Source organism: Variovorax paradoxus, assembly GCF_024734665.1.
GTDB lineage: Bacteria > Pseudomonadota > Gammaproteobacteria > Burkholderiales > Burkholderiaceae_C > Variovorax.
Map to the genome: position 1 here is coordinate 930,081 of NZ_CP102931.1, position 55,113 is coordinate 985,193.

Genomic DNA, 55,113 nt, shown 5'->3' on the forward strand with positions numbered 1-55,113 from the left:
GCGACGCCTCAAATATTTCGTGAAGATCGTGGACATCGGCAGCCTGACGCAGGCGGCCGAGGTCCTTTTCATCGCCCAGCCTGCGTTGAGCCAGCAACTGGCCACGCTCGAGGGCGAAGTGCGCCAGCAGCTGCTGGTGCGCACCAAGCGCGGCGTGACGCCCACCGAAGCCGGCAAGGTGCTGTACCGCCATGCGCAGATCATCCTGCGCCAGTGCGAGCAGGCCCGCGTCGACATGGAGGCTGCCGGCGAAGGGCTCTCGGGCCAGGTGTCGGTGGGGCTGGCACCCGGCACGGCCGCGTCGGCGCTGTCGCTGCCGCTGCTGCGCACCGTGCGCGCGCGCCACCCGGGCATCCTGCTCTACCTGAACGAGAACTACGGCACCACGCTGAGCGAGCTCATCATGAACGGCCGCATGGACCTGGCCGTGCTCTACGGCGACAAGGCCATCCATGGGCTCACCTTCCTGCCGCTGCTCAAGGAGCCGCTGTTCCTGGTCGGCCCCGCATCGATGCCGGCGCCCTCGCAGCCGGTGAAGCTGGCCGACCTGCGCGACATCGAACTCTTCCTGCCGCGCCCGTACAACGTGGTGCGCAAGCTGGTGGATGCGGCTTTCGTGCGCGCGGGCATGGTGCCGCGCGTGGTGGCGGAGATCGAATCGGCCTTTACCCTCACTGCGGCCATTGCCGACGGGCTGGGCGCCACCATCCTGCCGGCGTCGATGGCGCGCGAGGTGGTCGCGAGCTGCGGGGCCTGGCAATTCCCCATCGTCGACCCGGTCATCGAGGCGCCGCTGGCGCTGTGCCAGTCCGACCACCTGCCGCTGTCCGAACCCGCACAGGCGGTGAAAGACATCCTGCTCGAACTCGTGGTCGACCTGGCCCGCACCGTCGCATCGACGCCTGAACCCGAGCTCGCCGCCTTGTCTTGAGCTGATGGGCTGCCCGTCATAAGGCGCCCTTATCCCGGCACAGCCAATCCGTCTTTGGCTTCGGGCCCGCGGCCCGTTACCTTTCATGCATGCCGTCACGCGTTCGCGGAATGCGTCGGCCATCACAGCCATCGGCATGAAGCAGGAACAGATCAAGACGCTCATCGACGCTTTGGCCGCATCGGACCTGGCGGAACTGGAGTACAGCGAGAACGGCAGCACGCTGCGGCTGGTGAAGCTGTCGGCGCTGGGCGTCGCAACTGCCGTGCGAAGCCCGTCCGCTGCACGGAAGGCTCCGCGACAGGCTTTGGAAGAAACAACCGCGGTGGCCAACGCCGAATGCCTTGCACCGCTGTTCGGCGTGGTGCACCTGCAGCCCGCGCCCGGCGAGCCGCCCTTTGTGCAACCGGGGCAGGCTGTGGAAGCCGGCCAGCTGCTTTGCGTGATCGAGGCGATGAAGATGTTCAACGAAGTCCGCTCCGATCGTGCAGGCACCGTGCAGCAGGTGCTCGTGCATTCGGGCCAGGAAGTGGAAGCAGGGCAGCCCCTGTTCCGCTTCGGATGAGGAGGCACGCGCGATGTTCGACACCGTGCTCATTGCCAACCGGGGTGAAATCGCCTTGCGCATCCAGCGCGCCTGCCGGGGCCTTGGCCTGCGAACGGTAGCCGTGTATTCGGAGGCCGACCGCGACGCGATGTATGTCGCGCAGGCTGACCAGGCGCTGTGCATCGGGCCGGCCGCACCGCGCCTGAGCTACCTCAACCAGTCCGCCATCCTGTTTGCCGCCGAGGTGAGCGGCGCGCAGGCAATCCATCCCGGCTACGGCTTTCTCTCGGAGAACGCAGGCTTCGCCGCGCGCGTCGAGCAGGCCGGCCTCGTGTTCGTCGGGCCCAGCGCCGCGTGCATCCGCACCATGGGCGACAAGGTCTCGGCCAAGCGCGCGATGCGCAAGGCTGGCGTGCCCTGCGTGCCCGGTCCCGACGAGGCGCTGCCGGACGACCCGGCCGCAGTGCTGGCCCTGGCGCGCGACATCGGCTATCCGGTGATCGTGAAGGCCGCGGGCGGGGGCGGCGGGCGCGGCATGCGCGTGGTGCACGAAGAGGCCGCGCTGCTCGACGCCATGGCGCTCACGCGCGAGGAAGCGCGCCAGGCCTTCGGCAACCCTGAGGTCTACATCGAGAAGTTCTTGCTGCATCCGCGGCATGTCGAAATCCAGGTGCTGGCCGACAGCCACGGCAACGCCGTGTGGCTGGGCAGCCGCGACTGTTCGCTGCAGCGCCGTCACCAGAAGGTGATCGAGGAGGCGCCCGCGCCCGGCATCGACGACGCGCTGATGGCCGAGGTGGGCGAGCGCTGCGCGGCTGCGTGCCGGCAGATCGGCTACTGCGGCGTTGGCACCTTCGAATTCCTGTACGAGAAGGGCGCCTTCTATTTCATCGAGATGAACACGCGCCTGCAGGTCGAGCACCCCGTGACCGAGATGACCACCGGCATCGACATCGTGCAGCAGCAACTGCGCATGGCGCTCGGCGAGCGCCTGTCGCTCGCGCAGGCCGACGTGCGCTGCCAGGGCCACGCCATCGAGTGCCGCATCAATGCCGAGAACCCCGACACCTTCGCACCCGCGCCCGGTCGCATCACCGGCTGGCAGGTGCCCGGCGGCTTCGGCGTGCGCGTCGATTCGCACGCGGGCGCCGGCTACCGCGTACCGCCGTACTACGACTCGATGATCGCCAAGCTCATCGTGCACGGCGACACCCGCGCCGATGCGCTGGACCGCATGCGCCTGGCGCTGGCCGAGACGCATGTGGAAGGCATTGCCACCAACGTGCCGCTGCACCGCGCGCTGCTGCGCGACGACGGCTTTGCCGCCGGCGGCGTCGACATCCATCACCTCGAACGCTGGCTGCAGCAAAGGAGCGCGGCGTGAACGCACAGGCATCCCGTACCGAACCGTCCATCAGCCTTCTGGGCACCACCGCGTTGCTGTTCGAAGCGCCCGGCGACATGAACCTGCCGTCGCAGCAGCGCATCTGGGCGCTGGCGCACGAAGCCGAGAGCTGGCCCGAAGTGCGCGAGGCCGTGCCGGGCATGAACAACCTGATGCTCACCTTCACGCGCGCGCCGCGCCACCTCGATGCGCTGTGCGCGCGCCTGTGCGACGCCTGGAGCGCTGCCACCGCCGTGCCGCGCGAAGGCCGCGTGGTCGAGCTCCCCGTGGTCTACGGTGGCGAGGGCGGCCCGCACATGGCCGACGTGATGGCGCATACGGGCCTGAGCGTCGAGGCCATCGTCGAGCTGCACAGTGCGCCGCTCTATCCGGTGTATGCGCTCGGCAGTCATCCCGGCTACTGCTACCTGGGCGGCATGGACCCGCGCATCGCCACGCCGCGTCGCAAGACGCCGGTGCTCAGCATCCCGGGCGGCGCGGTGTCGATCGGCGGTGCGCAGACGGGTGTGTCGGCATCGGCCGGCCCCAGCGGCTGGAACACCATCGGCAGCACCTCGATGGTGTTCTTCGATCCGGCGCAAGACCCGCCCGCCATGCTGCAGCCGGGCGACATGATCCGATTCCGCGTGGAGGGCATCGTCCGATGATCGAAATCCTTTCGTCCGCCGCGCTCGCCACCGTGCAGGACCTGGGCCGCACCGGCAGCCTGCGCTGGGGCGTCGGCACCTCGGGTGCCATGGACAACCTCGCGCTGGCCGCCGGCAACCTGCTGCTGGGCAATGCACTCGGTGCGGCTGCCGTCGAGGTGCCGGTGTTCCCGTTCAAGGTGCGCTTCGACGAAGACTGCGCCTTCGCACTGACCGGTGCCGACTGCGCCGCCAAGCTTGACGAGCAACCCCTGCTGCCCTGGTGGGTGCATCAGGCACGCGCCGGCCAGGTGCTCACGCTGGGCCTGCCGCAAGGCGGCGCGCAGCGCGGCAGCCGCGCAGTGCTGTGCGTGGCCGGCGGCATCGACGTGCCCGAGGTGCTGGGCTCGCGCAGCACCCAGCTGCGCGGCGCCTTCGGCGGCCACGAAGGGCGCGCACTGCGCCGCGGTGACGTGCTCCGCGCAGCCGATGCAGGCAATGCGTGCCGCACCGGCTTCGGCCTCGTGCCGCCCGCGCTCGCACTGCCGCTGGAGCGCGATGGCGTGGCGGCCGTGCGCGTGCTGCCCGCGGCCGAGTACCTGGCCTTCGAGCCGACTTCGCGCGAGGCCTTCTGGTCCGGCGAATGGAAAATCACCTCCCAGAGCGACCGCTACGGCTACCGGCTCGACGGCGAGGCACTGCGGCCCATCGCACCGATGGAACTGCGCTCGCACGGCATCGTGCCCGGCGTGATCCAGGTGCCGCACAACGGGCAGCCCATCATCCAGATGCGCGACGCCCAGCCTTCGGGCGGTTACCCCAAGTTCGGCACCGTGATCGAGGCCGACATGTGGCGCCTCGGCCAGGCGCCCATCGGCAGCCGCATGCGTTTCATCGAAACCACCTGGGAAGAGGCGCTGGATGCGCTCGACGAAGTGCGCGCTTGGCTCGACAAGGTGGCGCGTGTGGTGGAACTGCATCGGGGGGCGCCTCATGTGTGAGATTCGTTGTTCGGGGCGCGATCACGCCGACGGCGTGCTCTGCTCCGCGAATGTCCCCCGGCCTTCGGCCTCCTCCTTTATTTCGCTGCGCAGAGCACACCATCGACGTGATCGTTCAGCGCACTGGTTGATTGGCCAGCACGAGAGCCGCGCCCATTGTGCGAAGAGCACCGGGTGCTCCCCGCAGCGAAATAAAGGAGGAGCCGAAGGCGGGGGACATTCGCGGAGGGGAGTACCCGGTGTTCTTCGCACGCACCCCGGAAAAAACTGACATGCAGGACACCACACTGCGCACTCCGCAACTCGCCGCCTGGCTGGCAGGCACCGATATAGGCCTGCTGGAACTGCGCACGCCAGAAGGCACCTTGCGCCTCGGCCGGCAGGGCGACGAAATCGTGGAGCTGCCGGATGAAGAAGCCGAGCCCGAGCTCCTGAATATCCACGCCCCTTCGCTCGGCGTATTCCTGCAAAGCCATCCAATGGCCACCACATCACTGGTGCGCATCGGCCAGCGCGTGGAAGCAGGCCAAATCGTCGGCCTGCTGAAGATCGGCCCGCTGCTGCTACCCGTGACGGCACCGCAAGCCGGCATCGTCGACAACATCCACGCGGACGATGCAACGGCCGTCGGCTACGGCGCACCGCTGTTCGACCTGCACCCCCTCTGACGAACGAGACAAGGATTCACGATGGACATCGATCTGAATGCAGACCTCGGCGAAGGCTTCGGCCCCTGGCGCATGGGCGAGGACGAAGCCCTGCTCGACATCGTCTCTTCCGCCAACGTGGCCTGCGGCTTCCACGCGGGCGATCCGGTCATCATGGACCGCACCGTGCGCATGGCGCGCCAGCGTGGTGTCGACGTGGGTGCGCACGTGGGCTTTCCCGACCTCATGGGCTTCGGCCGCCGGCCGATGCAGATAGAGACCAAGGAACTTGTGGCGTACGTGCTCTACCAGCTGAGCGCGCTGGAAGGCATGGCGCGCACCGCCGGCCACCGCATGACGCACATGAGCTTTCACGGAGCGCTCGGCAACATGGCCGCGGCCGACGCCGCGCTGGCCGAGCCGCTGGTGCGCGCCGTGGCCGACTTCGATCCCTCGCTCACCGTCAGCACATCGGCCAGCCGCGCCATCGAGGGTGCGGCCGAGCGCTGCGGCCTGCGCGTGCGCACCACCTTCCTGGCCGATCGCGCCTGCGGCGACGACGGCCTGCTCGTGCCGCGCAAGCTGCCCGGCGCGGTCATCCACGAGCGCGACACGGTGCTGGCGCGCGTGCGCCAGCTTCTCGAAGAAGGCACCGTCACCAGCAGCACCGGCAAGAAGATCCCGATGCGCGTGCATTCGATCCTGCTGCACGGCGACACGCCCGGCGCCGTCGACCTGGCCCGCGCCGTGCGTGGTGTGGTCGAGAAGGCGGGGCGCGTGGTGCCCATCTCCAGGCAATCGACCTGATGCATCGGGGCACGAACATGGTGCTTACCCTTACTCATATGCACAGATGCCGGGCGACATAAGGGGGGCTTATCGCTCCACAGTCAATCCGTCTTGGCGCCGCCCGCAGGCGCTGGCTACAGTGAAATCCAGGCAGTCATCTGCCCCTTAACGAAAGAACCCGATATGCCGTTTTCCGACTACAAGACCGCGCTGGTGACCGGAGCCTCTTCAGGCATCGGCGCCGCCGTCGTCGAGCGCCTGAGCAAGGAAGGTCTGAAGGTCCATGCGCTGGCGCGCAGCGCCGACAAGCTGGCCGACCTGGCCGCGCGCACCGGCTGCATTCCGCACGCCATCGATGTGAGCGACCTCGCCGCCGTCACGCGCCTCGCGAAAGAAGTCGAGTTCGACGTGCTGGTCAACAACGCCGGCGTGGACCGCCCCGGCTCCATCCTCAAGGCCGACGCCGAGGGCATCGACCTGCTGGTGGACGTCAACCTGCGCGCCGTGCTGCACCTGTGCCGGCTCGTGGTGCCCGGCATGGCGGTGCGCGACCGCGGCCATGTGGTGAACATCAGCTCCATAGCCGCGGCCTACAACTTCGGCGGCAACAGCACCTACCACGCGACCAAGGCGGCCGTGAGCATGCTGTCGCGCCAGCTGCGCATCGACTGCTTCGGCAAGCGCGTGCGCGTCACCGAAATCTGCCCGGGCCGCGTGGCCACCGACATCTTCGCGCACGTGCACGGCGACTCCGAAGACACCTACAAGCGCTTCGTCGAAGGCTACGAACTGCCGCAGGCCGAAGACATCGCCAATGCCATCGCCTTCGCCATTGCCGCGCCCATCGCGGTGAACGTGGGCCACATGGAAATCACGCCCACGCTGCAGGTGCCCGGCGGCCTCTCGACCACGCGGCCGGAAACGCCGCGCGACTGAGCCCCCGGCCCATGCACGCCACGCAAAGGAACAGCGCATGAAGGACTTCGACCTGCTGGCGATCCTGCTGAAGCCGGAGTTCGGCGACATGCTGCTGCACGGCATGCTGGAGACGCTGAAGATCGCGGCCGGCTCCTGGTTGCTGGCGATGACCATGGCTGTCGTGCTGCTGGTGGTGCGGCTCACGCCGAACCGCATTGCCGAGCGCATCGTGGCCGGCTATGTCTCCTATCACCGCAACGTGCCCACGCTGGTGCAGCTCATGTTCTGGTACTTCGGCATCTTCAGCCTGCTGCCCGATGCGCTGCAGGGCTGGCTGTCGGTGCACAACGCCGAGAGGTTGCTGTCGATCGTCGCGCTGGGCCTGTGCCAGGCCGCCTACTTCAGCGAAGACATGCGCTCGGGCCTGCGCGCCATTCCGTCGGGGCAGGCCGAGGCCGCGCGTGCGCTCGGCCACGGCTACATCGGCTCGATGCGCCACGTGATGCTGCCGCAGGCCATCCGCAACGCTGTGCCGGCGCTGGTGAACCACAGTGTGTCGCTCTTCAAGAACAGCAGCCTGGCCATGGCTATCGGCGTGGCCGAGCTGACGCACGCGGTGAAGGAAATCGAGAGCCAGAGCTTTCGCACCTTCGAGGCCTACAGCGTGGCCACCGTGCTGTACCTGGTGTGCTCGCTGCTCATCATGGCGGTGGGTGGCTGGCTGTCGCGGCGCTATCGCATCGTCGGTGCACGTTAAGCAGGAGCCACGATGTTCAGCGTCTACGAAATCCTCCGCGACAACTGGCTGCTGCTGCTGGTCGGCCAGTACCCCACCGGACCGCTCGGCGGCATCGTTGCCACCCTGATCCTGTCGGTGCTCGGCATCGTGCTGGCCTTTCCGCTGTCGGTGCTGCTTGCGCTGGCGCGGCTCTCGCCCTGGCGCCTGCTGCGCTGGCCCGCCACCGTGCTGGTGTACGTGGTGCGCGGCGTGCCGCTGCTGATGGTGATCCTGTGGGTCTACTTCCTGGTGCCCATCCTCATCGGGCGCGAGGTGTCGGGCTTCACCACCATGCTGTGTACCTTGGTGATCTACGAGGGCGCCTACCTCTCCGAGGTGGTGCGCGCCGGCATCCAGTCGCTGCCCAAGGGCCAGAGCGAGGCGGCGCGCGCGCTCGGCCACAGCCACCTGAGCACCATGTGGTTCGTGATCCTGCCGCAGGCGCTCTACAACATGCTGCCGAGCATGCTGAGCCAGTTCATCTCCACCATCAAGGAGACCACGCTGGGCTACGTGATCAATGTGCAGGAACTCACCTTCGCGGCCAACCAGATCAACAACCAGCTTCTGACCAAACCGTTCCAGGTGTTCTTCATCCTGGCGATGACGTACTACGTGGTCTGCTTCAGCCTGACGCAACTGGCGCAATGGCTGGAGCGGCGCATCGCGCACAAGCGGCTCGGCGCTGCGCCGGTGAAGGCCGCCGAAGACGGCGTGCCGCTTCCAACCCCTGTGGTGACCCAGCCATGACAACGCCCGCTCCACACCCCGCAGGGCGGCCCGTGGCCGCCAAGGACGACACCATGATCCTGTTCTCGAACATCAACAAGTGGTACGGCGACTACCAGGCGCTGGCCGACATCAATGCCGAGGTGAAGAAGGGCGAGGTCGTGGTGGTCTGCGGGCCCTCGGGCTCCGGCAAGTCCACGCTGATCCGCACCGTGAACCGGCTGGAAGAAGTGAAGTCGGGGCAGCTGCTTTTCGACGGCCACGACATCCATGCGCCCATGGGCAGCGCGGCGCTGAACAAGCTGCGCAGCCGCATCGGATTCGTGTTCCAGAGCTTCAACCTGTTCCCGCACCTGTCGGTGCTGGAGAACATCATGCTGTCGCCGATGCGCGTGCTCGGCGTGAAGCGCGCCGACGCGAAGGCCAAGGCCGGGCAGCTGCTCGAACGTGTCGGGTTGTCGAACAAGGCGGGCGCGTACCCGGCGCAGCTCTCGGGTGGTCAGCAGCAGCGCGTGGCGATTGCCCGCGCGCTGGCGATGGAGCCGCCGGCCATGCTCTTCGACGAGCCCACCAGCGCGCTCGACCCCGAGATGGTGGGCGAGGTGCTGTCGGTGATGCGCGGGCTTGCCAACGACGGCATGACCATGATGTGCGTCACCCACGAAATGAACTTCGCCCGCGAAGTGGCCGACCGCGTCTGGTTCATGGATGCGGGCCGCATCCTCGAGAAGGCCGACCCCGAGACCTTCTTCGGCAGTCCGCAGCATCCGCGCGCGCAGCGCTTCCTGTCGGATCTGCGCGCGCATTGATTTCTTCCGTCGTTCACCTTTTCGCAATCTCCCAGGAGCTCACCATGTCGAACAAGACCGTCTTCCGCCTCGCCATTCTTGGCACCTGTCTCAGCGCGGCCTCGCTGCTCGCGCATGCCGACCAGTGGAGCGACATCAGCCAGCGCAAGGAGCTCAAGTGCGGCACCTTCGCCGACGTGCCCCCCTTCGCGGCACCCGACCCCAAGACGCGCGAGATGGTGGGCCACGACGTCGACCTGTGCAACGCGCTTGCCAAGGAGCTGGGCCTCACCGCCAAGGTCACGCCGCTGTCGGTGGAAGCGCGCGTGCCCGAAGTGAAGCTCGGCCGTGTCGACGTGACCATCGCCAATCTGGCCTACACCAAGAGCCGCGGCGAGCAGATCCAGTTCAGCGACCCGTACTACGTGGCCAAGGAAATGCTGGCCGTGAAGGCTTCCGACCCCGGCACGGTCAAGGCCGACTTCAAAGGCAAGCGCCTGAGCTCGACCAAGGGCTCCACCTCCGAGATGTCGATCAAGATGAACGGCTCGGAGCCGGTCACGTTCCAGGACACGGGCTCGGCCTTCATGGCGGTGCAGCAGAACAAGTCGGTCGGCATGGTCGCCAACACCATGACCATCACCAAGTTGGTCAACCAGTCGAAGACCGAAGGCGTCGCGCTGAAGATGATCAAGGACCCGATGGTGCTCCAGCCCATCGGCATCGGCATGAAGAAGGACGAGCCCGTGCTGCTGTCCAAGGTAAACGCTGCCCTCTACGCGCTGGAGAAGTCGGGCGAGCTCGACCGCCTCTGGGCCAGGTGGCTGGGCCCGAACACCGAATACAAGATGGTGCGCGAAGAGAAGGTCATGCCGTTGGCCGAACTCAAGTTCGAACTGCTGCCCTGAACCGGCCTGAAGCCCCTCAGTCGTAGTTCGTGAACCGGCTCGGCTCCTGAGTGGGAGCATTCAGTGGCTGGTAGCCCTGGATGTTCTGCAGCAGCGTGCTCGTCGGGTTCGAGCCGATGTTGCCGAAGCCGTTGAACTGGATCTGGAACATCAGCCGCGTGTCGGGCGTCGTGCGGCCCGACACGAGGCGCTCGAGCACGATGCGGCCCACCCAGCAGCAGGCGTTGTATTCCGCGCCGATCAGGCTGTCGGACATCGCGTGGTCGTGCAGGCTGTAGCTCAGCCGCCCCACCGCATACCAGCGCCCCGGGTCCGTGGGCGACTTGTTGCCGAAGAGGCCTCTCGTCAGCTCGCTCAGCGGCCACTGCCAGTTGAAGTCCACCGTCTTCGTGCCGTCGTCCGCGGTCGAGCTGCTGTCCGCCTGGTAGCGGAAGGCCGCGGTGAGCGTGTGGTACGGCGCAGGCGTGTAGCGCAGGGTGAGTGCGTCGCGCGAGCTCTTGCCGTTGTCCATGTTGTATTGCGCGATGCCGTCCACGCTCCATTTCGGGTTCCAGTGGACCAGCCCGCCGACGATGAAGTCGCCCGTACGGTCGGTCACGGCGGTGCCGCTGGGCAGCGTGACGTTCTGGTCGCTGAAGCGAAAGCGCTGCGCGATGCCGAAGCGAGCTGACTCGGCGCCCGTGGCCGGGTCGATCAGGCGCGTGCTCACGCCCGTGGTCAGGGTGTTGGTGTCCGAGACGCGGTCGTTGCCCGAGAACGCGTTCTCGGTGTAGAGCGTGGCAAAGCTGATGTCATTGGCGGCCGTGTCGTACACCGGCAGCTGGCTCTGGTCGCGGTAGGGCGTGTGCACGTAGTAGGCGCGCGGCTCCAGTGTCTGGCGCCATGCGCGCCCGAACAGATTGGTGTCGCGCTCGAACACCAGGCCGCTGTCGAGGCTCACGGTCGGCACCACGCTGGTGATGGAGGTCGCGCCGCTGGCCAGCGCCGAATCGAGCTGGTAGGCGGCGGTGTGAAGCAGCAGCTTCGGAATCACGTAGCCGCCCGGCGTGACCCACGGCCGGCTGATCTGCAGGTTGCCGACCATGCGCTCGCCGTTGGGCTGCTTGATGCCGTTGAGCGTGGGCGAGTAGGCGGAATCGATCTCGAAGCGCGTGTAGTCCAGCGTGCCCGACACGTCGAAGCCGTGCCAGTCGTACTTGTTGTAGTTGGCCGTGATTTGCGGCACGCGGTTGTACGAAGGCGTGATGGGCGAGGCCGCGTACTGCAGCGTCTGGTAGGCGAGGGTGCGCGCCTGGCCGCTCCAGTCGCCCTTGGTCCAGTTCAGGTCGAACTCGTTCGTGAGCGTGCGCGAGGTCAGCGTGGGCGTGTGCGAGAAGTCGCGCCAGTAGTCGTCGTCGCTCACCCGGTTGATGTTGAACGAGGTGCTGAGCGAATCGAGCCCGAAGGGCTTGGGATCCAACTGCTGGTTGTGCTGAGCCCACAGGCCCCAGCGGTTGATGCCGCGCAGGCTGTCGCTGGGCATTTCGTCCACGCGTATCTGACCGCTGTAGGTTTTCTCGAGGTAGCGGAACTCGGTGCCCAGGTTCACGCCGCGGTTGGTCATGATCTCGGGGTACAGCGTGAGGTCGCGGTTGGGTGCGATGTTCCAGTAGTAGGGCTGCAGGTACTCGAAGCCGTTGGTGGTGTCGTAGCCGATCACCGGCGGCAGCAGGCCGCTCTGGCGCGCGTTGCTCAGCGGAAAGCTCACCGACGGTATCGAGGGCGTGGTCACGCCGAGGAAGCTGATCTGCGCGTCGGTGGCTGTCGCGAGGTTGGTGTCGGTGTCGGTGGTCATCGTCACGGCCGTGAGCATCCACGCAGGCACCCAGCTCGAGTAGTTGTCGCGCAGGCAGGTGGTGTAGGTGGCGTGCCGCGCGATCGACACCTTCGGGTCGACGAAGTCGATGCGATCGGCCTCGCCATGCCCGCCGTTGGCCAGCAGCGTGTAGCGCACGTGGTTGAAGAAGCCCTCGAAGCTCTCGACCTTCAGGTGCAGCTCAGGGCCTTCGTACACGTTGCCGGCCTGGTTCAGGTGCACGTTGCCGGTGGCCGTGGCCAGGTCACCCGGCGGCTGGTATTCGAGCCTGTCGGCCGTGATGCGCGTGTCGCCGCGCCGCAATGAGGCATTGCCCTCGACCACTACTTCGAGATCGGGCCGGCCGCTGAGCTTGTCACCGTCGACCAGGCTGGGGCGCGTGCTGCGCTCGGTCGGTGCGATGGTCTCCACGAGCTCTGGCGTGCGGCGCAGCGTCATCGGCGCCTCGGTCCATGTTTCCTGTGCCGGGGCTGTTTGCGCACGCAGCAGAAGCAGCGACAGCAACACCATCGGCGGCCGCGGAAAACCGCGCCAGCGTAATTTCATGTGAGAGGATTTCCAGGAAGCAAGCCGGCGTCGGGTCAGGCGTCTTGCCTGGCCTGCGATTCCCATGCAAAGCCGACGCCATAGACCGAGCGGATCCAGTCGTGCTCGGTCGAGACGGTGGCCAGCTTCTTTCTGAGGTTCTTGATGTGGGTGTCGACCACGCGTTCGTTGACGTCGAGCGCCTCCGGGAACGCGGCCTCGAGCAGCTTCGAGCGCGTCAGCACCCGTCCCGGCTCCTGCGAAAGCGCGCGCAGCAGCAGCGATTCGCGGCGCGTCAGCGGCAGGTAGTGGCCGTCGAGAATCGCGCAGCCGCGCACGGCCCCGAAGGTGATCGGCACCGAAGGGCGCGCGACGATGCGGCGCTGCGCATAGCGCCGCAGCACCGTGTGGATGCGCACCACGACTTCCCTCGGAGAAAAGGGTTTGCACACGTAGTCGTCCGCGCCGAGCTCGAAGCCGCGCAGCCTGTCGGCTTCGTGTGCGAGCGCCGTCAGCATGATGATCGGGTGGTCGCTGCGCGCGCGGATCTTCTCCAGTATCTGCAGGCCACTGACGTGCGGCAGCTGAACATCGAGCAGGGTGAGCGCGGGCGGCGAGGTCAGGATGCGATGGAGCGCGACCGCGCCGTCATCGATATGGTCGACCTCGTGCCCGGCGCGATGCAGTTCGTCCAGCAGCACCGACGCGGCGTCGCGCCCTTCCTCCACCAGCAGGATCCGGCTCATCGCGTCATTGCAGCTTCAGGACGCCCGGGTGCGCAGGCCTAACCGGAGCCTGCGCGCTCTTTTCGCGGCTGTTCCTCATGTGGTCGTCGACCGTCAGGTTGCCCTGCAGGCCGGTCAGCAGCCGCAGCGTGCGGTCGATGGCGTCGTCGTCGAGCATCGGATAGCCCTGCTCGGTGCGCCCGTTGTTGCGCGCCACGCGCGCGATGTAGGGCAGGTCCTGCGGCGTGATGACCACGGACGGCATCACGCCCTGCAGCTCCACGCCCTCGAACGGCAGGAGCACGAAGTACTGCACCCGCAGGTCGGGCGGCAGCAGGCTGCGCAGGTGTGTGGTCTTGCGACCGCACTGCCAGGCCGGGTCTTTCACCTCGCGCGCCAGCGAATGCCCGTTCTGGCGCAGGAACCAGCGCGGCAGCGCCTGGGCGGCGGTCTTGCGATACACCACTGCGTTGCGCCAGCCCTTCACCTCGAACAGGTACACGCCGGCCTCGCACACCAGTGCCACGTCGAAGCGGGCCGTGGGCACGGCGCTGCCTTCGTACATGGGGATGACGAGGTCCCGAAGCACATGCATCCGGTCGAATGAGGGCTGGAACGCGCTCACGAGTTGCTGGATGGCCAGCGTGGTCGCCGTGGTGTTGTTCGCCTGCTCGCCATCCGCGGAGCACGCGCGGCGCACGGGTGCGGCAGTGTCGGGCTTCGGGTGTCCGTGGCCGGCCAGTTTCAGCACGGGGCGGGTGGGGACTTTATGCAAGGCAGTGGTCATGTAAGGCTCCTTCGAACTTCAAGGATTGCGCAACTTTCGGGAGACTTTGTGCAGAAACGGCAATTGATCCGTTTGTTCGGCCTGTGCGGATTGCGGGCCCGCGATCGAGTCGATCGACGGGCTGTTTCCGATGCTTCCCATGAAGACGACCCATGCAAGCGCCAGCTCGCCGTTGGCCGCGGCCAGCACGTGCAGGTCGAGCAGCAGGCCCTGGAAGTCCTCCATCAGCTGCACTTCGGAGATCTCGCCGCGGTCGCGGCGCTGCTTCGACGATTCGAACTCGACCCTTGCATTCGCAACGCGCGCGTACGCGGTGTTCGCGATGTCGCTCTGCGCCTGCAGGCGGCGCAGTGCCTCTGAAACCTGCTCTCGTGCCTGCGCAACCGCATGCACGTAGAAGGGATTGCCGGGCACGTCGATGCTCTGTTGCCCTTCGTTCGTCGCCTCGTTCGTCGCTTCGATCACGCCGTCGGGCATCGCGCTCGGATCGGCGCCGTAGAGTGCGGCGGCCAGGTTGACGTCGTTCCTGTTGGCAAGCACCGCCATCGGGAGCTCGCGCGGCACCTCGGCTGCGAAGCGGGGCAGCGACTTGTCCTGCAATGCGTCGGCGAGCATTTCGTTCAATGCGGCTTCCGACATGTGGCACTGCTTTGCCAGATAGGAGATGTAGCTTGCGCGCTGCGCCTGCAGCTTGCCGATGGTCGTTTCCGCGCTGGCGTGCCGTGCCGCGAGCTGCTTCGCAAAGTCGTCGTACGGCTGCGTGGTGCCCTGGATGAGCATGGTTTGCCGCACGACGGCGGAGCGCGTGTTCTCCAGATAGAGCAACTCGAGCGTCTTTACCTTGAGCGCGATGTAGGTTGCGGCCACGCCCGATTCGTTGGCGTTGCCCGATGCGGCCATCAGCCGGTTCATCGCCGTGTCCTCGAAGCTGGCCCACCAGTGTTGCTGCTGCGTGTTTGCCTGCGCCTGCGTGCGCACCTTGTGGTCGACGAACATGCTCGCCGCAAGCACGGAGGTGGAGTGAACCATTGCGATGCTCGTGCTGGCGCATGCGATGGCCAAGGCACCGCAAATCGCCGCCATCAGGATTCGTGAGCGCTTCACCTGTGAGTCTCCAGCTTCGTCATGCGTGGATCTTTTCAGGCGATCTGGGAGAAATTTGAAGGACGGTGCAATGGCCCTGCCGCATGAGGCTTGTGCGTGTGTGATGTACGCGCACAACACTCGAAGCTGCAGAAAACGGAACCACCAAATTCCTCCTGATTTGGGCGAAACCATGCGTACAGCCGGTCGATACCGAACGGCCGCATCAGACCTGAAACTGGAGAACCCTGAATGAAGAAAACCCTCACGGCATTCGCTGCCCTGGCCGTCTGCGGCCTGGCTTCTGCCCAATCGTCCGTCACGTTGTTCGGCGTCGTGGACGCTGGCCTGACCTACCAGTCGAGCACCTCGCGCGACACGACCACCGGCGCGTCGGTCAAGCAAAGCAAGACGAGCCTGGGCAACTCGGCCTACAACTCCAGCCGCATCGGCTTTCGCGGCACCGAGGACCTCGGCGGCGGGCTGGCAGCGAGCTTCTGGCTCGAAGCGCCCATCACCAACGACGACGGCGCCACCGGCGTGTCCACCTTCAGCCGCCGCTCCACCGTGAGCCTGTCGGGTGGCTTCGGCGAACTGCGCCTGGGCCGCGACTACACCGCCACCTTCTGGAACGACACCGTGTTCGATCCGTTCGGCACCAACGGCTCGGGCACCAACGTCATCAGCACCGTCAGCGGCAACACCACCATCAACAACGCCAACTACGTGCGTGCCAGCAACTCGATCGGCTACTTCCTGCCGCCGAACCTGGGTGGTTTCTACGGCCAGGTGCAGTACAGCCTGCACGAGAACGCCAGCACCGACGCCACCAGCACGACGGCCGCCTCCAGCAGCACGGCTGGCCGCTACGTCGGTGGCCGCTTCGGCTACGCCAACGGTCCCCTGGACGTGGCACTGGCCGTGGGCCAGAGCACCGTCGTGGACACCACCGCGCTGGAGCGCAGGGTGCAGACCATCAACCTGGGCGCTTCGTACGACTTCGGTCCCGTCAAGCTGTTCGGCGAGCTGTCGAACGTGAAGAACAAGTTCGACTACGCGGCAGCGGCTGACACGCACGACACCTACAACGGCTACCTGATCGGTGCGACCGTGCCGGTGGGCGCAGGCCTGATCCGCGTGGCGTACTCGCAAGTGCGCTACAACGAAGGCACGGCCGGCATCACGGGCGAAGACCCGATGGCACGCAAGTTCGCAGTTGGCTACGTGCACAACCTGTCCAAGCGCACGGCGCTGTATGCGACGGTGGCGCGCGTGAACAACCGCAACGACGTGAACTACACGGGCAGCCTGGTGTCGGCCAGCACCACGGGCTACGGCAGCACGGGCACGGCCTACACGGGCCTGCCGCGCTCTTCCACCGGCTACGACTTCGGTATCCGCCACGCGTTCTGATGACGTGAGGACGTGACGGGGGCAGCGCGGCCGACAAGCCGCCGCGCTGCCCGCTCCCGCTGCGCATGGACTGCGCGGCGCCGGAGCATCGCTGCGCTCGGGAGGGACCTCAGGGCAGCGAGGAGATGGAGCCGCAGTTTCAAGGCAGGTGAAATGAAAAAACAGTCATTCGTGCTCGCGCGCTGGTTGCGCGCGTCCGTCTTTTTGCTCGTTGCCTTCGGGTCGCTCGCAGCGGCACAGGCACAGAACAGAATCGAATCAGTCACGGGCTCCGTGCAGGCAGGCAGCGAAGTGCTGCGTGTCGATTTTTCCGAACCGTTGGCAGCAGCGCCCAACGGCTTCGCCATCCAGTCGCCGGCGCGCATCGCGCTCGACTTTCCTGGCATGACCAGCAGCCTGGGCCGGGAAGCCATCGACATCAGCCAGGGCAACCTTCGCTCCGTCAACGTGGTGCAGGCGGGCGAGCGCTCGCGCCTCGTGCTCAACCTGAAGCAGGCGACCGCTTACACGACCGAGCTGCGCGGCAAGTCGCTGCTGGTGGTGCTGCAGCCCGCGGCGGGCCCCGCGCTGGTGGCCTCCACGCCCTTCGAGTTTGCCGAGAACCGCAACCGCGACGTGCTGCCATTGCGCGACGTCGATTTCCGGCTGGGCAGCGAGGGTGCCGGCCGCGTGATCGTGTCGCTGCCCAACGACCAGGTGGGCGTGGATATTCGCCAGCAGGGCAAGGGCCTCGTGGTCGAGTTCACCAAGTCGTCGCTGCCCGAGGGGATGAACCGCCGGCTCGACGTGTCCGATTTCGGCACGCCGGTTCAGTCGGTGAGCATGCAGCAGTCAGGCGACCGCGTGCGCATGGTGATCGACCCGCGCGGCGAATGGGAGCACAGCGCCTACCAGAGCAACAGCCAGTTCGTGGTGGAGGTGCGTCCGCGCAAGGAAAACCCCAACAAGCTCGCGCAAGGCACGGGCTATAGCGGCGAGAAGCTGTCGCTGAACTTCCAGAACATCGAGATCCGCTCGCTGCTGCAGGTGATTGCGGACTTCACCAACTTCAACATCGTCACTTCCGACTCCGTCAGCGGCACGCTCACGCTGCGCCTGAAGGACGTGCCCTGGGACCAGGCGCTCGAGATCATCCTGGAGGCGAAGAACCTCGGCATGCGCAAGAGCGGCAGCGTGCTGCGCATCGCGCCTGAAGACGAGCTCAACGCCAAGGAAAAGATCAAGTACGAGGCGCAGGCCACGCTGCAGGGGCTGGAACAGCTGCGCACGCAGTCCTTCCAGCTCAACTATGCGAAGGCCGCCACGGTGGCGCAGGGCCTTACCGGCACCGGAAGCAGCGGAGGCGGCGGTGGCAGCTCGGGCTCGACCACCCGCATCCTGAGTTCGCGCGGCAGCGTGCTGGCCGAGGTGCGCACCAACCAGCTCTTCGTGACCGACATTCCTTCGCGGCTGTCGCAGGTGGCTGACCTCCTGCAGAAGCTCGACGTGCCGGTACGCCAGGTGCTGATCGAGGCGCGCTTCGTCGAGGCGACCGACACCTTCAGCAAGTCGCTGGGTGTCAAGCTCGGCGGCGGCTCCGTCAATTCGAACTCGTCGGTGGGCGTGACGCCTTCCGTCAGTTCGACCACGACCGGCGGCGTGACCACCACCACCAGCACAAACACCTATTCGAGCACCAGCTTCGTCAACCTGCCGGCTACCAGCACGACTGGCGATGCAGTCGGCACCTTCGCGCTGTCGCTGTTCAACTCGAGCCTGACGAAGATGCTCAACCTCGAAATCTCCGCGCTGGAGGCGGACGGCAAGGGCAAGGTGGTGTCGAGCCCGCGCGTGGTGACGGCCGACCAGACCAAGGCGCTGATCGAGCAGGGCACCGAGCTGCCCTACCAGGTAGCTACATCGAGCGGCGCCACGTCCATTGCGTTCCGCAAGGCCAACCTCAAGCTCGAGGTAACGCCGCAGATAACGCCCGAGGGCAACATCATCCTGGCGCTCGACGTCAACAAGGACACGGTGGGCCAATCGACCACCGCGGGCTACGCCATCAACACCAAGCACATCCAGACCGAAGTGCTGGTGGAGAACGGCGGCACCGTCGTCATCGGCGGGGTCTTCGAGCTGACGGACACCAATTCGGAATCGCGCGTGCCGGTGCTGGGCGAACTGCCGGTGGTCGGCGCTCTGTTTCGCACCCGCAGCCGGGTCAACAACAAGACCGAGATGCTGATCTTCATCAGCCCGAAGATGATTTCGGATCGGAACGCGGCGCGTTGAGGCGGATCGCTACAGGCGCATCAGGGATCGCTTCTGGCTCTCGGCCTTCTTCGCGGCCTGCAGTCTCAGGCCCAACGCTGTCGCCTGGGCTGCAATCTGGTCTCTCAGGGCCCTCACCCGGTCCCTGAGCGCGACGAGATTCGCCGTGATGGTGGCGCGGCGCACGGGGTCGGCGCCGTCGACCAGGCGGCACACGTTTTCTATGCCCGACAAGAGGCCTTCCAGCTGGGTGATGAGGAACAGGCATTCCTTGCGCAGCAAAGTGAGCTTCTTCACCAGCGCCTTGAGGGTCTGCAGGTTCCCCGTCAACGTCACCGCGAGCTGTTGTGTGATCTCTGTCGCATGTGGCTGCCACTGCGTCTGGAATCTGAAGAGCACGTTGGTGAAGATCGGTACGGTCGCCAGATGCATGTCGGACCCCAGTGCCAGCTGGGTCAGGTGGCGCGTCCGTTGGCTCGTTCGGCGCAGCGCGCCCAGTACCGGCACCAGCCCGGGTCCGATGTTGGTCAGGATCAGGTGGAGTATTTCCACGGGCATCGACAGCAGGCCGACCGGCATGGGCTGGTGTGCGATGGGAACTATCGTGATGGTGTTGGAGGCGGACTGAACAGCCACTGAGCCGCCTGGGGGCGGTGGCAGATCGGGAGGCGGGTGAGGAGAGTCGGGCGCCAAGTCCTCCGGCAGAGTGCCTTCGTCAACAAAGGGGCCGCACCTTGGGCGCTGCGTGCAATAGACCGGGGGAGTGTGCGGGTCCCAGCATTTCAGACCGCAGCTGCAGACGTAGGGTGGCATCGCTGTTCTCCTCGAAGTGCGATGGAGGCCGTCGTTCCGCTCGCAATTCTCGAAGAGTGCCGTCCGTCTGCAATCACCCGATCATGTGATCCGCCCCTGGTGCCTGCCGGATGGCCATCCCGCCCGGCGCTGCCTCGGCTTCTTCCTGCTCCACCCAATGCGTCCCTGCACCGTGAGCCCTGTTGCCGGCCTCCACGGCCGCCTGGAACGCGGCACGCACCGACGGCGTGTCGGGCTCCCACAGCCAGTGCCCCTCGACAGGGTGCCCGAACAGGCCCACGCACGGCAACCGCCAGCGCAGGCGGATCCATGGGCGCGAAGCTGCGGGAGTGCACATGCCGGCGAGTCTGCGCGGCGATGTGGGAGACATCTTGAGGGGGCCGCCTTGCTTGCAGTCGGCAATGCTCTTCTTTACTGCCCATCGGTCAGCCGCCGCCACGAGAGGCGGCGTGTGCTGCTCGAGGAGGAGACCGGAATGGTGGTTGTCGTCACGGCACCGGTGGAGTCCTTGGTGGTGGCGACGGTCTTGCCGCTGCTGGTTACCGCGAGCGCAGCCGAACTCGACAAGCCCGAACTCGACAGCAGCACGCCCGTATTGCTGGCGCCCGACACCGCGAGGCCAGTGGCGTAGTTGACGTAGTTGATGTAGCTGGAGCCGCCGGTGCTGCAGGCGCCCGAGGTGCTGGGCGTGTTGGAGACGTAGACCAGCGTGCCGGAAGAAAGCACCGGGTCTTCGTCGACGCGTTCGCCCGACTCGGGCATGTCCACGAACCAGCCGTACATGGTGCTGAAATTGGTGGTGTAGCTCACTGAACTGGCAGCCGTGCGCACCCCGGAGGAATCGGTGAGCGTCAGCTTGACGAAGCAGTTGGTCACCGTTCCCGTGCCGCATGCATTGCTGCGCGGGTTGCTGTAGATGGCGCTGGTGGTGGAGCTGCCGCTCAGCGAGTCCTTGATGGCGTACATGGACTGCACCTGTGTCGTCGTGATATCGGTCACGCCCAGGTAGGAGCCGGTGCCCACGAAGACCACGTGCTGGCTGCTCACCAGCCCTAGTTCCGGCGCGGTGGTGATGGGCTGGCGGGTGCCCGAGCTGTCCGACAGCGTGGCCAGAAGTTGCACCGTGGCGCTGCCGCTGCTGGAGGCCAGGGCGCTGATGTCGAAGCGCCAGAGATTGCCGAACAGGTCGCCGCCGTAAAGCTGGGTGGTCGTGTTGTCGGTGGAGCTGCTGGTCCAGCCGCTGATCTTCGCCAGGCCGCTGGGGCAAGGCGCGACGGAACAGCCGGTCACCGTGCCACCGCTGGAGGTGGTGCCCATGCCGTTGTCGATCTTCTTGATCAGCGCGCCGGTCATGGCGTTTCTCACCCACAGGTGGCCTTCGCCGTCGCCGTCGGAGACGTTGTTGTAGCCGGAGCTGAGGATGACCGCCCAGGTCCCGTCCGACAGCTTGGTGATCACCGGGGCGCCATAGGTGTAGCCCAGGTCCACGTCGTACAGATTGGGCGTGAGCGTGCTGCTCGAGCTGAACTCCCACAGCACCGTCGGAGAGGCCGGGTTCGTCACGTCCAGCGCGTAGTACGCGCGGCCGCCATCGCCCAGGCCGCCCACGATGATGGTGTGCCAGGCACTGTTGTAGTAGACGTCGGCCTGCGTGATCTGGCCGTCCACGAAGTAGACGTGGTTGGACGCATAGTTCTTGTCCGCCAGCTTGTACAGATTGGGCAGCAGAACCGAGGGAATGTACGCCCAGGTCTCGGCGCCCGTGTCGGCGTTGAAGGCATGCAGCATGCCGTCGTTGGAGCCCACATAGACCATGCCCTGGCGCGAGGCGTAGGTGGACTTGAAGGTGGCATAACCCGAGTCGCTGTAGCTGCGCGAGGGGGCCTTGATGTACACCGGCGTGGAGTTGACGACGTCGCCCAGGACGTGGGTGCGCGAACGGTAGTACTTGGTGTTGGTGGAGCCTTCGTTGCTGCGGTCGCCACGCAGGTAGTTCACCAGGTTCACTGCGCCCGCGCCGGTGGTGGTGCCGGCGGTGGAACTGTCCACCTGGGATGCCGTCGCCAGACAGGCGCTGCCTGAACTACACAGCTGGGACAGCGTGCTGATCGACGCGATCTTGAAGTAGCCCTGCATCGTTGTCGTGAGCGCATCCCAGGAAAAACTGAGCTTCGTCGCGGTGCTGGGGTCGTAGGTGAAGATGGTGCGCGAGGCGTAGCCGACGTTGTCCAGCAGTGCCGTGGTGGTGAGGCTGCCCGAAGTGCTCGAGCAGTCGGAGCCCGCGCCCGACTCGGCCCAGTCCGCCGTGGTGGAGGTGACCCCGGTGCTGGAATTGACTGCATAGCGCGCCAATTCGCCAAACCACTTGCCGGAACAATAGGTGGTCGAGAAGGTGTAGCCAGTCGAGGTGGAGGTCAGCACGGCGGCGCTTTGCGTGACCGCTGCGGAGCTGCTGGTCGTGGCGTCCACGGTATTGAGGAAGTTGGTCAGGCTGGTCTTGATGTCGGATGCATTCGAGGCGCTGTAGTAGCCGCCCCGGCCGTTGACGGCGGCATGCCAGAGGTCGTCGATGGCGGTTTGAGTGTTGCTGACCGGCGTGGGCCAGTTGCAGCTGCCGGAACTCTGCCAGTTGCATACCCCCGCAGCCTGCGTCGTGCTGCTGGTAGCGGTGCCGTTGGCGATGTCGTAGTAGTCGCCGCTCGTGGCGTTCGCATAGTCCGCGTCGAACAGCATGTAGCCCGAGGCACCCAGGCCGATGGTGGATGTCACCATGTTCTGGCGCTTGTTGGAATAGCTGTTGCTGGAGACGTCCGTGCCGCTCGTGTTTGTTGCGTTGCTCAGGGAGGATGAGCGCAGATCGGTGACGTAGTAGTACTCCGCCGTGTCGGCCAAGGTGTTGGACACCGCATTGCCATCGAGATAGGGGCGGGACTCACTGCCGTCCTGATCGCCGATGGCGGTCGTGCCGTCGACCTTGTAGGGCGTTGCGGTCTCGTTCCAGTAGCCGTCGGTCGACAGCAGCGTGTAGTTGCGCTGGCAGGCGTACTGCATCGGGTCGGTGGTCGTGACACCATTGATGGAGGAAACCTTGGCGGCGTAGTAGCGGCCGGCATTCGACAGTGCGGTGCGAAGCGGCGTGGTGCCGCTGGCCTGGGCCGCCAGGAGCTTGCCGTACCACAGCGACTTCTGCCCGCCGCTGGTGGTGGTGTTGTCGGCGATGTTCAGGAAATCCGTCGAACTGCTGACCTTGTTGATGGTCATGTAGCCCAGCCGGTAGCTGGAAGTCAGCCCGCTGAAGGCGAGGGTCGTGGCGCTCTTCATCGCTTGCATGCGCGTGTGGTAGTAAGCCCACCAGTTGGCGAAGTTGGTCATCTCCTCCGCATAGGTGCAGGTGGTGCTGTTGGTGGTGCAGTCGGTGCGCGTCGTGGAGCGGGCGCTCGTGCCGGGGTAGGCATAGGACGTTGTGCTGCTGCTGATGGTGGTCTGCACCCAACTGCCTGGCGTGCCTCCGCTGAAGGCGGTGACGGTGGCCGTCATGCTGCCGGATTGCGTGACCACGGGCGAATAGCCATAGGCATCGGCGCCTTTGGGCGAGGTAATGGTCACGGTGCTGCCGCTGCGGCTGGCGCTGTAGCCGGCAATGCCGCAGTTGCCGGTCTTGCTGCTGGTGCAGTTGTTGATGGCAGTGACGATGTTGGTGGCCACCGTGGTGGACGACGTGCTGGCCGAGGTCGTGGCCGAGAGAATCTGCACGCCGTTGACCGTGATGCCGCTGATACTCGTGCTGCCCGATCCGCTGATGACGATCGTTGCGGTGGAGCTTATGCCCGGATACCGCGGGTACTTGTAGGTGGCCGGTGCGGAGGTGCTGTCGACGTAGACGGCCTGGCAGGTGCTCAGTGCGGACGTGGTGCACCAGCGCAGGTAGGCCGGGTAGGCATAGGCGGTGGTGGCCGCGCTCTGCTTGTTGCAGGTGCGCAGGTTGGCCGAGGAGCAGTACTCGCCAGGAATGAAGGTGTAGTACGTGGCGGGGGTGCTTGTTCCCGTGAGGTCGGTCGTGCCCGTGGAGATGATGCCGAAGCCGTCGGTTGGCACCTTGGCCCATGCCGACGTGTTGGCCGAGGTCATGCTGGTGTAGCTGGTGCTGGCGTAGTTGACAGGCGGTGTATAGGTGACCGACGGGTCGTAGTAAATGCCGTTGAAGCGGCTGTTGCGGTAGAGGTACGGATAGCTGCTGGCGCTGTAGTCGTCTGCCCAGTCCGGGAGGTAGGCAGAGCTCATGCTGCCGGAGTTGTCCAGGATGAACATGATGTTGGGCTTGACCAGCGTGGCCGAGGATGTTTCCAGCGGGGCCGTGGCCAGGTCGGTGAGAGCACCGAAGGCGGGTGCTCCGAGGATCAGCGCCAGGGCGCCTACACAGGCGCCCACATGGGCACGCCAGCAGCCGGCGATCGACCTGCGGCCGGGAAGAAACATATTCATAGGGCGACCATGGCTTGCGTGAAAGAGACGGTATTGCGCGGCCCGCTCACCTTGACGGTGATGCGGTAATAGACCTGGGTACTGGACGTTTGGGTGCTGCCAGACTTTTTGCTTCCGCCGGTGTTCACGCTCATGGGTGAACTGCCACAACCGTTGGTGGATGACGCATCGCCTGTGCTGGCGCACATGCGCTGGATCAGGTAGGCAGCGGTATTGCCCGAGCTGTCCTGGCTCAGCTGGATGGCGGTGTAACCCGCACTGACCAATTGGGTCCACAGCTGCGACCAGGACTGCGTGCTGCTGGGGTCGGTGCGCGTGGCGGCGTAGCCATGACTCGCCTGGTTGCAGGCCAGCACGGAGGTTCCTGTCGAACAAGTGCTGGCGGTGCTGGAACTGGTCTGTCCGCTGTTGTTCTCCAGCCAGGTCACCGCCGTCTCCACCGCCTGGTCGGCAGAGGTGGAAGCCGCCTGTTCGAAGGCCAGGTTGCCGGCGATGCTCGCCGAGCTGGAGACGGTGCGCATGAGGCCGATCGCGGCCATGCTCATGATCGCCAGTGCAATCAGGACGATGATCATGACGAAGCCACTCTGCCTGCGCTGCGGGCTCAGCATGCGACGTCTCCGCTCTGGTAGGTGACCTGGTTGCCGTTCCAGATGATGTCGCGCAGCGGCACCGTGGTCTCGATGGTCTTGTAGCGGTAGTGTTTCCAATCCGAGTTGGCGCTGAGGTCGATCGCCAGAGCGGTAGGCGTCACGGTGGTCAGCGTGCTGGTAGTGCTGGTGTTGGCACTGCTGCCGGACCAGGTGGGTGCGGTGGTGGTGACCGTGTCCTTGTCGTATTGCTGGCTGCGCGTGACCACCGCGAGCCGCAGGCCAACCACTCGCAGCCAGCCACAGTAGCTGGACAGGCCCGAGGTATCGCTCGTGCTGCCGGGGGTGGTCTGGTCGTAGCTGTCGACCACGCCGTCCATCTTCGGCGTGCTCAGGTCGCTGGTGTCGCGGCCGTACTGGGCCCGCAGGCTGGCGACGTGGCTGGCCACCGGGACCCAGACGCTGCTGTTGAGCGTGGTGGTGTAGCTGGTGTCGCCGCAGTTGTAGACCGCGTAGTCGCACACAGTGAGGTTGCCGTTGCGGATCGCATAGGCATGGATGACCGGGGCGGCCCCCAGGTTGTAGACGGCGGCCTCCGCAGCCGCCAGGCCCGCGGTGCCGCTGGACACAGTCAGCACATAGCTCGCAATGGCAGTCACCTTGCCGAGAGTCATGGCGCAGGAAGAGGTGCTGTCGCGTGTGGTCGAGGCGGCCATCACCCAGTCGCCCGTGGCGAAGGACGACGGGGTGGTCACGGTGTAGCTGGTGGCGGTGCTGGTGCCCGCGAGGGCGTCCCCCTCGGTGGGGCTGGCCGAGCTGCCGCTGACGACAAGGAGCGTGTCGGTGCCGGTGTCACCCGCGGGTACCAGCGAAGTGCCTGGATTGATAGTGACCGGGGCCAGCGATGACAGCGTAACGCTCTTGCTGTCCGAGGTCGTGGTGTACGTGAGACTGCAGCCCAGCAGCGTATAGGCACTGATGCCCAGGCCGGCCTGGCTCAGTTCACGCGTCAGGATGTGAGTGGCCGTGGCGGCGTTGATTTCAGCGTCGCCGCTGGTACTGGTCAGCCGCTGCTGTGTGCTTGTGGAGTACAGCAACTGCACAACGATCAGCACTGCCAGCATGCCGACCAGCAGGCCGACCATGAGTTCGATGATGCTGAAACCGTGCTGGCTGCGAATGGGGTGTGGGGCGGGCATGAAGGTTCTCACGGCTTCATCTGCGCCATGGCCACGTACTGGTGGGCGCTGCTGTCGCCCGGGCCCTTCCAGTAGATGGTGATGGTGGCCAGACTGCTGCTGACGGCCGAGCTGCCGCCGCCGGCTACCGTGCTGAAAGTGACGGTCGGCGGCAGGCTGCTGATGCCCGGCAGGTTCGATTTGTCGACGGTGGCCTTCCAGCTCGTGTAGCCCGTGCCGGCGGCAGTGCTCCCGTAGTTGGCCTGGAGGGTGGCTGCCGTGCGGTCGCTCATCCACATGCGGCTGATCAGGTCGCTGGCGAGCATGGCGGCGGTTGTACGGAATTCGGCACCAGTAGCAGTGCGCGCTGCGCTGGCGTAGAGGCCGGTGATGCCCAGCAGGCCGATGGCGAAGATGAGCAGCGCAGCCATCACCTCGATGAGGGTGAAGCCGCCCATGGCGGATGAAGGTGTTTGGCGGCGCGGCATGGTCAGCAGGTCATGGGGTCGGTGCTCCCGCTGCGCGCGGGGTCGCAGATGCGGGCATCACCGCCCGGCGAGACGATCACGTTCAGGCACCGCACCGAACCACCAGAGGCGACGCAGGTGCTGCTGGCGCTGGTCAGCTGCACCGTCAGCGTGGCGATCGACGTGGTCGGGTTGCTCGTGGCCGACTGGCGGCCCAGTGCATCGAAGCCCACGGTGCTGCGCGATGCGGTGAGCACCAGATCCGAGCTCTTGCTGGATTCGATCGGGCTCTTGCTGATCAGGTAGGGCGTACTGGTGGCGCTCGGGGCATTGCCGCAGGCGCCGGCCGGTGTCTGGGAGATGCCGGCGTTCACCACCCAGATCGCCACGCTGGTACTCAACGCGCAACTGGCGTCCAGTGAGCTGACGAACTGCAATCGCGTGCCGGTGTTGCGGCGGATGGCTTCCGCCCGGGCCGTCTGCAGATCGGAGCGCAGCGACTCGGCCGTGCTGCGCAGGCGGTTGTTGCGTGTCCAGTCACTGAACCCGGGTGCGGCCAGCAAAGTCAGGATCGCCAGGATCGTGATAGCCACCATCAACTCGATCAAGCTGAATCCCGCCGACGAAGGCTGCCGCGTGCGCATCAGCAGCTCCCGCCCCTGGTTGTGATCCAGCAGCTCGACGAGGTTGCGGTCCATCCCGACACGCCGGTGATGGTGGTAGTCCGCGTGCCGTCCTGGTCGATGGTGTAGACGAAGCCAGCCATGGCAGACGTGCCGGTGGCGGTGATGGTGTAGCTCGTGGACGAACTGGGCGAGCAGGTGAGCGTGAAGTACTTCAGGTTGGTATTCGAGATGCTCACGCCGCATGCACTGGTGGAGCCGGTGGCGTAGTAGCTCTTGGCATCCTGGAACCACTGCTCCATCTTTGCGTTGCTGGCGGAGAGATTGGAGGTCGCCTCCGGAATGCGGCCGCGCCGCACGTAGTCCGTGTAGGAGGGCAGGGCGAGGGACGCCAGGATCGCCACGATCGCCACGGTGACCATCACCTCGATCAAGGTGAAGCCGAGCACTCGCGCACGGAGCTCTTGAGGCTTCTTCTGCAGCCGCGTCATGGTGGTTCTTCTCCTCGTGTAACCGGAAGCAATCAGAAACTTCCTGGACGCCGAGTCGAACATGCAATTTAGGAGAAAGCTGGCTGATGCGTTGGGGTTTGTGTGCGCGTGGGTGCAGTGAATCCGACGTTTCTCCGACTTTGTTGTCGAGCATCGCTGCTGCATCGGATCGACCGATGTTCAGGAGAAGTGATCGATGAAAAAGAAGATGTTGCTGTCCCTCGGGATGGCGTGTCTGGTGGGCTGTTCGGCCGCGGCGTGGGCTGCATCGAAGACCACGGAAAGCAGCAGCGCAAGCACCAGCAGCACTGGCGGCAACTCGGCCGTTGATGCCGCATTGAAGACCTGCGCGGCCAGCGTGGCCAAGGATTCGAATGGCGGCCCCGACGAGACCGCGATGACCGCGTGCATGACCAAGGCGGGCTTCACCAAGCCCGCGCAGGACGGCGGCAGGCCACCACCACCCCCTGGCAGTGCACCCCGGAAATGACGGTACGGCAGCGGTTGCCTCGCAGCAGCCGACGCCGGAAGGCGACTGAGAGCGAGACGTTGCCGCATGTGCACGACGGCCTCGCACCCGAGGGCGGCCCGGAACTGAGGTCGGATGCCATCAGCCTCGAGGCCGCCATCGCGATGACCGGCATCAGCAAGCGCACGCTGTGGCGTCGCGTGTCCGACGGCACCATCGCCAAGCACAAGGAAGACGCGCGGGGACGGGCGATGCTCGCCTTTGCGCAGATCGCCGGTCTGATCAAGCTCGAGCTGTCCGATGAAGACCTGCACATGATCGTGAAGGCCGACAGCGGCGATGCGAACGCGCAAGCCGATGTTGGCGAGATGTTCTTCGTCGCGGGCCGCTTCGATGCGGCCGTCTACTGGCTCGATCTGGCGGCCGCGCAAGGTAATGCCGACGCCATGCAGTGGCTCGGCAACTGCCATGCATCGGGCCTGGGCGTGCCGAAGGACGACAGCCTCGCGATCATGTGGATCGCCAAGGCGGCTTCGCTGGGGCATCCGGTGGCCTGCCAGCAGATTCAGGGCATGAGGGCGGGATGCGGCGAGCCGTAGGCGTCCGGTTGTCTGCGTGGATTGTTTGCCCTGCACTCGTGCTCACAGTACTGGCAGCTTGCGTAGGCTCACGTAGGCCTGGTGATGAGCCGGCCGATTTCGGTGCGGATGTCGCGGTGCGCAGCATGATCGTCGCGCAGCAGAAATGCAATGCGGCGGGAGTGCCGGATCTCTACGAGTGTGCTGAAGCGCCGCCTTCGTCAACAGGTGAGCGACTGGCGGCTCGCGCGGCGCTCGATATGTATCAGCTCTTTCAGCGAGGCTGTCTCGATACCACGGGTGCGGGGCAGTGCGAGGCGCTGGTGGAGGCCGCATACCGCAAGGCCAGCGCGCAACAGATCTCGTCGCCCTGACGCAGACGCAAAAAAAGCCGCCATAAGGCGGCTTGCGTTAAGCGATGCGGCTGAATCAGGTGCCGTTAGGGCAGCCCGCCGGTGCGTACTTCGAGTCAGCTGTAGTTGCGCAGGTCCAGCTGCCCGCGGTGCTTCGAGTCCAGGTGATCGTGTAGGGCGTCGCTTTCAGCGTTGCAGCCGCACTGCCGGCGAATGTGGCTGAAATGGTGCCGCTAGTAGTCAGCGCGACAGTATTGGTGGTCGTGCTAAGTGCCGTGCCAGCAGTCGAAGCCAGGGGGGATGTATAGCTCAAGATGTTGGAGCTGGTAGCGCCGAGGTCGCAAGCGGCCGCATCAGTCTTTCCATTGTTCAGGCAATCTTCATACGCCGTCTTCAGGGCGCCGGTTTCGCCCATGGCGCGAGCCACTTGCGACTTGGCGATGTAGGTCTGGTACTGCGGAATCGCAATAGCAGCCAGAATGCCGATGATCGCCACGACGATCATCAACTCGATGAGGGTGAAACCCTTTTGCACATTGCGTGCGAAGGAACGATGGTTCATTGTGAAACTCCTGCAGTTGAGAAAGTGCGCCCGGAAAAACTCACCGGGACGAGCTTCTTTCTGCAGTCCGCATGCCACCCGTCTTGCGGTGGTTCATGCGTGTTTTGACAGGTGTTTCAGGAGGTAAAGGCGCGGACCTGTTCGTGCCGCTTCGTCATGACGCGCGGCGGCGCGTGCCATGGCATCTGAAGGGTGGTGTCATCGCGCGTGTGCGCGGGCTTTGCTCAGTGCGCCGCAGACGCCAGCCGTTGCGCCTCGAGCGCCAGAGGCACGCGAACCTGCGCAACAAGCCCATGCGAGCCGGACCTCAGCACGACGTCGCCGCCGTGCGCGCGCGCGATGGAGCGGCACACAGCCAGACCGAGGCCGCTGCCTGCAGCACGCGAGGACCGCGCCTGTGCCGTCCGATAGAACGGCTTGAACACCTGCTCGATTTCGTTTGTGGGCAGCCCCGGCCCACGGTCGCCGATCTCGACCACTGCGTCGTGCCCATCGGTGAACAGCCGCACGCGTGCCAGGTGCCCGTACTTGACGGCGTTCTCGATCAGGTTGTCGAGCACGCGGCGCATGCCGATCGGGTCGACCTCCACCTGCGCGCTCTCGACGCGTCGCAACTGCACGTTCTTGCCGACGAACACGGCCTGCTCGACCACGTCCTCGACAAGGCTCGAGAGGTCCATGCGTTCGCGCGCGCTCACCACCGAGGCATCGCGGATGAAGCTGAGCACGGAGCCGATCATCAACTCCATCTCCTGGACGTCTTCGAGCATGCCGGCGCGCACGTCGTCGGGCACGTCCTCGATGCGAAAGCGCAGCCGCGTGAGGGGCGTGCGCAGGTCGTGGCTGATGGCGCCGATCATCACCGTGCGGTCGTCTACGAAGCTGCGCAGCCGCGCCTGCATGCGGTTGAAGGCCTGTGCTGCGCGGCCGATTTCGGCGGGGCCCTCCAGTGCCAGCACCGGCGCCGCAGGGTCGCGGCCCAGTTGGTCGGCTGCGCGCGCGAAGCCGGCAATCGGCCGCACCAGCCGGCGCGAGAACAGCCAGCCCGCAGGGGCGACGATTGCGGCAGCGATCAGGAACCACAGCAGCACGCGGCGCTGCCACGCGTTCGGAAAAGACTCGGGCACCGGCTGCACCACCACCCAGCTGCCTTCGGGCGTGTAGACCGCGGCGATGAAGTCGCCTTCGACGAATGGCGCGGGCGCGAGCCCGAAGAGGCCGCGCGCGGCGGGGCGTTCGTTGTCAGTGGTGGCGATGGGTGTCGTGATCGTCGTGTCGGTGTCTCTGGACGCGTGGGGCGGTTCGACAGGGGCGACGACGCGCGGCGGTGCAGTCGCGGTCACAGGTGGCGTACTGGCCGAAGACGGCCGCGTGGCGGGCTCGGCGCGCGGCGATTGCGCGGTAGGGGGGGCAACGGGTGCCTCGGCCCTGGCAGGGGCCTCGCGGCGTGGTGGGCTTTCGATGACCGGCGGCAAGGCTCGCATGGAGGGCCCTGACTGTATTGAGGGGGCTCCGGGCTGGCCTTGGGCGGGGCCCGATGGTGGCGCTGCGGACGAGAGGCCCGGTGGAGGGGCGGCACCGGGCGCGCCCGGCGCAGTCGTTGAGCCTGGTGCGGTCGCCGAGCCCGGCGCGGCCGTCGTGCTCGGTGTCGCCGACCCGGGCGATGGCGGTGTGCCGGCGGGGCCTGCACCGCTACCGGGGGAAGCCGTTGCCGTGCTGCCCGGAGGGTTTCCGGCCGCGGGCGTGGGCGTGGATGGACCGCCCGACGCGTCCGGCGTAGTGGCCGGCGCATTGCCCGTCGCGGGATTCGTTGTCACGCTGCCGGGTGGTGGTGACGGCGGAGAAGTGCCCATCTGGTTTCCCCTCGGGCCTCCCATTCCCCCGGGGAATCCCATGCCTCCAGGCCCACCGGGTCCTCCCGGTCCGCCGCCGCCTCCGCCGCCCCCCGGCCCACCTCTCGCCTGGACCCGCAGAAAGCCCGCTCCAGCAAAGGTGTTGGCGATGCGGCGCGGCACTGGCTGCGCTGCGTCATGCCCGTCTTCCGTTGCCGCGACAGGGCCCGTGGTGCCCGCGAACGGCAGCGGCGTGAAGAAGTACAGCCGCACCTCGGCCTCGTCGCGCGTCAGCAGTTGCGCCAGGTCGCGCCGCGAGCGTTCGGAGGTCAGCCAGCCTTGCCCCTTGGGTTGGGGCGCGTTCGCCTGCAGCGTGCGCTGCAGCAGGTTCGCGTTGCGGCCTTCGGCGCTTCGGCCAGACAGCACGCGCGCAATGTCGCCCATCTCCCATTGGCGCTGTGGTTGCGGCGGGAGAAGCACGGTCAGCGCCAGTGTCACGACTTGCGCCACCACCAGCCCGCCCAGCAGCAGGCCCATGATTTGCCACGCGAGCGGCGGGCCCGACCAGCGGCGCGCGGTACCTTGGGAGTTCATGGGTTGATGCTGGCACGGACGGGAAGCGATGTCACGCCACCGTGGCTCGATCTTTGCGTTCCCATCTTTTTTCTCCCAGCTGTCAGCGCGAATGCGCGAGGCCAGGGCATGCGCAAACGTTCGAGCGTACGAGTCTGTGAAGCGGATGTTGCAGCCGGATTTCAGCGTATTGCAATTTATTTCACGGCTCGCGGGGCTTCGGACGGAGGCCGCGCCCGGCCTATGATCCGCTACCCGATCCGCCGTAACGTGAACCTGTCTACCCGAATCCTCATCGTCGACGACGACGCCGGCATCCGCAGCCTGGTGGCGTCCTTCCTGGAGAAGCACGGCTTCCATGTCGATGCGGCTGGCCATCCCGCGGAAATGCGCGAGCGGCTCGCGCAGGCCGACTACGCGCTGATCGTGCTCGACGTGATGATGCCCGGCGAAGACGGCCTGAGCGCGCTGCGCGAGCTGCAGCGCATCGGCGGGCCGCCGGTCATCATGCTGTCGGCCGTGGGCACGGACATCGACCGCATCGTGGGCCTGGAGATCGGCGCCGAAGACTACCTGGCCAAGCCCTGCAATCCGCGCGAGCTGCTGGCGCGCATCCGCACCGTGCTGCGGCGCACCGCGCACGCGGCCGCTGTCGGGCTGCCGGCGCAACAACCCGTGCCGCCGCCGCTTTCCGGCGCGGCCGCAGCGCAAGAGGCGCAGCAGCCCACGGTGCTGCACTTCGCGGGCTGGCGCATGGACCTCGAAACCCGGCTGCTGCATGACCCGCAAGACCGCCCGGTGGACCTCTCCGACGGCGAATTCCGCCTGCTGCGCGCGCTGGTGCAGCACCCACGGCGGGTGCTCACGCGCGACCAGCTGGTGCAGTACGCGCTCGGCGCCGAGAGTGATTCGTACGACCGCGCCATCGACGTGCAGATCAGCCGCCTGCGACGCAAGCTGGCCTTTGGCGAGACGCGCGCCGACCTGATCCGCACCGTGCGCAACGAGGGCTACATGTTCGTGCCCGCCGTAACGCGCACGCGCGAAGCCTGAACCGCGATCACCGCAACACGGTGAAATTCGCAGGCAATGCGAAGACCTCAGTCTCGGGGCTTCGCATTCATCACCTCTACCGACTCATGACTTCGTTCGACTGGCTGTGGGACTGGCGCACCCTGATCGCGCTGGCCGTGTGCGACGTCGTGCTGCTGGCGATGTTCCTGGCCTGGGATGCCCGGCGCCTGGCGTTCCTCCTTGCCCGGCGGTGCATCGTCGAGCACGAGCTGCCGCGCGAGAAGAAGCGTCTTCGTGTCGGCGTCAGCCTGGAAGACCGTGGCGTGTTCCCTCGGGAATCGCCGGGGTCGGGGATCTGAGCTCGAGCTTGCGGAAGGCGTCGGCGCAGATTGGCACCGTCAGCGTCTCGACGAACACCAGGTCGAAGGACAGCGTGGCCAGCATCGCATCGGCCTCTTCGCGCGCGGGCACAAACACCACGCACCGTCCCGGCGCGAGGACCTCCAGGACGCTATTCAGGCGGCTCGCGACAGCGGGATCGCTTTCCACCACAAGTGCACCGAAGAAAGGCTGTGGCCGGAACATTCCCGAGGCGCCGCCAGGGAGCTTGGTGTCGAACACGGATGTGCTTTCTTCGGGAGTGGGCCGTCGCGAGCGGGGCGTGCTAGAGCATCGTCTTCGGATGCTCGAGGCGGCCCGGCCCCTGCTTGCGCTTGCAACCGCCGCCGGCCGATGTGATCGGTGCGAGCGTCGATTGGCTGTAGTTGCCCGAAGCGCCGGTGTCACGCGCTGCGCAGCCAGTGTCGCTCGCGGCCACGAAGACACCGAACGCCAGTGCGCCGAAGGCCAGCAGGCCCGCGAGAAGCGACAGCCAGAAGGACTTCTTCAGCCGCGGCGCAGCGACGAGGGCGGGCTGTGTTCTGCGCCAGCGTGCTTGCATGGTGAGTTCCGGGAAGTGGCGATCCGCATGCGCCAACGCCGGCAGGCCGGTGAAGCGCAGCGCGTGCGATGCACCGTGCGGGTTGCGATGCGGGGTGGTGTTCATGAACCGTATCGTGAACTTCAAAGGGGGAGAAAAATTGGATGCGGACCCCTTCGATGGCCATCGGCTGCCGCAGAAATTCAAAAGCCGGCGCGCCGTCGAAGACGGCGGCCGGCCAAGGAAGCAGAGACTGCGAGAAGGCCTAGAAGTCGAGCTTGGCGCTCAGGCTGAAGGTGCGCGGGTCGCCGGGCTTGATGTAGTTGTCGTACTGGTATTCCCAGTACTTCCGGTTCGCCACGTTGTTGATGGCCGCGCGGAAGGTCGTGTTGCGCCCGCCGATGCGCGTCGTGTAGCTCGCGCCGATGTTGGCGATGGTGTAGCCGGGCACGGTCAGCTGGTTCGCCGCGTTCAGCATGGTGTTGCCCGTGTACTTCATGTCGGCCGACAGCTTGAGGCCGGGCACTTGCGCCACCGTGTACGACACCTGCGCGGTCGCCACCAGCTTCGGCGCGCCCGCCACGCGGTTGCCGACGTAGCTGCTGCCGCGCTCGTACGAGCTGTCGAGCAGCATCAGGTTGCCGCCGATCTGCCACTGCGAGCCCAGCCGTGTGGAAGCGCCGAGCTCCAGGCCCTGGTAGATCGACTGGCCGTCCTGCACCAGCACGTTGGAGCTGTTGGCGTATTCGGCGCCGCGCTCGATGCGGAACAGCGCGGCCGTGGCGCTCCAGCGTTCGCGTTCGGTCTTCACGCCCAGTTCGTACTGGCGGCTCTTCAGCGGGTTGAGCAGTGCGCCGTCGTTGGCGTAGAGGTTGCTCACGGTGCTGCCGGGCTCCAGCGATTCGACATAGCTGGTGTACAGCGTGGTGTCGGGCGCGGGTTTGTACATGAGCGCCAGCGTGGGCGTGATCACGCCGCTCTTGCGGTAGGTGGAATTCTGCAGGCCGGTGGTGTCGTAGCCGACCTGTTCGTAGGTGGTGCTGCGCAGGCCGGCCAGCACCGACCACTTTTCGGACAGCTTCATCGTGTCGCTCGCGAATACTGCGCGCTGCGTGATGTCGCTGTTGCGGTAGGGCGTGAGGTTCGTCACGCTGTTGTAGCTGTTGGTGTTCTGCCCGAAGATGCTGCCGGTGCCCACCAGCTGGTAGACGGCGTTGCTGCTGTAGTAGTTGACCTGCTTTTGCCACGACGCGCCCAGCGTCACCTGGTGCTCGAAGTCGCCGGTGCGCAGCTTGCCCGTGGCCATGGCCTGCCACTGGTTGAAGCGATGGCCTTCCTCGCTGTCGGAGCGGTAGTCGTCATAGCTGCCGCTTGCGTCCTGCAGGTAGGAGATGCCTTCGTTGCGGCTGCGTGTGGCACTGCTGTGGCTGTAGCTGGTGCTGAGCGTCCAGTCAGGCGACAGCTGGTATTGCAGGCCGGTCGAATAGAGCCTGAAGTCGGTGGCCAGGTGCTGGCCGGGGCCCACAAGGCTCGCGTTGTTGGCGCTGATCGTGGACGGCAGGCTCGTGCCCGTGTAGCTGCCCAGGTAGATCGATGGCGTCTGGCCTGTGGAGGTGCGCTTCTGGTAGAGCGAGTCGAAGGTCCAGGTGAGCCTGTCGGTGAGCTTCGCGTCGAGCCCGAGCGACACCGAGTCGCGGCGGATGTTGCCGTCGTTGTAGGTCTTGCCCTCCTCGTGCGTGGCATTGAGCCGGTAGCCGAAACGGTCGTCGGTGCCGAAGCGCCCGCCCAGGTCGACGTGCTCGCTCCAGATGCCGGCGGTCTTGTAGCCGACCTCGATGCTGCGCACCGGCGTGTCGGTCGGCTTCTTCGTCACGTAGTTGACGATGCCGCCCGGCGAGCCAAAGCCGTACATGAAGCCCGACGAGCCCTTGAGCAGCTCGATCTGCTCGAAGTGTTCATAGGGCATGGTGATGGCGTAGCTGAGAAAGGGCTGGCCGTTGATGCGGTAGGCGTTCTGCCAGTCCAGCGGCAGGCCGCGCACCGTGATGTAGCTGGCCCAGCTGCTGTAGGCACCGCTGTTGTCGGATACCGATGCGTCGAGCGCGAACACGTCGCCCAGCTTCGACACCTGGCGCTCGGCCATGTCCTCGCTGGTCACGACGGTGGTGGAGAAGGGCGTTTCAAGTTGCGAGCGAGCACCGAGCGCGCCGCTGCTCACCTTGGCGCCGAGGTGCTGCTGCGAATCGTCCTGCGATTCGGCCGTGACCGTGACGGTCGGCAGCGAGGAGGTTTCTTTGTTTTGCGCCTCCTGTGCATGTGCGCGGCCAATCTGGGCGGCCGCCCACAGCACCAGCAGCGTGGCGCGCGCGGGCGGGCCGAATGCGCTGCGCCTGAATGAAGTCGGGGAGGGGACCGTGACGGTGCCGGCGGTGTTCTGGCGTCCAGGATTCAACGTTGACTCACTTCGCAAATAAGAATGCTTCTCATTTTAGAGTTGAATCTCGGAGAAATCTTGGAGGCCACCCGCCGTCGGGTGCTGCTTGCTCCCCTCAGTGCCCGTTGCCAGGCGCCGGCGCCAACCCGCGCTGCTTCAGGAAGTCGTAGAGGCTGACCGCGAGCACCTGCGCAATGGGTATCGGCAGCGTCACGCGCAGCACAGCGGCCCGATGGACAGGGCACCGGTCGGAGCTGTGGTCGACGCGGCTGGCGTCGAAGGTGATGTGCACGCAGCCCGCGTTGACCCAGTATCCCGAGACTTCGTCCGCGAACACCTGCGGGGCGTGCAGGTCGTCGATGTAGGTGGCTTGCGGAGGCTGGGACATGGTGGCTCTGGAGATGCAGGAGCCCCGATGATCGGCACCAATCTGGTAGGAAAAATGGTGCGGCAGCCTACGCGCCCTCAGACGATCCGCACCGACAGCTCCGGCAGCCGGTCGATGTGGATCTCGATCAGGTCGCCGCGCACCACGGGCCCGACGTTCTCCGGCGTACCCGAGTAGATGATGTCGCCCGGCTTCAGCTCGAAGGCCTGCGACAGCCGGCTGATCTGCTCGGCCACCGACCAGATCATGTGCTTGAGCGTGGCGCTCTGCTTCGTCTGCCCGTTCACCTTGAGCCAGATAGCGCCGTCGGTGAAGTGCCCGACCTTCGCCACCGGGTGGATCGGCCCGATGGGCGCTGAATGATCGAAGCTCTTGCCGATTTCCCACGGCTTCTTCTGGTCGCCCATCTCGCGCTGCAGGTCGCGGCGCGTCATGTCGAGACCGAGCGAATAGCCGTACACGTAGTCGAGCGCCGAGCTCGCCGGAATGTTGCGCCCGCCCTTGGCCAGCGCCACCACCAGTTCCACTTCGTAGTGGTAGTTCTTCGTGAGCGACGGGTAGGGATGGTCGGCCACCACGCCGGGCGTCACGACCTGGATCGCGTCGGCCGGCTTCTGGAAGAAGAAGGGCGGCTCGCGACTCGGGTCAGAACCCATCTCGCGCGCATGGGCCTCGTAGTTGCGGCCGATGCAGTAGATGCGGCGCACCGGATAGACCTGCTCGCTGCCGACGATCGGGATGGTCGATGCAGAGACATCGAACGGCGTTGCCTGTGTGCGGCTGGCGCCGGCGGGCAATGCACAACCGGCAATGGCGCCCGTGGCCATGGCAGCGGAACCGGCCAGCAGGCCGCGACGGGAAGTGAGCATGAGGGTCTCCTTGGTTTTATGAAGAAACGCGAAGAAGCGCCAGGAAAGGCGCACGCCGTACCTCGCACGGCAGCTTCATTCTGGGACGGCGAACCGCCGCGCAACCGTGCGCATCTACGCAAAAACAGGACAGAACCCACCACTGCAGAATCGGCGTACAGGCCGCGGCACTGGCCAGCAGGACGTTCCCATGCTCACCCACAAACAGCTCCGCTATTTCGTCGACATCGTCGACGCGGGCAGCTTCAGCCTCGCGGCCGAGCGCCTCTTCATTGCGCAGTCGGCCCTGAGCCGGCAGGTCAAGGAGATGGAGCGCCATCTGCAGGTGCCGCTGCTGGAGCGCGACGCGCGGCATCTGGAGATGACGCCTGCGGGCCGTTCGCTGTACGGCGATGCGCGGCGCATTCTTGCCGCCCTCGAGAGCGCGGCCGTGGGCGCGCGACATGCGCAGCGCGGCATCGAGGGCACTGTGCAGTTGCTGCATTCGAGCTCGGTGCCCCTGACGCATGGCTTGCTCGAATGCCTGAAGGACCATGCGCAGCGCCATCCAGGCGTTTCCATCGAGGTGTCGCAGCGCGCATCGGAACATCAGGCGCAGGACATCGAGCAAGGCAATGCCGACGTCGGCTTGGCGCGCGAACCGGTGCTGCGCCGCTACCCAGGCGTGCGACAGGCGCCGCTCTTCTCGGAACCGCTGGTGGTTGCCGTGCCGGCCGCGCATGCCCTGGCGGGCCGCGAGCACGTGGCCATCGCCGAACTGCGCCACGAGCCCTTCGTTGCGACACCGCATCTCGAACGCGGCGGCCTGAGCCATCGCGTGGCCGAGCTATGCCGCGCGCAGGGCTACCACCCGACCAGCGCGCAGGTGCGTTCGCGCAAATGGTCGCAGCTGGCGCTGGTGCAGGCGGGCTTCGGCATCGCGATCGTGCCCGAGTCGATGGGACGCATGGCGCCCGAGGGCGTGAAGCTGCTTGTGCTGGACGGCGACGATGCCAGCACCACCGTGCTGGTGCTGTGGCGCGCCGACGATGCCACGCGGCTTGCGCAAGACCTGGTCGGTTCGCTGTGTGCCGCCATGCAGGCACCGCGCGGCGGAGCCAGCTGATTTCGAGATCGAAGGGCGCCCCATTCGGCATTGGCGCGCAAGGCACGAAGCCTCTAGATTCGCAGGCATGGATTCCTTCTTCGGCGCCTTGCCGGTCACGCCCCATCAGTTCGCCGTTGTCTGCGCGGGTGTCGTTGCCGCCTACGTCATCTTCGGCATTGCGGGCTTCGGCACTGCGTTGATCGCGGGGCCGGTGCTGGCCAACTTCATTCCGGTGGCCAGCGTCGTGCCCTTGCTGGCGCTGCTCGACTTCTTCGCGGCCGTGGTCAACGTGAGCCGCGATGCGCGTTCGGCTGACACCAGCGAACTGCGGCGGCTGGTGCCGGTGATGGCGCTGGGCAGCCTTGTCGGCGCGGCGTTGCTGCTGCTCGGGCGGCCGCAGGTGATGCTGCTGGCGCTGGGCATCTTCGCGGTGGCCTATGCGCTGTATTCGCTCAGCGGCATCAAGCCTGTTTCCAGGCTGTCGCCGCGCGCGGCCGTGCCCTTCGGCTTCGTGGGCGGCATCTTCTCGGCAATGTTCGGCAGCGGCGGCTTCATCTACGCGATCTACCTGTCGGGGCGCATCGCGGCGAAGGAGCAGATCCGCGTGACCCAATCGACGCTGATCGGGCTCAGCACACTCACGCGAGCCCTGCTTTTCCTGCTGGCCGGCGTGTACGCGCAGACGTCGATCCTGTGGCTGGCAGCGCTGTTGTTCCCGGCCATGCTCGTGGGCACGGCGGTCGGGCGGCGCATCACGCTGCGGCTGTCGCGTGAGCAGTTTCTCAGGGTGGTGGCGCTCGCCGTGCTGTGTTCTGGCGCCTTCCTGATCTACCGCTATGTCGCGGCCTGAACGCCTAGCGCAATCAGTGGCACGCCCGCATAGGCCAGACTGAACATCCGCAGGATCAGCGCCGCGTAGAGGCCTGTCAGGAGCCAGACTGCCGCGCGGCCCCATGGCATGAGCGACACGCTGATGAGCGCGCCCGCCAGCGGCAGCAACTGCTGTGCGTGCACGCCGAGGAAGTGAGGCACGCGCAGATCACCGCCGGTGGCCGACCAGCCGAACAGGGGGAGCGTTGCGCTGCCTGAGATGGCGCCGATGGTCGATCCGCCGTGCTGGCTGATCGCGATGCCCGCGCCCGCACCGGCGACGAAGGTCAGGACCAGCCCCAGCACCACGGCCAGCCTGTAAGGCGCCGCCAGCGCGTAGCCGTGGCGCGCGAACAGCCACGCGAGCGGCAATGCCGTGGCGTTGAGCGACAGCGCCCCCACGCCCATCAGGCTGTACATGACGATGTGGAAGGTCGAGTCTTCATTGAAATGCGAGGCCTGCCCGAGGGCGCCTTGCAGCGTGATGTAGCCGACCTCGAAGACGCCCGTGGCGATCACCACCGCGACGATGGCGCGTTCGATGCGGCCGCCGCGTCGCTCGCGCGGCAGGTCACCGAGCAGCCATGCGGTGGTCAATGCATAGAGGCTGACCGAAGCCATGAACTTCAGCGGCTTGACCCAGACGCCGACGCCGTTCAGCGTGCGCGGATCGAGCCATGCAGCCACGAGGGCAGGCACCATCACCGCGAGCAGCAGGCCACCGAACTTCGCCAACTGCGGTTGCCGCCGATGCACCTCGCGCGCCAGCGCCATGCATGCGGGCGCGACCCGCAACGCCAGGAAGGCCAGCAGGCCGACCGGCCCGAACAGGAATGTGAGGGCGAAGCAGGGAATGAGGAGCACTGGCGCGATGCCTGCGCGCTCCCCCTCGCGCGCGATCCACGTGCCCACGAACAGGTCGAAGGCGAGGTAGTGGAACCATCCGGCGGTGAGCAGGCCCGGATGCTGGAACAGCGCGTGCACCGCCGACAGCGAGCTGTAGCCGCCACCGGCCGCGGACCAGTACGTCGCCATCAGCCACCAGTACGCCAGCCCGAGGCCAACGGGAATGACGATGCCCGTCGTTGCCCATATCACCGGCTTGGCACGCCCGAGCCACGGGGCCGCGCCGAGCGCCGCCCAGGCAGGAAGGGCGACGGTGCTGCCTGCGCTGAAAAGTGAGTCGAACATGGAAGAGCCTCGCGTTCAAAAAAAAGGCATGCCGGGATTGGCATGGCATAATCTTTACACTGTTTAGATAAAAACACCAGCAGATTCTTTAGAAGGTAGAGTCCCCCCTTTGAAGACCGAAAGCAGCAACCAGCCATGGCGGCAAAGAAAACAGAGGAAGCCCCCGCGCCCTATCACCACGGCGATCTGCACGCGGCGCTGATCGGGGCTACCGAAGCCCTGCTGGCCGAGCGCGGCATCGAGGGCTTCACCCTGCGCGAGGCAGCGCGGCGCGCCGGCGTGTCGGCGGCCGCGCCCATGCATCACTTCGGCAGCGCAGCCGGGTTGTTGACCGAGGTGGCGATCCTGGGTTTCGAGGAACTCACACGCTGCCTGCGCGCCGGCACCGAAACGGGTGGTACCGACCCCGCGCGTCGCTTGCGCGGGCAGGGCATGGGATATGTGCGGTTCGCGCTGGCCTACCCGGCGCGCTTTCAGCTCATGTTCCGCAAGGACCGGTTGACGCAAGACCTCCGGCTGCAGGCGGCCGGCGATGCGGCATTTGCCGAGCTGGAGCAGGCAGTGCGCGACTACAACGGCTGGAGCAGCAAGAAGACGCCAAACCGCGCGATGCAGGCCGCCGCATTGGGCGCCTGGTCCGTCGTGCACGGCTTTGCGCATCTTGCGCTGGACGAGAAGTTCGGCGAGCAGGCCGGCAACGCGTGCACGAACGATTTTGTCGAGGGCATGCTGCCGGAAATACTGAAGCAGTTCTGGCCCTGACCTTTATTCATCCATTTATTCATTGAGCCGGAAAGGGCGGCAGCCGCCTGCGGATCGTCTGCGCCTTCACGATGGAGGTGTTGGTCTCGGCCTTGCTCGCGATGCGGTCGAGAATGCCGTCGAGCTGCTCGAACGATTGCAAAAACAGCCGCGCGACGAAGCAGTCTTCGCCCGTGACCTTGTCGCACTCGCAGAACTCGGGCGTGGCCTCGATCAGCTTCTGCACCGCCTGCAATTGCCCCGGCAATGGGCGGATGCGCACGATGGCCTGGAACTGGTAGCCCAGCGCCTTCGGGTTCACGTCCAGCGTGTAGCCGCGGATCACGTCGCGCTCTTCGAGCCGTCGCAGCCGCTCCGACACGCTGGGCGACGACAGCCCCACGTGGTGGGCCAGTTCTTTCAGGGACATCCGCGCATTGCCGGCCAATGCCTGCACGATGGTTTCGTCGATTGCGTCGAGCATGTTGTCGATCTCCAGTGGCTGGCCCACGATGGCTTGTTTTGAAAGGCAATTAGCGGTAATTGCCTTATTCAAAGCATATCCAATCCGCGCAGGAAGTGGCACGCTTGCTCCTTCCTTTCTGCCATTCGAAACAGACATGCAGACACAGCTTCGCGGCGCGCTGGAGATGAGCGCGGCCATGGTGATTTCCGGAACCATCGGATGGTTCGTCGTGCGCTCCGGCCAGCCGCTACCCGACCTGCTGTTCTGGCGCTGCGTGTTCGGTGCGGCCACGCTGCTCGTCGTTTGCCTTGCGCTGGGCCTGCTGCGACGCGGCCTGACGCTGCGCAGCTTTGCGCTGGCCGCATTGGGCGGCGTGGCGCTGGTCGTCAACTGGGTGCTGATCTTCGCGTCCTTCTCGCGCGCGTCGATCTCGATTGCCACGGCGGTCTACAACACGCAGCCCTTCATGCTGGTCGCGCTTGGAGCGCTGCTGCTGTCGGAACGGCTGACCGCGATGAAGGCCGTGTGGCTGTGCATCGCGTTCGCCGGTGTGGTGCTGGTGGCGCAGGCCAAGCCCGGCGGCGGGGCCGACGGTTCGGCCTATTTCGTCGGCGTGCTGATGGCACTGGGCGCGGCCTTCTGCTACGCGTTGGCGGCCTTCATCGCGAAGAAGCTCGACGGCATTGCGCCGCATCTCATCGCGCTGATCCAGGTCTGCGTGGGCATCGTGATGCTCGCGCCGTTCGCGCATTTGAAGACGCTGCCCACCGATGCGGCCACGTGGGGCGTGCACCTGGCCATGGGCGTGGTCTACACGGGGCTGGTGTTCGTGCTGCTGTACGGGGCGCTGCAGAAGCTGTCGACGCCCGTGGCCGGCGCGCTGTCGTTCATCTATCCGCTGGTGGCCATCGGCGTCGACTACGTCGCCTTCGGCCAGCGGCTGGGCGCATTGCAGGTGGTAGGCGCCGCGGCCATTCTGATAGCCGCGGCTGGCATGACCTTCGGGTGGACCCTGCCGGGCGTGCCGAGGCGCTCGCCCGCTACCGAAGAGCGTTGAGTCAGGACGTCGTCGCGTGCGGCCGCGCCGGGCGACCGCATGGTCCGTGATGGCGTTGGCTGGCTGAAGCTAGCTGGCGCTTTGCTGACGCCGTCCCAGTGCGAACACCGAATTCGGCGCGTCGACCACAAAAGGCTTGCGCGTGGCTGGCTGGCCGGTCGGCGTGCGCCGGGTTTCGGTCCGTACCGCGGCTTGCACGCCCTTGGCCTTTTGTTCGTCGACCAGGCTTTGCAGCGAGATCGACCTGAGGAACTCGACCGCCCGCAGGTTCACGGTGGCCCAGAGCTCGTCGATTTCGCAGCGGCCGGTCTCGCCCTGCGCGTCGGCATCGCGCCGGCGGGTGGATTCGGCATCGTGTTCCTCGATCGAGAGGACGATGTCGGCCACGGAAATCTCCGCCGCCTTGCGGCTGAGCGAATAGCCGCCGCCGGGGCCGCGGGTCGATTCGACCAGGCTGGCGCGCCGCAGCTTGCCGAACAGCAACTCCAGGTACGACAGCGACACGCGCTGGCGCAGGCTGATCGAGGCCAGCGTGACGGGGCCCGAACGGCCGTGCAGGGCGATGTCGATCATCGCGGTGACCGCGAAGCGGCCCTTGGTGGTGAGACGCATGGGATTGTTCCTTTCCTTCCTTCGTGGGGAATTACTCGTCCCGGCCGCCCGCGATGCCCAGAAGGGCCAGCAGTGACTGGAAGACGTTGTAGATGCTGAGATACACACCCAGCGTGGCGGAGATGTAGTTGGTTTCCAGGCCGTCCTTCACGCGCTTGAGGTCGTGCAGGATGAAGGCCGAGAAGATGCCGATGGCCGCGACCGACAGCGTCATCATCAGCGCGCTCGACTGGATGAAGAAGTTGGCGATGCCAGCCACCAGCAGCAGGATCGCGCCGATGAAGAGCCACTTGCCCATGGCCGACAGGTCGCGCTTGATGACCGACGACAGCGTGGCCATGCCGAAGAAGATCGCGCCGGTGCCGGCGAACGCCGTCATCACCAGGCTGGCGCCGTTGGCCAGGCCGAGCACGGAGCCCACCAGGCGCGACAGCATCAGGCCCATGAAGAAGGTGAAGGCCAGCAGCACCGGCACGCCGGCGGCCGATTCCTTGGTTTTCTCGATGGCGTACATGAAGCCGAAGGCACCGCCGAGGAACACCATCAGGCCGATGCCCGGCGACATGGCGCGCGAGAAGCCGGTGGAAACGCCGATCCAGGCGCCCAGAACGGTGGGCACCATCGACAGCGCGAGCAGCCAGTAGGTGTTGCGCAGCACGCGGTTGCGCTCCTGCGGCGAGGCGAGCGGAAGGGCGAAGCCGTCGTGATAGGTGGAGGGACTGTTGTTCATTGTGTTGATTCCTTGAAGCTGGACCGGTGCTGGCTGCGCGCAATGGCGCGCGCAAGGGGCACAGGGCCGGAAATGAGAGATGTCGTTGCTGCGATGCGGGTGCCGCCGGATGGCGGGAAGCCCGGATCGAAAGGGCGGGAGCCGTGGCGGCTCCCGGTCGCGCTAAGCCTTTGGGGGCCTAGGCGACGAAGGACGCGGCGCGGGGTGGCCGCTTGGGTCGCGCGAGGAACGGCGCGACGGAGGTGGTCAGGCCGAGTTTCGGCGGCTGTTCCGTGAAGCGCAGCAGCGCGGGGGCGCCGTTGCGCGCGTCGACCAGTTCGGCGTGCTCGGAGCCGGCTTCGTCGACGGAGAGGGAGTCGTCCGATGTCTTGTCGGCATCGCTTGCCGGCGTTGCTGCATCGGAGAAGTCAGCACTGACAACCAGCGCGGACTCCTGCTGTTCGCCGTGCGAATGGCCGCCACCGATCACGCTGTGTGCAAGCACGGCAAAGCCGTAGCAGGACAGCATGATGGACAGGACAGTGGCGACAAACCAGCGGGACATGTAGGGGTAATCTTACCTGCCGCGCCGTGGGGTGTTCGCGGCGGGCGCTTTCAACCGACCGGATCGCATGGATGTTCGCTCAGGCTGGCGCGGTCGTGGTTTCGCTGCCTTCGGACTGCAGCCATTCGCGTGCATGGGTGCGCAACGCGTCTATCTGCAGCCAGATCAGACCGAGTTCGGTGTGAAAAGTTCGCGCCTGCGGGTCGCCGCCGTCCCCGTTCTCGCCGCTGGCGGCAACGGCCTGCGCCAGTTCGGCGCGCGCGATTGATTCCGCAACTGCATCGCCCGGCGCCTCGATCACGCCCTTTTCCAGTCCGGCCGCCAGCCCTTCCAGCGCTGCAATTGCCCCTTCGGCGGCCGTGCGCAGCACCGCCATCTGTGCCGAATCGGGCAGCGCCGCGCGGTGGGCGCCCAGGGCCGAGAGATAACTCAGCAGCGTGTGGGAGCGGATCAGGAAGCGCAGCGCCACCCCCGCGCGCGGCCGCACGTAGCCTGGCTCGCGGAACATGTCCGACACGGCCGTGGACAGAGCCGCATCCGCGTTGTGGTCGTTGCGCCGCGCCAGCCGGTAGTCGAGGTGGTCGCGCGCGCCGGTGCGGTACTGCCCGACGATCTGCCGCAGGTAGCCGGCATGGCCGCGCATCGCAGCCGCCGCCAGTTCGTTGATGCGCCGCGCCTGCCAGTGCGGCAGCACCAGCAGCACGGCCAGCCCGGCAATGGCGCTGCCGATGGCGGTGTCGACCAGCCGCGGCACCAGCAGCACGCCGCTGTCGCCGACCTGGTTGAAGCACATCAGCACCAGCAGCGTCATCGAGGCGGTGGCCAGCAGGTAGCGCGTGGTGCGGGTCGCGAAGAACAGCACGCCCGCCACCACCGCGATCACCGACTGCACCAGCGGCTGCGGAAACAGCTGCAGCAGCGCCCATCCGGCCACCACGCCCAGCGCGGTGCCGGCAATGCGCTGCCCCATGCGCGAAATGGTGTCGCCATAAGTCTGCTGGCAGACGAACAGCGTGGTCAGCAAGATCCAGTAGCCCTGCGCCGGGTGAATGGCGTGCATCACGCCATAGCCCACCACCAGCGCCACCGACAGCCGCAGCGCATGGCGAAACAGCGGCGAGCGCGTGGTGAGCTGCCGCCGCACGCGCTCGACCGCGTCGCGCCACGAGCGCGGCGAGCGGTCGAACAGGCCCATCTCCGTGCGGCCTGCGCGCGCCGATGGCTGGCTGGCCCCGGCCAGTTGCCCGTCGAGCAGCGCGAGGTTGCGTGCCAGCGCCTCGACCGATGCCAGCAGCGCCAGTCGCCCGGGTGTATCGGCCCGCGCGCGCTCGTGCTCGATGGCGCTGCGCAGGTCGGCCAGCGCCTGCACCGTCTCCGTGCCCACGTCGAAAGGCTCGCGCCGCGCGATCGAATCGGCCAGCCGCTGGCAGGCCAGCCCCTGCAGGCCCAGCAAGCGCTGGCAGCGGTAGAGCAGGTCGCTGTGGAAGAAAGCGTCGGCCAGCGCGTTGTAGTCGTCGTGCGAGGAGCTGGCGCGCTCGTGCACGTCTTGCGCGATCAGGTAGAGCCCGCGGTAGCGCGAGAGGCGCCCGGTCGGCGCGCGCGCGCCGATGCGCAGGAAGATGCTTTCCTTCGCGGCGTTGAGCTCCGTCACCACCTCGGCATTGAGTTGCGCCAGCGCGAGCCGCTTGCGTTCGATATCGATGCCGCGCAGCGGCTCGAACAGCGATGCCTTGAAGCGCACGAAATTGCCCAGCACCGCAAACAGCGTGACCAGCCGCGCCTGCACCGGCTGCGCCGGAAAGGCTGCGCACCACAAAACCGAGAACACGCCATACCAGGCCGCACCCGCCAGCAGCAGCAAGGGCTCGCGCCCGCGATGGGCCCCGCCGTGCGCGCCCATGTTCTCGATGCCGAGCGTGGCGTACATCGCGAGGATCAGCGTCGCATACGCAATCGCCTTGTAGCGCGCGCCCACCGCCCCGAGCATCGTGAGGCAGAAGGCCGCGAGCGCAAGCCCGGTGATGAACAGCAGCGGCAAGCCGAACGCCGCCTCCACCGCGAACGCAATGGCCGCGAAGCAGCCAAGCGTGACCACCTGCGCACGCAGCCGGCCGCGCCAGCTGTCGTCGGTCTCGGCGAGCGCGCTGGCGATGGCGCCGAGGAACAGGGGAATCACCGCATCGGGGTGGCCGGTCCAGGCGCAGGCCGCCATGAGGCTGCCGAGGGTGAGAAGAATGCGAACGGGTTGCGCGCGGGAAGCGAAAGACCGCAGCCGCTGGCGCAGCGCGTCGGGAGACAGGGGAAGCATGGGCTGATCTTGCACGATGCATGCCACGGCCGTGTGGCGCCTTGTGGCTAAGAACCGGGTCGACTGCGCAGGAAGCCGTGGCGGGGGGCGATCCACCGGGCTTGGGCGTTGTCGGCTGCGGGGGCAACCCCTGTGAGCAGCATCTCGTCCTCAACTTGCAGGAACTGACGGGATTGCGCCCCGTCCGTGCCTGGCAGCACGCGCAGCGTGGCGTCGCCAAGGTCGATCCGTTCACCCGGCGCGGGCAACACGGCGGAGGCATCGGGCCAGATGTCGTGCAGGCCGTCGAGGGCGCCCATGGCTTCTTCCGACGACGCCTGCGTCGACAGGATCCATCGCACGCGCCCGGGCGCCGCTGTAACGAGGGCCGCGATGTGCCCAGGGCTCGCGGGCAACGCATCGACCAACGCGCAATCGCCGCCCGCAGCTCCCACGAAGTAGCTGTGCGCCAGCTCGCCCGATGCTTCGCCCGTAACCCGCAGAACCCGCGCCGACAGCCGCGTCACCAGCCCGGCCTCGTGCGCATAGCGGCCACCGCCCTTGCCGTCCGGGTCGAGATGCGCGACTTCCTCATACGCCGGCTCGTCCATGTTCACCGGCCGTCGTCCCGCGGGCCCGTCCGCCAGCCGGGGCATGACGCGCGGAATGTGCTTCAGGCCGCGCGCATGAGTCATGAGTTCGGCCGTGCTTGTGAACTGCGCGAGCTGCTCGAGGATGCGGCGCGTCACGTTCATCAGCTTGAGCCCGCGCGCCGGGTCCACGGCCTCGGCGGGGCGCAGCCACATGTGCTCGACCGTCTCGCGGCCATCGGGCTGCACGCTCTGGGCCTCGGGCATCGGCGCGATGAAGAAGCGCGTGTCGAAGCGGCGCGGCATGCCCGGCGGCGTGAGCCAGTAAGCGAAATAGGCGAGCCGGTCGGCTGCGAGCCGCCAGCCGTGCCGATCACACAGCGAGAGCAGCGCATCGGTGCCTTGCTCCGCCGCATGGCGCATGGCAGCGAGCTGGTCGGGTGGCAGGCTGTCCAGCGTCACCAGCCGGCCGGTGTCGTCGGTAGCGAACAGCACGCCGGCTTCCTCGAAGCACTCGCGGATCGCGGCTGCGTAGTAGTCGAGCCCGCCTTCCGGCACCGCAAGGCGTTCGCTCGCGGCCCTGTCGTCGAGGCCGCCGCAGTGCCCGTGCAGGCCGCGATCGTGCGCATCGATCACGCCGCCCGGAAACACGCTGGCCCCGCTGTTCTGGTCGTTGGCCTTCTCGGCCCGCCGCAGCATCAGTACCTCGAGGCCGTGGCTTGCGTCGCGCAGAACGATCAGGGTGGCCGCCGAGCGCACGGGGCGCGGCGGCGAAGCGGGTTGTGGCGTGGCATCCGGAGTGCTGGCTGTCATGCACGCATTGTCGCGCCGGCGGCTGCTGCGAAGGCGACAGCAGGGGCACCCGGCTGTCGCGCGGAAGACCGTCCGGAATGCGGTGCGCGACGTACCTTCAAGGCACATCGACTGTTGCTGAAGGACGCACCATGCATTTCGAATTCACACCCAGGGTGATCGCGCTGCGCGAGGAACTGCTCAAGTTCATGGACGAGTTCGTCTACCCGAATGAAAAACGCCATGAAGAAGAACTGGCCGCCAACGCCCGCGCAGGCCGCCCCTACGCCGAGCTGCCGATGATGGCCGGCCTCAAGGCTAAGGCGCGCGACCGCGGGCTGTGGAACCTGTTCCTGCCTGAGTCGGAGCATGGCCCGGGGCTGAGCAACGTCGAATACGCGCCGCTGTGCGAGATCATGGGCCGGCGCTACTGGAGTTCGGAAATCTTCAACTGCTCCGCGCCCGACACCGGCAACATGGAAGTGCTGGCGCGCTACGGCACCAAGGCCCAGCAGGAGCGCTGGCTCACACCGCTGCTGGCCGGCGAGATCCGCTCTTCCTTCGCGATGACCGAGCCCGAGGTGGCTTCGAGCGACGCCACCAACATCCGCTGCAGCATCCGCCGCGAAGGCAATGAGTACGTCATCAACGGCCGCAAGTGGTACATCACCGGCGCGATGAACGAGCGCTGCGAAATCTTCGTGCTGATGGGCAAGACCGACCCCGACAACGCAGACCGCCACAAGCAGCAGTCGATGATCCTCGTGCCGAAGAACACGCCCGGCGTGACCATCGTGCGCGACATGGCGCTGCTTGGCGTGTACGACCCGCCGTTCGGCCACCCCGAGATCGTGTTCGACAACGTGCGCGTACCCGTCGAGAACATCCTGCTCGGCGAAGGTCGCGGCTTTGAAATCGCACAGGGCCGCCTCGGGCCGGGGCGCATTCATCACTGCATGCGCGCCATCGGCATGGCCGAGGCCGCGCTGGAAATGATGTGCCAGCGCCTCGTGTCGCGCGTCGCATTTCACAAGCCGCTGGCGGAGCAGGGCGTGTGGCGCGAGCGCATTGCCGAGTCGCGCATGCTCATCGAGCAGTCGCGCTGGATGGTGCTCAACGCCGCCTACCGCATGGACACGGTGGGCAACAAGGTCGCCGCGAAGGAGATCGCGATGATCAAGGTGCTCACGCCCAACAACTGCGTGAAGGTGGTCGACTGGGCCATGCAGGCCTTCGGCGCCATGGGCCTGAGCCAGGACACGCTGCTCACGCACTTCTACGCCTACGAGCGCCACCTGCGCGTGGCCGACGGCCCCGACGAGGTGCACCGCAACGCGATCGCCAAGCAGGAGTTGGCGGCGTACCAGTAAGGCAGGACCGGCCGTGCTGCTTCAGGGGCGGTCCATTGCGGCGTCGCCGCCCACCCAGCAGCCTTCCTGCGCCATCGCCTCCAAAGGCAGTTCGACGTGGATGGCGGATGGCGACCCCATGGCCTCGCCCTGGCGAACTGTCACCGACAGCGCTTCGTGGCCGACCAGGCCCAGATGGCGCAGACCCCACGCGAGCGCGGCCGCGGCGATGCCCGTGGCCGCGTCTTCCGGATAGCCCGAAGACTTCGGAAACTGCCGAGCGCTGACCGTGTCGGTCGCGTCCTGCGCCATCGCATAGGGATACAGCCCGGTGGACCCGAGCCGCTCGCACAGCGATTCGACGCGCGAAAAATCCACGCGCAAGCCATGCAACTGCGCCGTGTCCGCCAGCCGCACCAGCGTCTTCACGCGGCTGGTGGCTGCATTGAGCACCGGCCCCGCGATCTGCGATGCGTCGATGCCCAGGCACTGCGCGATCTCTTCGACCAGCGCCCGTTGCGTCACCTCTTGCACCACCGCGCGCGGCTGGCTGATCTGCACCGTGCCATCGATACGCCGGCCCGTCACGGTGCCGCTCAGCGTCTCGATGGCGACCGGTGCGCCGTCCCATTCGCCGCGCTGGTGCAGCAGCCACAGTGCGCCGACCGTGGCATGGCCGCACATTTCCATTTCATGGTTCGGCACGAAGTAGCGCATGCGCAGGGCATGCGCGGCCGTCGCGGGCTTCAGCACGAACACAGATTCGTGCCCGCTGAGCCGTGTGTATTCCTGCATCTGCGCGCTCGTGAGTGCGTCGGCATCGAGCCACACCGGCGCGGGATTGCCACCGGTCGCCGGGTCGGGCCCCACGAAGACGCGAATGTTGTGAACGGCGGCCATCGTCAATCGGCCCTCGCTTTCACCGAGCGCGCGATGCCGCCCCAGAGCTTGATGTCGCCACGTATCTGCGCAAGGAACACGTCGGGCTGCACGTTCCACGGCGTCACGCCCTTGGCCAGCATGTCGGCGCGCAGGGCCGGGTCGCGCAAGGCGGTGTCGAGCGCCGCGCGCAGGCGCTGCACCACCGGCTGCGGCGTGGCTGCCGGAGCCATCAGGCCGTACCAGAGTTGGGGCTTGAAGTCCTTGATGCCGGCCTGCTCGAAAGTGGGCACGCCGTCGAAGCCGGCCGAGGGCTCGCTGATGGCCAGCGCCCGCATGCGGCCGCCGCGTACCTGCGCGAGTAGCGCGGGCGGGTTGTCGAACAGCGCCTGGATCTGCCCCGCCATCAGGTCGGCCTGCGCGGGCGCCGCGCCGCGGTAGGGCACATGCGTCATCTCGATGCCGGTGCGCTGCTTGAAGAGTTCGCCCGCCAGATGGCTCAGGCTGCCGTTGCCGATGCTGCCGTAGTTGAGCGCCTGGGGGTGGGCCTTGGCGTAATCGATGAAGCCCTTCACGTCGCGCGCCTCCAGCGAAGGCGTCACCACCAGCACGAAGGGCGTGGTGCCGATGGTGCCGACCGGCACCAGGTCCTTGATCGGGTCGTAGGGCAGCTTCGGGTACACCGCGTCGGCCGATGCGATGGTCGACGTGGTGGCCGCCACGAGCGTGTAGCCATCGGGATTCGCCTTCGCGCCGAAGCCTGTGCCCACGGTGCCGCCCGCGCCAGAGCGGTTGTCGATGATCACCGACACGCCGAGCGCGGCCTGCAGCCGCTGCTGCACCGAGCGGAAGATCACGTCCGTGCCGCCGCCGGCGGGGAAGGGTACGATGATCGTGACCGGCTTGTTCGGATAGTCCGGGGCTGCCCATGAGGCTGCAGGGCCGTACAGGAGCCCGGCGGCTGCCAGACCGAGGAGCGCGCGGCGCAGAGGTTTTGGGGTCATGCTTCTTGCTTGCGGGAGTGGTGTTTCCCGATTCTGTTGAGCGTGCGCAAACGCGCGCGACCGATTGCGACATGCACGAATTCAATTGCGACAAGGACTGCGACAAGGAGTGGCCATGCACCTGAACAACGCGCCCCCGACGCCCCGCCAGTCGCTGTTCGTCGAGCGGCTGTCGCACCACGCCACCATGGTCGCGAGCACCCGCGATCGCTATGCGACCGACACCCACGTGCACGATTGCGACATGCTGTTCGTGCCCCTCGCGGGGCGCTTCAGCGTCGGCGACGCGCGGGGCGAGGCGCAGCGTCTCGGTCCCGGGCACTTCGTGTGGTTTGCGGCGGGGAGCGCGCATTCGACGACCACGCTTACCGCAGGGCAGACGCACATCGCGGTCTACGTCGATCCCGCGCTGTGGGCGACCGCGTTGCAGGCGCAGGGTGTCTCGGAGCCGCCGCAGGGCATGCGCGCGGGCAGCACTGCGCTGCGAGCACTGTCGCAGCGGATGTTCGAGTCCGCGAAGACCGGCGCTGGCGAAAACTACGCGCTGTGCGGCGCGCTCGTCATGGAGGCTGCGCGGCTCAGCGGCAACCCGCTGTCCGATGGCGATCCGTCATCGGACCTGCTGGTGGCCGAACTGCTGGCCGAAGCCATCGAAAGCGACCTGGCAGAGCCCCTGTCGCTGGAAGCCTTTGCCCAGCAGCACCGCCTCTCGCGCCGCCAGGTGGAGCGCATCTTCCGAGCGAAGTACGGCGTGTCGCCGCTGGCCTGGCTGCAGCGCCGGCGCCTGGAGCGCGCGGCCTACCTGCTGACGCACACGAGGGAGTCGGTGCTGTCCATTGCCCTGCAGGTGGGCTGGGAGTCGGGTTCGTACCTGTCGCGGATGCTGGAGAAGACCTGGGCGAAGACCGCGACGCAGATCCGCGCCTCGGGGCCCGCCCCGGCCTTCTACAGCGTCATTCCCCCGTCGACATGAATCACCTGTCCTGTGATGAAGGCTGCCGCCGGACTCAACAGGAAGGCAATCGGGGCCGCGATGTCGTCGGGGGTCGCCAGCCTGCCCATGGGCACCTGTGCCAGGGCCGCTTTCCATTGATGCTCGTTGAGCGCACCGGCCTTCGCGCTGTCTTTCCGCACATAGCCCGGCGCCACGGCATTGACGGTCACGCCGCGCGGCGCCATTTCGGCGGCTGCGGCTTTCACCAGCGCTTCCACGCCCGCCTTGGCAGCGGCCGTCGCGGGAAATGTGGAACTGCCCAGACGGAAGCGATGTGCGACGAACGAACTCACCGCAACGAAGCGACCCTGCCCGCTCGCCTCCAGCAGAGGCAGGCTCCTGCGCAGGAGGTGCGCTAGCGAAACGACCATGACGTGCAGCGAGCGCTCGACGATGTCGTCATCCAGCTCAGCGAGCGAACGCCTGTCCGCGAAGCCGGCATTGGCCACCACGCCGCGAAGGCCGCCCTGGGCTTGTGCGGCATCGAGCAGGGCGTCGATCGTCTGCGGCGTGCCGATATCTCCGACCACGACGGTGCTTCGCACCGCGCCGCATTGCTGTGCCACCGCTTCGGCCGCCGCACGGTTGCTGCCGGTGTGAATCACAAGGTCGACGCCCTGTGTTGAAAGGAGCCGGCAGGTTGCGGCGCCGATGCCCGAGCCCGCGCCGGTCACGATGACGGTGTTCATGCCAAAGCCGGCGCTTCAGGCCGAGAACGCGATGCGTTGCTTCTCGACGATCTTCCAGTCGATCTCGACACCGATGCCCGGGCCGCTCGGCACATGCACGTGCCCCGCTTCCGCCGGCGTCATGCGGACCAGGATGTCTTCCTGGAAAACATACTTCGGCATGTAGAACTCGCAGCCCAGAGAGACGTTGGCACTTGCCGCAATGAAGTGCGACGCCGCTGCCAGTGCAACGCCGCCCTCCCACAGCGTGCCACCGTAGCAAGGAAGACCCGCCGCCTCGGCGATCGCGTTCACCTTCATGGCCTTGCCGATGCCACCGGCCTTCATGAGCTTGATGCTGATGATGTCGGCGGCGCGCTCCTGCACCGTGCGCAGCGCCTCGGCCGGGGAGAACACGCTTTCGTCGGCCATGATCGGCGTGTCGAGTGCCGCTGCAATCTGCGCCATGGCCGCGATGGCGTCTCGCGGCACCGGTTGTTCGATGAAGGTGGGCTTGAACTGCTCGACGTCACGCAGCTGCTGCAGCGCGTTGTAGGGCTGCAGGCCCTGGTTGTAGTCGATGCGCAAATCGAACTCGAAGCCCAGATGCTCTCTCAGCAGCGAGAGCCGGCGCATGTCTTCCGCATGCGAGGCAAAGCCCGTCTTCACCTTGAAGATGCGATGCCCGGCGCTGAGCATCTGCTTGGCGAGCTCGATGTCGGCGTCAATGTCGGGATTGGCGATGGAGAAAGAAAAGGGAATCCTGTCGCGCACCTTGCCGCCGATCAGCGAATACAGCGGCAGGTTGGCCGCCTTGCCGCACAGGTCGAACAGGGCCATCTCCACCGCGGCCTTGGCTTCGGGGCTGCCGACCAGCGCCCGGTCGCAATCGGCCATGCGCTGCGGAATGTCGCGCGGGTCTGTGCCCAGGAGCACGGGGCGCAGGTACTGCGCAATGCCGTGGAACAGGTTCTCGTTGGTGCCCGAGAACACCTCCCACGCCTGCCCCTCGCCGATGCCATCGATGCCCTGGTCGGTTCGCACGCGGACCACCACGCGCTTGATGGAGGCCTGGATGCTTCCCACGCCCTGCGATCGCTTCATCTTGATGGGCGATTCGAGCAGGTGCACTTCAATGTTCTGGATCTTCATGATGATCGTGCTCGGGAGTGATCGTCAGACCTTGATCTGCGGCGGGATCTTGTCTTCGCTGACGCCCCCGACAGACTTGAGGTTCGAGATGAAGGTCTTGCGGATGTTTCCGCTTGCGCGTTCGCTGGCGAGCCATCCGTTGACGTGCTTGAGCCAACGCGTGTCGGCCTCCTTGCGAACGCCGCCATTGGAGGTTGCGACTTCTTCGGGCGTCAGGATGACCACCTGGCCCACCGCGGGGTTCTTGCTGGCCAGGCTCAGAGCCAGCGGCAGGACGAGGATCTGCGCGTCGGCGCGCCCGACCTGCAGCGCCAGCGTTGCATCGACGGCGCTGTCCAGCCGGGTGATCTCCGCGTTCTTGAGCAGGCGTGTGGCGAGCGTGTCGTGCGAAGAGCCCTTGTCGACCACGACGCGGATCGTGGGCTGGTCTAGCTCTGCCCAGGTCTTGGGCGCATAGCCCTTCTTGCAGACCGCGGCAAAGGCGATGTTCAAAACCGGGTCAGTGAAGTCGATCACCTGCAGGCGCGCGGGCGTCGGGTTCAGGCCGAAGAAGATGTCGATCTTTTGCGATTGCAACTCGAGCACGGAATTGCCCCAGCTGGTGGGCGTGATGTCGAGCTTTGCGTCCAGGCTCTTGGCCAGGCCGCGATAGAAATCGGCCATGCAGCCGAGCCACTCCCCGCTCACCATGTCCTTCTTGTAATAGGGCAGTCCGCCATCGACCGCGCCGACGCGCATGACCTTGGTGCGCGTTACG

56 protein-coding genes (2 of these 56 running past the window's edge) are annotated in these 55,113 nt (G+C 66.5%); 24 read left to right on the forward strand and 32 right to left on the reverse strand.

All coding sequences use genetic code 11. The features are described from left to right. The 12 genes from nac to NWF24_RS04450 form a co-directional block, all read left to right on the forward strand. On the forward strand, positions 1-931 hold the 3' portion of the coding sequence (nac, locus tag NWF24_RS04395; protein ID WP_176928866.1) for a nitrogen assimilation transcriptional regulator NAC. Its footprint begins 8 nt before the window's first position; 931 of the gene's 939 nt are visible here — the last part of the coding sequence; the start codon falls outside the window, past its left edge; its stop codon occupies positions 929-931. 136 nt (positions 932-1,067) lie between these two features. Further along, a complete protein-coding gene (locus tag NWF24_RS04400) occupies positions 1,068-1,496 on the forward strand; it encodes an acetyl-CoA carboxylase biotin carboxyl carrier protein (RefSeq protein ID WP_093077628.1) in 429 nt (142 codons plus the stop codon). Between the two features lie 13 nt (positions 1,497-1,509). Further along, positions 1,510-2,862, forward strand: a complete 1,353-nt coding sequence (accC, locus tag NWF24_RS04405) for an acetyl-CoA carboxylase biotin carboxylase subunit (RefSeq protein WP_258353146.1) — start codon at positions 1,510-1,512, stop codon at positions 2,860-2,862. After that, a complete protein-coding gene (pxpB, locus tag NWF24_RS04410) occupies positions 2,859-3,530 on the forward strand; it encodes a 5-oxoprolinase subunit PxpB (protein ID WP_258353147.1) in 672 nt (223 codons plus the stop codon). The genes accC and pxpB overlap by 4 nt, the downstream gene beginning before the upstream one ends. After that, positions 3,527-4,510 (forward strand): 5-oxoprolinase subunit C family protein, encoded by a 984-nt coding sequence (locus tag NWF24_RS04415; RefSeq protein WP_258353148.1) that lies wholly within the window; start codon positions 3,527-3,529, stop codon positions 4,508-4,510. Before pxpB ends, NWF24_RS04415 begins: the two co-directional genes overlap by 4 nt. A 239-nt stretch (positions 4,511-4,749) precedes the next feature. Continuing rightward, a complete protein-coding gene (locus tag NWF24_RS04420) occupies positions 4,750-5,178 on the forward strand; it encodes an acetyl-CoA carboxylase biotin carboxyl carrier protein (RefSeq protein ID WP_258353149.1) in 429 nt (142 codons plus the stop codon). Between the two features lie 21 nt (positions 5,179-5,199). Further along, positions 5,200-5,964, forward strand: coding sequence for a LamB/YcsF family protein (locus tag NWF24_RS04425; protein ID WP_258353150.1), 765 nt, complete (start codon positions 5,200-5,202; stop codon positions 5,962-5,964). Between the two features lie 165 nt (positions 5,965-6,129). After that, positions 6,130-6,882, forward strand: a complete 753-nt coding sequence (locus NWF24_RS04430; RefSeq protein ID WP_258353151.1) for an SDR family oxidoreductase — start codon at positions 6,130-6,132, stop codon at positions 6,880-6,882. A gap of 37 nt (positions 6,883-6,919) precedes the next feature. Further along, positions 6,920-7,621: an amino acid ABC transporter permease gene (locus NWF24_RS04435; RefSeq protein ID WP_258353152.1), complete on the forward strand. Its 702-nt coding sequence runs from the start codon at positions 6,920-6,922 to the stop codon at positions 7,619-7,621. A gap of 12 nt (positions 7,622-7,633) precedes the next feature. After that, positions 7,634-8,392 (forward strand): amino acid ABC transporter permease, encoded by a 759-nt coding sequence (locus tag NWF24_RS04440; RefSeq protein WP_258353153.1) that lies wholly within the window; start codon positions 7,634-7,636, stop codon positions 8,390-8,392. 53 nt (positions 8,393-8,445) lie between these two features. Further along, the gene (locus tag NWF24_RS04445) at positions 8,446-9,180 is read left to right on the forward strand and encodes an amino acid ABC transporter ATP-binding protein (protein ID WP_093077570.1); all 735 of its coding nucleotides are present in this window, start codon (positions 8,446-8,448) and stop codon (positions 9,178-9,180) included. A gap of 44 nt (positions 9,181-9,224) precedes the next feature. Then, the gene (locus tag NWF24_RS04450) at positions 9,225-10,067 is read left to right on the forward strand and encodes an ABC transporter substrate-binding protein (RefSeq protein WP_258353154.1); all 843 of its coding nucleotides are present in this window, start codon (positions 9,225-9,227) and stop codon (positions 10,065-10,067) included. Positions 10,068-10,083: 16 nt separating this feature from the next. On the opposite strand, the gene NWF24_RS04455 is transcribed toward NWF24_RS04450, so the two are convergent. Genes NWF24_RS04455 through NWF24_RS04470 form a run of 4 tightly spaced genes read right to left on the reverse strand, consistent with a single transcriptional unit; the run spans position 10,084 to position 14,988 of the window. After that, complete coding sequence (locus tag NWF24_RS04455) at positions 10,084-12,468, reverse strand: LPS-assembly protein LptD (RefSeq protein ID WP_258353155.1); 2,385 nt, start codon at positions 12,466-12,468, stop codon at positions 10,084-10,086. A gap of 35 nt (positions 12,469-12,503) precedes the next feature. Then, positions 12,504-13,193, reverse strand: a complete 690-nt coding sequence (locus NWF24_RS04460; RefSeq protein ID WP_258353156.1) for a response regulator — start codon at positions 13,191-13,193, stop codon at positions 12,504-12,506. A gap of 4 nt (positions 13,194-13,197) precedes the next feature. Then, positions 13,198-13,959: a nuclease-related domain-containing protein gene (locus NWF24_RS04465; protein WP_258353157.1), complete on the reverse strand. Its 762-nt coding sequence runs from the start codon at positions 13,957-13,959 to the stop codon at positions 13,198-13,200. Between the two features lie 18 nt (positions 13,960-13,977). Next, positions 13,978-14,988 (reverse strand): hypothetical protein, encoded by a 1,011-nt coding sequence (locus NWF24_RS04470; protein ID WP_258353158.1) that lies wholly within the window; start codon positions 14,986-14,988, stop codon positions 13,978-13,980. 306 nt (positions 14,989-15,294) lie between these two features. Here NWF24_RS04470 and NWF24_RS04475 point away from each other — a divergent pair, with 306 nt between their 5' ends. Both NWF24_RS04475 and pilQ read left to right on the forward strand, forming a co-directional pair. Then, entirely contained in the window at positions 15,295-16,455 is a 1,161-nt protein-coding gene (locus tag NWF24_RS04475; protein WP_258353159.1) for a porin, read from the forward strand. A 153-nt stretch (positions 16,456-16,608) separates the two neighbouring features. Next, a complete protein-coding gene (gene pilQ, locus NWF24_RS04480) occupies positions 16,609-18,729 on the forward strand; it encodes a type IV pilus secretin family protein (RefSeq protein WP_258353160.1) in 2,121 nt (706 codons plus the stop codon). Between the two features lie 9 nt (positions 18,730-18,738). On the opposite strand, the gene NWF24_RS04485 is transcribed toward pilQ, so the two are convergent. From NWF24_RS04485 to NWF24_RS04530, 9 genes are all read right to left on the reverse strand, one after another. After that, entirely contained in the window at positions 18,739-19,287 is a 549-nt protein-coding gene (locus NWF24_RS04485; RefSeq protein ID WP_258353161.1) for a hypothetical protein, read from the reverse strand. 307 nt (positions 19,288-19,594) lie between these two features. After that, the gene (locus NWF24_RS04490; protein ID WP_258353162.1) at positions 19,595-19,858 is read right to left on the reverse strand and encodes a hypothetical protein; all 264 of its coding nucleotides are present in this window, start codon (positions 19,856-19,858) and stop codon (positions 19,595-19,597) included. Positions 19,859-19,932: 74 nt separating this feature from the next. Then, complete coding sequence (locus tag NWF24_RS04495; protein ID WP_258353163.1) at positions 19,933-24,003, reverse strand: pilus assembly protein; 4,071 nt, start codon at positions 24,001-24,003, stop codon at positions 19,933-19,935. Further along, complete coding sequence (locus NWF24_RS04500; protein WP_258353164.1) at positions 24,000-24,614, reverse strand: pilus assembly PilX family protein; 615 nt, start codon at positions 24,612-24,614, stop codon at positions 24,000-24,002. The genes NWF24_RS04495 and NWF24_RS04500 overlap by 4 nt, the downstream gene beginning before the upstream one ends. Beyond that, positions 24,608-25,792 carry a PilW family protein gene (locus NWF24_RS04505; RefSeq protein WP_258353165.1) on the reverse strand — a complete coding sequence of 395 codons (1,185 nt, stop codon included), beginning with the start codon at positions 25,790-25,792 and terminating at the stop codon, positions 24,608-24,610. Before NWF24_RS04505 ends, NWF24_RS04500 begins: the two co-directional genes overlap by 7 nt. 8 nt (positions 25,793-25,800) lie before the next feature. After that, the gene (gene pilV / locus NWF24_RS04510) at positions 25,801-26,259 is read right to left on the reverse strand and encodes a type IV pilus modification protein PilV (RefSeq protein ID WP_093077553.1); all 459 of its coding nucleotides are present in this window, start codon (positions 26,257-26,259) and stop codon (positions 25,801-25,803) included. A gap of 2 nt (positions 26,260-26,261) precedes the next feature. Then, positions 26,262-26,936 carry a GspH/FimT family pseudopilin gene (locus NWF24_RS04515; RefSeq protein ID WP_258353166.1) on the reverse strand — a complete coding sequence of 225 codons (675 nt, stop codon included), beginning with the start codon at positions 26,934-26,936 and terminating at the stop codon, positions 26,262-26,264. Continuing rightward, positions 26,882-27,352: a type IV pilin protein gene (locus NWF24_RS04520; RefSeq protein WP_309148859.1), complete on the reverse strand. Its 471-nt coding sequence runs from the start codon at positions 27,350-27,352 to the stop codon at positions 26,882-26,884. Before NWF24_RS04520 ends, NWF24_RS04515 begins: the two co-directional genes overlap by 55 nt. Before the next feature lie 180 nt (positions 27,353-27,532). Then, complete coding sequence (locus tag NWF24_RS04530) at positions 27,533-27,763, reverse strand: hypothetical protein (protein WP_258353167.1); 231 nt, start codon at positions 27,761-27,763, stop codon at positions 27,533-27,535. 147 nt (positions 27,764-27,910) lie between these two features. Here NWF24_RS04530 and NWF24_RS04535 point away from each other — a divergent pair, with 147 nt between their 5' ends. Beyond that, positions 27,911-28,420, forward strand: a complete 510-nt coding sequence (locus NWF24_RS04535) for a hypothetical protein (protein WP_258355237.1) — start codon at positions 27,911-27,913, stop codon at positions 28,418-28,420. A gap of 125 nt (positions 28,421-28,545) precedes the next feature. Beyond that, positions 28,546-28,773, forward strand: a complete 228-nt coding sequence (locus NWF24_RS04540) for a hypothetical protein (protein WP_143062583.1) — start codon at positions 28,546-28,548, stop codon at positions 28,771-28,773. 55 nt (positions 28,774-28,828) lie between these two features. Here the strand turns inward: NWF24_RS04540 and NWF24_RS04545 are convergent, their stop codons facing one another. Continuing rightward, positions 28,829-29,314 (reverse strand): pilin, encoded by a 486-nt coding sequence (locus tag NWF24_RS04545; protein WP_309148860.1) that lies wholly within the window; start codon positions 29,312-29,314, stop codon positions 28,829-28,831. 224 nt (positions 29,315-29,538) lie between these two features. After that, the gene (locus NWF24_RS04555; protein WP_258353168.1) at positions 29,539-31,740 is read right to left on the reverse strand and encodes an ATP-binding protein; all 2,202 of its coding nucleotides are present in this window, start codon (positions 31,738-31,740) and stop codon (positions 29,539-29,541) included. A gap of 222 nt (positions 31,741-31,962) precedes the next feature. On the opposite strand from NWF24_RS04555, the gene NWF24_RS04560 reads away from it, so the two are divergent. Beyond that, the gene (locus NWF24_RS04560) at positions 31,963-32,772 is read left to right on the forward strand and encodes a response regulator (protein WP_258353169.1); all 810 of its coding nucleotides are present in this window, start codon (positions 31,963-31,965) and stop codon (positions 32,770-32,772) included. Positions 32,773-32,858: 86 nt separating this feature from the next. Continuing rightward, a complete protein-coding gene (locus tag NWF24_RS04565; protein WP_258353170.1) occupies positions 32,859-33,092 on the forward strand; it encodes a hypothetical protein in 234 nt (77 codons plus the stop codon). Here NWF24_RS04565 and NWF24_RS04570 read toward each other — a convergent pair. The 5 genes from NWF24_RS04570 to NWF24_RS04590 form a co-directional block, all read right to left on the reverse strand. Continuing rightward, positions 33,037-33,354, reverse strand: a complete 318-nt coding sequence (locus NWF24_RS04570; RefSeq protein WP_258353171.1) for a hypothetical protein — start codon at positions 33,352-33,354, stop codon at positions 33,037-33,039. The genes NWF24_RS04565 and NWF24_RS04570 overlap by 56 nt on opposite strands. 43 nt (positions 33,355-33,397) lie before the next feature. Then, positions 33,398-33,778, reverse strand: coding sequence for a hypothetical protein (locus NWF24_RS04575; protein WP_258353172.1), 381 nt, complete (start codon positions 33,776-33,778; stop codon positions 33,398-33,400). A gap of 139 nt (positions 33,779-33,917) precedes the next feature. Continuing rightward, positions 33,918-36,008, reverse strand: coding sequence for a TonB-dependent siderophore receptor (locus tag NWF24_RS04580; RefSeq protein ID WP_375338466.1), 2,091 nt, complete (start codon positions 36,006-36,008; stop codon positions 33,918-33,920). A 193-nt stretch (positions 36,009-36,201) separates the two neighbouring features. After that, the gene (locus NWF24_RS04585) at positions 36,202-36,474 is read right to left on the reverse strand and encodes a hypothetical protein (RefSeq protein ID WP_093057387.1); all 273 of its coding nucleotides are present in this window, start codon (positions 36,472-36,474) and stop codon (positions 36,202-36,204) included. Positions 36,475-36,551: 77 nt separating this feature from the next. Next, positions 36,552-37,343, reverse strand: coding sequence for a fumarylacetoacetate hydrolase family protein (locus NWF24_RS04590; RefSeq protein ID WP_258353173.1), 792 nt, complete (start codon positions 37,341-37,343; stop codon positions 36,552-36,554). A gap of 190 nt (positions 37,344-37,533) precedes the next feature. On the opposite strand from NWF24_RS04590, the gene NWF24_RS04595 reads away from it, so the two are divergent. Together NWF24_RS04595 and NWF24_RS04600 are read left to right on the forward strand one after the other, a co-directional pair. Then, positions 37,534-38,448: a LysR family transcriptional regulator gene (locus NWF24_RS04595; RefSeq protein WP_258353174.1), complete on the forward strand. Its 915-nt coding sequence runs from the start codon at positions 37,534-37,536 to the stop codon at positions 38,446-38,448. A gap of 67 nt (positions 38,449-38,515) precedes the next feature. Further along, positions 38,516-39,280 carry a sulfite exporter TauE/SafE family protein gene (locus NWF24_RS04600; RefSeq protein WP_258353175.1) on the forward strand — a complete coding sequence of 255 codons (765 nt, stop codon included), beginning with the start codon at positions 38,516-38,518 and terminating at the stop codon, positions 39,278-39,280. Here the strand turns inward: NWF24_RS04600 and NWF24_RS04605 are convergent. Then, positions 39,265-40,491, reverse strand: coding sequence for an ABA4-like family protein (locus NWF24_RS04605; protein ID WP_258353176.1), 1,227 nt, complete (start codon positions 40,489-40,491; stop codon positions 39,265-39,267). The genes NWF24_RS04600 and NWF24_RS04605 overlap by 16 nt on opposite strands. Before the next feature lie 135 nt (positions 40,492-40,626). On the opposite strand from NWF24_RS04605, the gene NWF24_RS04610 reads away from it, so the two are divergent. Then, positions 40,627-41,253 carry a TetR/AcrR family transcriptional regulator gene (locus tag NWF24_RS04610; RefSeq protein ID WP_258353177.1) on the forward strand — a complete coding sequence of 209 codons (627 nt, stop codon included), beginning with the start codon at positions 40,627-40,629 and terminating at the stop codon, positions 41,251-41,253. Between the two features lie 19 nt (positions 41,254-41,272). On the opposite strand, the gene NWF24_RS04615 is transcribed toward NWF24_RS04610, so the two are convergent. Next, on the reverse strand, positions 41,273-41,716 hold the full coding sequence (locus NWF24_RS04615) for an Lrp/AsnC family transcriptional regulator (protein ID WP_258353178.1): 444 nt from the start codon (positions 41,714-41,716) through the stop codon (positions 41,273-41,275). Between the two features lie 136 nt (positions 41,717-41,852). Between NWF24_RS04615 and NWF24_RS04620 the strand changes: the two genes are divergently transcribed. Then, a complete protein-coding gene (locus tag NWF24_RS04620) occupies positions 41,853-42,755 on the forward strand; it encodes a DMT family transporter (RefSeq protein ID WP_258353179.1) in 903 nt (300 codons plus the stop codon). Positions 42,756-42,824: 69 nt separating this feature from the next. Here the strand turns inward: NWF24_RS04620 and NWF24_RS04625 are convergent, their stop codons facing one another. The 5 genes from NWF24_RS04625 to NWF24_RS04645 form a co-directional block, all read right to left on the reverse strand. Next, positions 42,825-43,367 (reverse strand): Rrf2 family transcriptional regulator, encoded by a 543-nt coding sequence (locus NWF24_RS04625; RefSeq protein ID WP_258353180.1) that lies wholly within the window; start codon positions 43,365-43,367, stop codon positions 42,825-42,827. A 31-nt stretch (positions 43,368-43,398) separates the two neighbouring features. Then, positions 43,399-44,097 carry a Bax inhibitor-1/YccA family protein gene (locus NWF24_RS04630; RefSeq protein ID WP_258353181.1) on the reverse strand — a complete coding sequence of 233 codons (699 nt, stop codon included), beginning with the start codon at positions 44,095-44,097 and terminating at the stop codon, positions 43,399-43,401. 178 nt (positions 44,098-44,275) lie between these two features. Continuing rightward, complete coding sequence (locus NWF24_RS04635; protein WP_257014574.1) at positions 44,276-44,641, reverse strand: hypothetical protein; 366 nt, start codon at positions 44,639-44,641, stop codon at positions 44,276-44,278. A gap of 79 nt (positions 44,642-44,720) precedes the next feature. Beyond that, positions 44,721-46,949 (reverse strand): YccS family putative transporter, encoded by a 2,229-nt coding sequence (yccS, locus tag NWF24_RS04640; protein ID WP_258353182.1) that lies wholly within the window; start codon positions 46,947-46,949, stop codon positions 44,721-44,723. 47 nt (positions 46,950-46,996) lie between these two features. After that, a complete protein-coding gene (locus NWF24_RS04645; RefSeq protein WP_258353183.1) occupies positions 46,997-48,331 on the reverse strand; it encodes an NUDIX domain-containing protein in 1,335 nt (444 codons plus the stop codon). Positions 48,332-48,462: 131 nt separating this feature from the next. Between NWF24_RS04645 and NWF24_RS04650 the strand changes: the two genes are divergently transcribed. Beyond that, the gene (locus NWF24_RS04650) at positions 48,463-49,680 is read left to right on the forward strand and encodes an acyl-CoA dehydrogenase family protein (RefSeq protein WP_258353184.1); all 1,218 of its coding nucleotides are present in this window, start codon (positions 48,463-48,465) and stop codon (positions 49,678-49,680) included. 21 nt (positions 49,681-49,701) lie between these two features. Here the strand turns inward: NWF24_RS04650 and NWF24_RS04655 are convergent, their stop codons facing one another. Together NWF24_RS04655 and NWF24_RS04660 are read right to left on the reverse strand one after the other, a co-directional pair. Beyond that, positions 49,702-50,559 carry a PhzF family phenazine biosynthesis protein gene (locus tag NWF24_RS04655; RefSeq protein ID WP_258353185.1) on the reverse strand — a complete coding sequence of 286 codons (858 nt, stop codon included), beginning with the start codon at positions 50,557-50,559 and terminating at the stop codon, positions 49,702-49,704. 2 nt (positions 50,560-50,561) lie between these two features. Next, positions 50,562-51,542: a Bug family tripartite tricarboxylate transporter substrate binding protein gene (locus NWF24_RS04660; protein WP_258353186.1), complete on the reverse strand. Its 981-nt coding sequence runs from the start codon at positions 51,540-51,542 to the stop codon at positions 50,562-50,564. A 115-nt stretch (positions 51,543-51,657) separates the two neighbouring features. On the opposite strand from NWF24_RS04660, the gene NWF24_RS04665 reads away from it, so the two are divergent. Continuing rightward, positions 51,658-52,515 carry an AraC family transcriptional regulator gene (locus NWF24_RS04665; RefSeq protein WP_258353187.1) on the forward strand — a complete coding sequence of 286 codons (858 nt, stop codon included), beginning with the start codon at positions 51,658-51,660 and terminating at the stop codon, positions 52,513-52,515. Here NWF24_RS04665 and NWF24_RS04670 read toward each other — a convergent pair. The 3 genes in view from NWF24_RS04670 to NWF24_RS04680 are tightly spaced (at most 24 nt apart) and all read right to left on the reverse strand, a layout consistent with a single transcriptional unit that may run on beyond the window. Beyond that, positions 52,488-53,225, reverse strand: coding sequence for an SDR family NAD(P)-dependent oxidoreductase (locus NWF24_RS04670; RefSeq protein ID WP_258353188.1), 738 nt, complete (start codon positions 53,223-53,225; stop codon positions 52,488-52,490). The two genes, NWF24_RS04665 and NWF24_RS04670, sit on opposite strands and share 28 nt — an antisense overlap. A gap of 15 nt (positions 53,226-53,240) precedes the next feature. Next, on the reverse strand, positions 53,241-54,356 hold the full coding sequence (locus tag NWF24_RS04675; protein WP_258353189.1) for an enolase C-terminal domain-like protein: 1,116 nt from the start codon (positions 54,354-54,356) through the stop codon (positions 53,241-53,243). 24 nt (positions 54,357-54,380) lie between these two features. Then, on the reverse strand, positions 54,381-55,113 hold the 3' portion of the coding sequence (locus NWF24_RS04680; protein ID WP_218149754.1) for a transporter substrate-binding domain-containing protein. The gene runs 98 nt beyond the window's last position; only the last 733 of its 831 coding nucleotides appear in the window; the start codon falls outside the window, past its right edge — the gene reads right to left on this strand; it ends in the stop codon at positions 54,381-54,383.

Coding starts and splice junctions, on each gene's coding strand:
- NWF24_RS04400 (WP_093077628.1), top strand. CDS start 1,068: ATGAAGCAGGAACAGATCAAGACGCTCATCGACGCTTTGGCCGCATCG.
- accC (WP_258353146.1), top strand. CDS start 1,510: ATGTTCGACACCGTGCTCATTGCCAACCGGGGTGAAATCGCCTTGCGC.
- NWF24_RS04415 (WP_258353148.1), top strand. CDS start 3,527: ATGATCGAAATCCTTTCGTCCGCCGCGCTCGCCACCGTGCAGGACCTG.
- NWF24_RS04425 (WP_258353150.1), top strand. CDS start 5,200: ATGGACATCGATCTGAATGCAGACCTCGGCGAAGGCTTCGGCCCCTGG.
- NWF24_RS04430 (WP_258353151.1), top strand. CDS start 6,130: ATGCCGTTTTCCGACTACAAGACCGCGCTGGTGACCGGAGCCTCTTCA.
- NWF24_RS04435 (WP_258353152.1), top strand. CDS start 6,920: ATGAAGGACTTCGACCTGCTGGCGATCCTGCTGAAGCCGGAGTTCGGC.
- NWF24_RS04440 (WP_258353153.1), top strand. CDS start 7,634: ATGTTCAGCGTCTACGAAATCCTCCGCGACAACTGGCTGCTGCTGCTG.
- NWF24_RS04445 (WP_093077570.1), top strand. CDS start 8,446: ATGATCCTGTTCTCGAACATCAACAAGTGGTACGGCGACTACCAGGCG.
- NWF24_RS04450 (WP_258353154.1), top strand. CDS start 9,225: ATGTCGAACAAGACCGTCTTCCGCCTCGCCATTCTTGGCACCTGTCTC.
- NWF24_RS04455 (WP_258353155.1), bottom strand. CDS start 12,468: ATGAAATTACGCTGGCGCGGTTTTCCGCGGCCGCCGATGGTGTTGCTG.
- NWF24_RS04460 (WP_258353156.1), bottom strand. CDS start 13,193: ATGAGCCGGATCCTGCTGGTGGAGGAAGGGCGCGACGCCGCGTCGGTG.
- NWF24_RS04465 (WP_258353157.1), bottom strand. CDS start 13,959: ATGACCACTGCCTTGCATAAAGTCCCCACCCGCCCCGTGCTGAAACTG.
- NWF24_RS04470 (WP_258353158.1), bottom strand. CDS start 14,988: ATGGTTCACTCCACCTCCGTGCTTGCGGCGAGCATGTTCGTCGACCAC.
- NWF24_RS04475 (WP_258353159.1), top strand. CDS start 15,295: ATGAAGAAAACCCTCACGGCATTCGCTGCCCTGGCCGTCTGCGGCCTG.
- pilQ (WP_258353160.1), top strand. CDS start 16,609: ATGAAAAAACAGTCATTCGTGCTCGCGCGCTGGTTGCGCGCGTCCGTC.
- NWF24_RS04485 (WP_258353161.1), bottom strand. CDS start 19,287: ATGCCGGTCGGCCTGCTGTCGATGCCCGTGGAAATACTCCACCTGATC.
- NWF24_RS04490 (WP_258353162.1), bottom strand. CDS start 19,858: ATGTGCACTCCCGCAGCTTCGCGCCCATGGATCCGCCTGCGCTGGCGG.
- NWF24_RS04495 (WP_258353163.1), bottom strand. CDS start 24,003: ATGAATATGTTTCTTCCCGGCCGCAGGTCGATCGCCGGCTGCTGGCGT.
- NWF24_RS04500 (WP_258353164.1), bottom strand. CDS start 24,614: ATGCTGAGCCCGCAGCGCAGGCAGAGTGGCTTCGTCATGATCATCGTC.
- NWF24_RS04505 (WP_258353165.1), bottom strand. CDS start 25,792: ATGCCCGCCCCACACCCCATTCGCAGCCAGCACGGTTTCAGCATCATC.
- pilV (WP_093077553.1), bottom strand. CDS start 26,259: ATGCCGCGCCGCCAAACACCTTCATCCGCCATGGGCGGCTTCACCCTC.
- NWF24_RS04515 (WP_258353166.1), bottom strand. CDS start 26,936: ATGGACCGCAACCTCGTCGAGCTGCTGGATCACAACCAGGGGCGGGAG.
- NWF24_RS04520 (WP_309148859.1), bottom strand. CDS start 27,352: ATGACGCGGCTGCAGAAGAAGCCTCAAGAGCTCCGTGCGCGAGTGCTC.
- NWF24_RS04530 (WP_258353167.1), bottom strand. CDS start 27,763: ATGCACGCGGTCATCGCGGTCTCGTCGGGGCCGCCATTCGAATCCTTG.
- NWF24_RS04540 (WP_143062583.1), top strand. CDS start 28,546: ATGATCGTCGCGCAGCAGAAATGCAATGCGGCGGGAGTGCCGGATCTC.
- NWF24_RS04545 (WP_309148860.1), bottom strand. CDS start 29,314: ATGAACCATCGTTCCTTCGCACGCAATGTGCAAAAGGGTTTCACCCTC.
- NWF24_RS04555 (WP_258353168.1), bottom strand. CDS start 31,740: ATGAACTCCCAAGGTACCGCGCGCCGCTGGTCGGGCCCGCCGCTCGCG.
- NWF24_RS04560 (WP_258353169.1), top strand. CDS start 31,963: ATGATCCGCTACCCGATCCGCCGTAACGTGAACCTGTCTACCCGAATC.
- NWF24_RS04565 (WP_258353170.1), top strand. CDS start 32,859: ATGACTTCGTTCGACTGGCTGTGGGACTGGCGCACCCTGATCGCGCTG.
- NWF24_RS04575 (WP_258353172.1), bottom strand. CDS start 33,778: ATGAACACCACCCCGCATCGCAACCCGCACGGTGCATCGCACGCGCTG.
- NWF24_RS04585 (WP_093057387.1), bottom strand. CDS start 36,474: ATGTCCCAGCCTCCGCAAGCCACCTACATCGACGACCTGCACGCCCCG.
- NWF24_RS04590 (WP_258353173.1), bottom strand. CDS start 37,343: ATGCTCACTTCCCGTCGCGGCCTGCTGGCCGGTTCCGCTGCCATGGCC.
- NWF24_RS04595 (WP_258353174.1), top strand. CDS start 37,534: ATGCTCACCCACAAACAGCTCCGCTATTTCGTCGACATCGTCGACGCG.
- NWF24_RS04600 (WP_258353175.1), top strand. CDS start 38,516: ATGGATTCCTTCTTCGGCGCCTTGCCGGTCACGCCCCATCAGTTCGCC.
- NWF24_RS04605 (WP_258353176.1), bottom strand. CDS start 40,491: ATGTTCGACTCACTTTTCAGCGCAGGCAGCACCGTCGCCCTTCCTGCC.
- NWF24_RS04610 (WP_258353177.1), top strand. CDS start 40,627: ATGGCGGCAAAGAAAACAGAGGAAGCCCCCGCGCCCTATCACCACGGC.
- NWF24_RS04615 (WP_258353178.1), bottom strand. CDS start 41,716: ATGCTCGACGCAATCGACGAAACCATCGTGCAGGCATTGGCCGGCAAT.
- NWF24_RS04620 (WP_258353179.1), top strand. CDS start 41,853: ATGCAGACACAGCTTCGCGGCGCGCTGGAGATGAGCGCGGCCATGGTG.
- NWF24_RS04625 (WP_258353180.1), bottom strand. CDS start 43,367: ATGCGTCTCACCACCAAGGGCCGCTTCGCGGTCACCGCGATGATCGAC.
- NWF24_RS04630 (WP_258353181.1), bottom strand. CDS start 44,097: ATGAACAACAGTCCCTCCACCTATCACGACGGCTTCGCCCTTCCGCTC.
- NWF24_RS04635 (WP_257014574.1), bottom strand. CDS start 44,641: ATGTCCCGCTGGTTTGTCGCCACTGTCCTGTCCATCATGCTGTCCTGC.
- yccS (WP_258353182.1), bottom strand. CDS start 46,949: ATGCTTCCCCTGTCTCCCGACGCGCTGCGCCAGCGGCTGCGGTCTTTC.
- NWF24_RS04645 (WP_258353183.1), bottom strand. CDS start 48,331: ATGACAGCCAGCACTCCGGATGCCACGCCACAACCCGCTTCGCCGCCG.
- NWF24_RS04650 (WP_258353184.1), top strand. CDS start 48,463: ATGCATTTCGAATTCACACCCAGGGTGATCGCGCTGCGCGAGGAACTG.
- NWF24_RS04655 (WP_258353185.1), bottom strand. CDS start 50,559: ATGGCCGCCGTTCACAACATTCGCGTCTTCGTGGGGCCCGACCCGGCG.
- NWF24_RS04660 (WP_258353186.1), bottom strand. CDS start 51,542: ATGACCCCAAAACCTCTGCGCCGCGCGCTCCTCGGTCTGGCAGCCGCC.
- NWF24_RS04665 (WP_258353187.1), top strand. CDS start 51,658: ATGCACCTGAACAACGCGCCCCCGACGCCCCGCCAGTCGCTGTTCGTC.
- NWF24_RS04670 (WP_258353188.1), bottom strand. CDS start 53,225: ATGAACACCGTCATCGTGACCGGCGCGGGCTCGGGCATCGGCGCCGCA.
- NWF24_RS04675 (WP_258353189.1), bottom strand. CDS start 54,356: ATGAAGATCCAGAACATTGAAGTGCACCTGCTCGAATCGCCCATCAAG.